Source organism: Pseudomonas sp. XK-1 (genome assembly GCF_038069885.1).
Classification (GTDB): Bacteria; Pseudomonadota; Gammaproteobacteria; order Pseudomonadales; family Pseudomonadaceae; genus Aquipseudomonas.
Genome location: NZ_JBBPES010000004.1, coordinates 56,167 through 111,937, shown reverse-complemented (window position 1 = coordinate 111,937; position 55,771 = coordinate 56,167). Strand labels below are relative to the sequence as shown.

Annotated in this window: 52 protein-coding genes and 1 riboswitch (2 of these 53 running past the window's edge); of the genes, 33 read left to right on the top strand and 19 right to left on the bottom strand. The window is 63.0% G+C overall.

Going from position 1 to position 55,771, the window contains the following annotated elements:
- A protein-coding gene (locus WMW70_RS11480) for a bifunctional diguanylate cyclase/phosphodiesterase (protein WP_341437647.1) crosses the window boundary here: on the bottom strand, positions 1-1,200 show its 5' portion. It extends 561 nt beyond the left edge of the window; only the first 1,200 of its 1,761 coding nucleotides appear in the window; it begins with the start codon at positions 1,198-1,200; its stop codon lies off the left edge, out of view.
- Between the two features lie 93 nt (positions 1,201-1,293).
- Positions 1,294-3,375 carry a carboxy terminal-processing peptidase gene (locus WMW70_RS11475; protein ID WP_341437646.1) on the bottom strand — a complete coding sequence of 694 codons (2,082 nt, stop codon included), beginning with the start codon at positions 3,373-3,375 and terminating at the stop codon, positions 1,294-1,296.
- Positions 3,376-3,504: 129 nt separating this feature from the next.
- Between WMW70_RS11475 and WMW70_RS11470 the strand changes: the two genes are divergently transcribed.
- The 3 genes from WMW70_RS11470 to ahpF all read left to right on the top strand — a co-directional run bounded on the left by WMW70_RS11470 (position 3,505) and on the right by ahpF (position 6,921).
- Positions 3,505-4,470, top strand: coding sequence for an NAD(P)H-quinone oxidoreductase (locus tag WMW70_RS11470; protein WP_341437645.1), 966 nt, complete (start codon positions 3,505-3,507; stop codon positions 4,468-4,470).
- Positions 4,471-4,586: 116 nt separating this feature from the next.
- The gene (ahpC, locus tag WMW70_RS11465) at positions 4,587-5,150 is read left to right on the top strand and encodes an alkyl hydroperoxide reductase subunit C (RefSeq protein ID WP_341437644.1); all 564 of its coding nucleotides are present in this window, start codon (positions 4,587-4,589) and stop codon (positions 5,148-5,150) included.
- Positions 5,151-5,367: 217 nt separating this feature from the next.
- Positions 5,368-6,921 (top strand): alkyl hydroperoxide reductase subunit F, encoded by a 1,554-nt coding sequence (gene ahpF, locus WMW70_RS11460; protein WP_341437643.1) that lies wholly within the window; start codon positions 5,368-5,370, stop codon positions 6,919-6,921.
- Positions 6,922-6,990: 69 nt separating this feature from the next.
- On the opposite strand, the gene zapE is transcribed toward ahpF, so the two are convergent.
- The 8 genes from zapE to WMW70_RS11420 all read right to left on the bottom strand — a co-directional run bounded on the left by zapE (position 6,991) and on the right by WMW70_RS11420 (position 13,975).
- Positions 6,991-8,112, bottom strand: coding sequence for a cell division protein ZapE (zapE, locus tag WMW70_RS11455; RefSeq protein ID WP_341437642.1), 1,122 nt, complete (start codon positions 8,110-8,112; stop codon positions 6,991-6,993).
- A complete protein-coding gene (gene arsN2 / locus WMW70_RS11450; protein WP_341437641.1) occupies positions 8,112-8,546 on the bottom strand; it encodes an arsenic resistance N-acetyltransferase ArsN2 in 435 nt (144 codons plus the stop codon). The genes zapE and arsN2 overlap by 1 nt, the downstream gene beginning before the upstream one ends.
- A gap of 249 nt (positions 8,547-8,795) precedes the next feature.
- Positions 8,796-9,449 (bottom strand): HAD family hydrolase, encoded by a 654-nt coding sequence (locus tag WMW70_RS11445; RefSeq protein ID WP_341437640.1) that lies wholly within the window; start codon positions 9,447-9,449, stop codon positions 8,796-8,798.
- On the bottom strand, positions 9,449-10,438 hold the full coding sequence (locus WMW70_RS11440) for an ABC transporter ATP-binding protein (protein WP_341437639.1): 990 nt from the start codon (positions 10,436-10,438) through the stop codon (positions 9,449-9,451). Before WMW70_RS11440 ends, WMW70_RS11445 begins: the two co-directional genes overlap by 1 nt.
- Positions 10,435-11,229, bottom strand: coding sequence for an ABC transporter permease (locus WMW70_RS11435; protein WP_341437638.1), 795 nt, complete (start codon positions 11,227-11,229; stop codon positions 10,435-10,437). The genes WMW70_RS11440 and WMW70_RS11435 overlap by 4 nt, the downstream gene beginning before the upstream one ends.
- Entirely contained in the window at positions 11,216-12,055 is an 840-nt protein-coding gene (locus WMW70_RS11430) for an ABC transporter permease (protein WP_341438044.1), read from the bottom strand. Before WMW70_RS11430 ends, WMW70_RS11435 begins: the two co-directional genes overlap by 14 nt.
- A complete protein-coding gene (locus tag WMW70_RS11425) occupies positions 12,055-12,861 on the bottom strand; it encodes an alkaline phosphatase family protein (protein ID WP_341437637.1) in 807 nt (268 codons plus the stop codon). Before WMW70_RS11425 ends, WMW70_RS11430 begins: the two co-directional genes overlap by 1 nt.
- 55 nt (positions 12,862-12,916) lie before the next feature.
- Positions 12,917-13,975, bottom strand: a complete 1,059-nt coding sequence (locus WMW70_RS11420) for an ABC transporter substrate-binding protein (RefSeq protein ID WP_341437636.1) — start codon at positions 13,973-13,975, stop codon at positions 12,917-12,919.
- 342 nt (positions 13,976-14,317) lie between these two features.
- Here WMW70_RS11420 and WMW70_RS11415 point away from each other — a divergent pair, with 342 nt between their 5' ends.
- Positions 14,318-15,034, top strand: a complete 717-nt coding sequence (locus WMW70_RS11415; protein WP_325509097.1) for a UTRA domain-containing protein — start codon at positions 14,318-14,320, stop codon at positions 15,032-15,034.
- Positions 15,035-15,141: 107 nt separating this feature from the next.
- On the opposite strand, the gene WMW70_RS11410 is transcribed toward WMW70_RS11415, so the two are convergent.
- The 3 genes from WMW70_RS11410 to WMW70_RS11400 form a co-directional block, all read right to left on the bottom strand.
- A complete protein-coding gene (locus tag WMW70_RS11410) occupies positions 15,142-16,431 on the bottom strand; it encodes a M18 family aminopeptidase (protein ID WP_341437635.1) in 1,290 nt (429 codons plus the stop codon).
- 72 nt (positions 16,432-16,503) lie between these two features.
- Positions 16,504-17,214, bottom strand: coding sequence for a 4'-phosphopantetheinyl transferase family protein (locus tag WMW70_RS11405; protein WP_341437634.1), 711 nt, complete (start codon positions 17,212-17,214; stop codon positions 16,504-16,506).
- 461 nt (positions 17,215-17,675) lie between these two features.
- Entirely contained in the window at positions 17,676-17,927 is a 252-nt protein-coding gene (locus WMW70_RS11400) for a hypothetical protein (RefSeq protein ID WP_341437633.1), read from the bottom strand.
- Between the two features lie 193 nt (positions 17,928-18,120).
- On the opposite strand from WMW70_RS11400, the gene WMW70_RS11395 reads away from it, so the two are divergent.
- Entirely contained in the window at positions 18,121-20,721 is a 2,601-nt protein-coding gene (locus tag WMW70_RS11395; RefSeq protein WP_341437632.1) for an EAL domain-containing protein, read from the top strand.
- 127 nt (positions 20,722-20,848) lie between these two features.
- Here WMW70_RS11395 and WMW70_RS11390 read toward each other — a convergent pair whose 3' ends face one another.
- Both WMW70_RS11390 and WMW70_RS11385 read right to left on the bottom strand, forming a co-directional pair.
- A complete protein-coding gene (locus WMW70_RS11390; protein ID WP_341437631.1) occupies positions 20,849-21,847 on the bottom strand; it encodes an AraC family transcriptional regulator in 999 nt (332 codons plus the stop codon).
- 146 nt (positions 21,848-21,993) lie between these two features.
- Complete coding sequence (locus WMW70_RS11385) at positions 21,994-24,201, bottom strand: bifunctional diguanylate cyclase/phosphodiesterase (RefSeq protein ID WP_341437630.1); 2,208 nt, start codon at positions 24,199-24,201, stop codon at positions 21,994-21,996.
- A 232-nt stretch (positions 24,202-24,433) separates the two neighbouring features.
- Between WMW70_RS11385 and WMW70_RS11380 the strand changes: the two genes are divergently transcribed.
- The 3 genes from WMW70_RS11380 (at position 24,434) to WMW70_RS11370 (ending at position 28,767) form a co-directional block, all read left to right on the top strand.
- Positions 24,434-25,573 (top strand): acyl-CoA dehydrogenase family protein, encoded by a 1,140-nt coding sequence (locus WMW70_RS11380; RefSeq protein WP_341437629.1) that lies wholly within the window; start codon positions 24,434-24,436, stop codon positions 25,571-25,573.
- 232 nt (positions 25,574-25,805) lie between these two features.
- Positions 25,806-27,443 (top strand): AMP-binding protein, encoded by a 1,638-nt coding sequence (locus WMW70_RS11375; RefSeq protein ID WP_341437628.1) that lies wholly within the window; start codon positions 25,806-25,808, stop codon positions 27,441-27,443.
- 142 nt (positions 27,444-27,585) lie between these two features.
- Complete coding sequence (locus tag WMW70_RS11370) at positions 27,586-28,767, top strand: CaiB/BaiF CoA transferase family protein (RefSeq protein ID WP_341437627.1); 1,182 nt, start codon at positions 27,586-27,588, stop codon at positions 28,765-28,767.
- A 25-nt stretch (positions 28,768-28,792) separates the two neighbouring features.
- Here WMW70_RS11370 and WMW70_RS11365 read toward each other — a convergent pair whose 3' ends face one another.
- A complete protein-coding gene (locus WMW70_RS11365) occupies positions 28,793-29,527 on the bottom strand; it encodes a S1 family peptidase (protein ID WP_341437626.1) in 735 nt (244 codons plus the stop codon).
- Positions 29,528-29,756: 229 nt separating this feature from the next.
- Between WMW70_RS11365 and trhA the strand changes: the two genes are divergently transcribed.
- On the top strand, positions 29,757-30,374 hold the full coding sequence (gene trhA, locus WMW70_RS11360; protein ID WP_341437625.1) for a PAQR family membrane homeostasis protein TrhA: 618 nt from the start codon (positions 29,757-29,759) through the stop codon (positions 30,372-30,374).
- Between the two features lie 95 nt (positions 30,375-30,469).
- On the opposite strand, the gene WMW70_RS11355 is transcribed toward trhA, so the two are convergent.
- The 3 genes from WMW70_RS11355 to WMW70_RS11345 all read right to left on the bottom strand — a co-directional run bounded on the left by WMW70_RS11355 (position 30,470) and on the right by WMW70_RS11345 (position 32,437).
- Positions 30,470-30,964: a SprT family zinc-dependent metalloprotease gene (locus tag WMW70_RS11355; RefSeq protein ID WP_341437624.1), complete on the bottom strand. Its 495-nt coding sequence runs from the start codon at positions 30,962-30,964 to the stop codon at positions 30,470-30,472.
- A 112-nt stretch (positions 30,965-31,076) separates the two neighbouring features.
- Positions 31,077-31,676 (bottom strand): Yip1 family protein, encoded by a 600-nt coding sequence (locus tag WMW70_RS11350; RefSeq protein ID WP_341437623.1) that lies wholly within the window; start codon positions 31,674-31,676, stop codon positions 31,077-31,079.
- Between the two features lie 158 nt (positions 31,677-31,834).
- Positions 31,835-32,437 (bottom strand): DNA-J related domain-containing protein, encoded by a 603-nt coding sequence (locus tag WMW70_RS11345; RefSeq protein ID WP_341437622.1) that lies wholly within the window; start codon positions 32,435-32,437, stop codon positions 31,835-31,837.
- 135 nt (positions 32,438-32,572) lie between these two features.
- On the opposite strand from WMW70_RS11345, the gene ttcA reads away from it, so the two are divergent.
- The 24 genes from ttcA to WMW70_RS11225 form a co-directional block, all read left to right on the top strand.
- Positions 32,573-33,397 (top strand): tRNA 2-thiocytidine(32) synthetase TtcA, encoded by an 825-nt coding sequence (ttcA, locus tag WMW70_RS11340; protein ID WP_341437621.1) that lies wholly within the window; start codon positions 32,573-32,575, stop codon positions 33,395-33,397.
- 23 nt (positions 33,398-33,420) lie between these two features.
- Entirely contained in the window at positions 33,421-34,092 is a 672-nt protein-coding gene (locus WMW70_RS11335; RefSeq protein WP_341437620.1) for a DNA-3-methyladenine glycosylase I, read from the top strand.
- A 91-nt stretch (positions 34,093-34,183) separates the two neighbouring features.
- Entirely contained in the window at positions 34,184-34,942 is a 759-nt protein-coding gene (locus WMW70_RS11330; protein WP_341437619.1) for an NAD-dependent deacylase, read from the top strand.
- 76 nt (positions 34,943-35,018) lie between these two features.
- Positions 35,019-35,639, top strand: a complete 621-nt coding sequence (locus WMW70_RS11325) for a C40 family peptidase (protein WP_341437618.1) — start codon at positions 35,019-35,021, stop codon at positions 35,637-35,639.
- Positions 35,640-35,787: 148 nt separating this feature from the next.
- A complete protein-coding gene (locus WMW70_RS11320) occupies positions 35,788-36,312 on the top strand; it encodes a C40 family peptidase (protein WP_341437616.1) in 525 nt (174 codons plus the stop codon).
- A gap of 27 nt (positions 36,313-36,339) precedes the next feature.
- Complete coding sequence (locus tag WMW70_RS11315; protein ID WP_341437615.1) at positions 36,340-37,002, top strand: O-methyltransferase; 663 nt, start codon at positions 36,340-36,342, stop codon at positions 37,000-37,002.
- Between the two features lie 267 nt (positions 37,003-37,269).
- The gene (locus WMW70_RS11310; protein ID WP_341437614.1) at positions 37,270-38,562 is read left to right on the top strand and encodes a sialidase family protein; all 1,293 of its coding nucleotides are present in this window, start codon (positions 37,270-37,272) and stop codon (positions 38,560-38,562) included.
- The gene (locus WMW70_RS11305) at positions 38,562-39,167 is read left to right on the top strand and encodes a hypothetical protein (RefSeq protein WP_341437613.1); all 606 of its coding nucleotides are present in this window, start codon (positions 38,562-38,564) and stop codon (positions 39,165-39,167) included. Before WMW70_RS11310 ends, WMW70_RS11305 begins: the two co-directional genes overlap by 1 nt.
- A gap of 51 nt (positions 39,168-39,218) precedes the next feature.
- Positions 39,219-41,255 carry an LTA synthase family protein gene (locus WMW70_RS11300; protein ID WP_341437612.1) on the top strand — a complete coding sequence of 679 codons (2,037 nt, stop codon included), beginning with the start codon at positions 39,219-39,221 and terminating at the stop codon, positions 41,253-41,255.
- Between the two features lie 73 nt (positions 41,256-41,328).
- Positions 41,329-41,729, top strand: a riboswitch (cobalamin riboswitch).
- Between the two features lie 120 nt (positions 41,730-41,849).
- Entirely contained in the window at positions 41,850-43,718 is a 1,869-nt protein-coding gene (gene btuB / locus WMW70_RS11295) for a TonB-dependent vitamin B12 receptor (protein ID WP_341437611.1), read from the top strand.
- Between the two features lie 48 nt (positions 43,719-43,766).
- The gene (locus WMW70_RS11290; protein WP_341437610.1) at positions 43,767-44,336 is read left to right on the top strand and encodes a hypothetical protein; all 570 of its coding nucleotides are present in this window, start codon (positions 43,767-43,769) and stop codon (positions 44,334-44,336) included.
- Entirely contained in the window at positions 44,333-45,682 is a 1,350-nt protein-coding gene (locus tag WMW70_RS11285) for a cobyrinate a,c-diamide synthase (RefSeq protein WP_341437609.1), read from the top strand. Before WMW70_RS11290 ends, WMW70_RS11285 begins: the two co-directional genes overlap by 4 nt.
- Positions 45,682-46,329 carry a 5,6-dimethylbenzimidazole synthase gene (gene bluB / locus WMW70_RS11280; RefSeq protein ID WP_341437607.1) on the top strand — a complete coding sequence of 216 codons (648 nt, stop codon included), beginning with the start codon at positions 45,682-45,684 and terminating at the stop codon, positions 46,327-46,329. The genes WMW70_RS11285 and bluB overlap by 1 nt, the downstream gene beginning before the upstream one ends.
- On the top strand, positions 46,326-47,234 hold the full coding sequence (cbiB, locus tag WMW70_RS11275) for an adenosylcobinamide-phosphate synthase CbiB (protein WP_341437606.1): 909 nt from the start codon (positions 46,326-46,328) through the stop codon (positions 47,232-47,234). The genes bluB and cbiB overlap by 4 nt, the downstream gene beginning before the upstream one ends.
- Positions 47,227-48,234, top strand: a complete 1,008-nt coding sequence (gene cobD, locus WMW70_RS11270; protein ID WP_341437605.1) for a threonine-phosphate decarboxylase CobD — start codon at positions 47,227-47,229, stop codon at positions 48,232-48,234. The genes cbiB and cobD overlap by 8 nt, the downstream gene beginning before the upstream one ends.
- Complete coding sequence (locus WMW70_RS11265; RefSeq protein WP_341437604.1) at positions 48,231-49,694, top strand: cobyric acid synthase; 1,464 nt, start codon at positions 48,231-48,233, stop codon at positions 49,692-49,694. Before cobD ends, WMW70_RS11265 begins: the two co-directional genes overlap by 4 nt.
- An 86-nt stretch (positions 49,695-49,780) precedes the next feature.
- Positions 49,781-50,302: a bifunctional adenosylcobinamide kinase/adenosylcobinamide-phosphate guanylyltransferase gene (gene cobU / locus WMW70_RS11260; protein WP_341437603.1), complete on the top strand. Its 522-nt coding sequence runs from the start codon at positions 49,781-49,783 to the stop codon at positions 50,300-50,302.
- Positions 50,299-51,354: a nicotinate-nucleotide--dimethylbenzimidazole phosphoribosyltransferase gene (cobT, locus tag WMW70_RS11255; RefSeq protein WP_341437602.1), complete on the top strand. Its 1,056-nt coding sequence runs from the start codon at positions 50,299-50,301 to the stop codon at positions 51,352-51,354. The genes cobU and cobT overlap by 4 nt, the downstream gene beginning before the upstream one ends.
- Positions 51,351-51,926, top strand: a complete 576-nt coding sequence (cobC, locus tag WMW70_RS11250) for an alpha-ribazole phosphatase family protein (protein ID WP_341437601.1) — start codon at positions 51,351-51,353, stop codon at positions 51,924-51,926. Before cobT ends, cobC begins: the two co-directional genes overlap by 4 nt.
- Positions 51,923-52,648, top strand: coding sequence for an adenosylcobinamide-GDP ribazoletransferase (locus tag WMW70_RS11245; RefSeq protein ID WP_341437600.1), 726 nt, complete (start codon positions 51,923-51,925; stop codon positions 52,646-52,648). The genes cobC and WMW70_RS11245 overlap by 4 nt, the downstream gene beginning before the upstream one ends.
- 101 nt (positions 52,649-52,749) lie before the next feature.
- Positions 52,750-53,646 carry a hypothetical protein gene (locus WMW70_RS11240; RefSeq protein ID WP_341437599.1) on the top strand — a complete coding sequence of 299 codons (897 nt, stop codon included), beginning with the start codon at positions 52,750-52,752 and terminating at the stop codon, positions 53,644-53,646.
- A 156-nt stretch (positions 53,647-53,802) separates the two neighbouring features.
- Positions 53,803-55,011 (top strand): MFS transporter, encoded by a 1,209-nt coding sequence (locus WMW70_RS11235; protein ID WP_341437598.1) that lies wholly within the window; start codon positions 53,803-53,805, stop codon positions 55,009-55,011.
- Positions 55,008-55,133: a hypothetical protein gene (locus WMW70_RS11230; protein WP_341438059.1), complete on the top strand. Its 126-nt coding sequence runs from the start codon at positions 55,008-55,010 to the stop codon at positions 55,131-55,133. Before WMW70_RS11235 ends, WMW70_RS11230 begins: the two co-directional genes overlap by 4 nt.
- 94 nt (positions 55,134-55,227) lie before the next feature.
- On the top strand, positions 55,228-55,771 hold the 5' portion of the coding sequence (locus WMW70_RS11225; protein ID WP_341437597.1) for a glutathione peroxidase. The gene runs 5 nt beyond the window's last position; the window shows 544 of its 549 coding nt (coding positions 1-544); it begins with the start codon at positions 55,228-55,230; the stop codon falls past the right edge of the window.

Here is a 55,771-nt window from a genome sequence, read left to right as displayed (position 1 = left end):
GGCCTGCTGGATCTTCAGTTCGGTAATCAGCTTGAGCACATCGATCACCCGGCCCAGGCCGACATAGCGGCCGTTTTCAATGATGATGAAGTCTTCTTCGATACGCTGGCGGGCGCGGCTGGTAAGCAGGCGGCTGACCTGCTGCAGCGACTGGCTGGACTCCACCGCCAGATAGTCATCGCTCATCAGCCGGCTGATCGGTTTGCGGGCGAACAGTTCGTTGGCGAAGGGCTTGAGCAAGGCTTCGGCCAATAAATGGCGATGCACAATGCCGGCGGGCTCTTGTGCCTCGTTGAGTACCGCCAGCGAGTTCAGGTTGGCCTGGGCGCGAAACATTTCCAGCACTTCGCTGGTGGGGGTGCTCAGGGCCACTGCATGTTGTGGATTGAGCAAGCCGCGCAGGTCGCTGGCTTCTTCGCTGAGCGGGCTGCTGGTCGAGGCACTGGGCAGCAGATTGAAGGCATCACGCGGTGGCTGTTCCTGCGGGCGGCAGAGCAGGTATCCCTGAAGCAGGTCGACGCCCATTTCCGCCAGCACGGCCAGTTCCTCGGGCAATTCGATGCCTTCGGCAATTACCTGGGCGCGGGAGGCCTTGGCCATTTTCAGGATGGAGCCGACAAACTCGCGCTTGACGGTGTCCTGATGGATGCCATCGATAAAGTGACGGTCGATCTTCACATAGTCCGGGCGCAGCTCAGACCACAGGCGCAGGCTCGAATAACCGGCACCGAGGTCATCCAGGGCAATGGAAAAGCCCATGGCGCGGTAGTGGTGCAGAGCGGTGTCGAGCAGGGCGAAATCGTCGGTAGGCGATTGCTCGGTCAGTTCGATCACCACCTGGCTCGGTGGAATACCCAGGGTTTGCAGGAGCTGCAGGGTGCGCCCCGGCTGGTGCTTGGGTTCCATCAACGAGTCCGGCGAGACGTTGAGAAACAGCTTGCCCTCAAGCTTGAGCTGGCTGAAGCGCCGGCAGGCATTCTTGCGGCAGAGCAGTTCCAGCTCACTCAGGCGGCCTGCGCTGCGCGCCACGGCAAACAGGTTGATCGGTGAGTGCAGGGCGCTGTTGGACGGGCCGCGGCTGAGGGCTTCGTAGCCGAGGATGCGCCGCTCGGAGAGCGAGAAAATGGGTTGAAACAGGCTGTGCAGGTCGCCATTGGCGAGGATGGAGTCCAACGCGCTGAACTGCTCGGTGACGGTCATGGCGGCTCTCTGTGCATAAAAAAACGGGGACTGGCTTGCGACCAGTCCCCGCATTTCACGACAGTTTGATGACCCTTTGATGACGCTCGCTGTTTAGTGTTTGGCCAGGCGAGTGTTCAAACCGAGGTAGTCGAGCAGGATACGCCCGGTTTCGGTGAGGTAGGCATCATCTTCCGGTTTGGTTTTCTTGTCCTCAGCCGGCAATGCGTCCTCGTCCTCTACCTTGAGCTTGCTCAGCAAGGTTTCGCCCTTGGCCTTGCGCAGACCGTTCTCGATGGCCAGTTGCTTGCTCTCGATATCGCTGTGCTGGGCGCGCCGCTTGCTCTCGTTGAGGCTGACGGTGGTTTCTTCCATCAGCGTCTGCGACAGCTGCAGGCGTTGGCGAGCGAAGGTGAAGTCGGCGTTATTGGCCGTACGGTTGTCGTAGCGGGACTGCAGTTCAGCGAGGAACGGCTTGATCGGGTCCAGCTCCGGCTTGATCGCCGGCTTGATGCTGTCCCATGGCAGGGCCTCGGGCAGGGCGCTCTCGCCGATTTCCTTGGTGTCCATGATGTCCGGGTACTGGATGTCCGGAATCACCCCCTGGTGCTGGGTGCTCTGCCCGGAAACCCGGTAGAACTTGGCCAGGGTCAGCTTCAGCTCGCCATGGTTGAGCGGCTGGATGGTCTGTACCGTGCCCTTGCCGAAGGTCTGGCCGCCGAGAATCAGCGCGCGGTGGTAGTCCTGCATGGCACCGGCGAAGATCTCCGAGGCCGAGGCGGACAGGCGATTGACCAGCACGGCCAGCGGGCCTTTGTAGTAGATGCCGGTGTTTTCATCGGCCAGCACATCGACGCGACCGTCGCTGTTGCGCACCAGTACGGTGGGACCCTGGTCGATAAACAGGCCGGTCAGTTCGGTGGCTTCCTGCAGCGAGCCGCCGCCGTTGTTGCGCAGGTCGATGACCACACCGTCGACTTTTTCCTTTTCCAGCTCGGTAAGCAGGCGTTTGACGTCGCGAGTGGTGCTCTTGTAATCCGGATCGCCGGCACGGAAGGCCTTGAAGTCCAGGTAGAAGGCCGGGATCTCGATGATGCCCAGCTTGTAGTCGTTGCCTTCATGGGTGAGCTTGAGTACCGACTTCTTCGCCGCCTGCTCTTCCAGCTTGACCGCCTCGCGGGTGATGGCGACCACTCTGCTGGTCTGGTCATTCGGTGCATTGCTGGCCGGGATGATTTCCAGGCGGACCTTGGAGCCTTTCGGACCGCGGATCAGCTTGACCACTTCATCCAGGCGCCAGCCGATCACGTCGACCATTTCCTTGTCGCCCTGGGCGACGCCGATGATCTTGTCGGCGGGGGCGATCTGCTTGCTCTTTTCCGCAGGGCCGGCCGGAACCAGGCGCACCACCTTGACGTGTTCGTTGTCGCTCTGCAGCACGGCACCGATACCTTCCAGCGACAGGCTCATATTGATGTCGAAGTTCTCCGCGTTATCTGGGGAGAGGTAGGTGGTGTGAGGGTCGTAGGACATGGCGAAGGCGTTGATGTAGGACTGGAATACATCTTCGCCACGGGTTTGCTGCAGACGTGCCTGCTGGTTCTTGTAGCGCTTGATCAGCAGTTCCTGGATGGCCTTGGGTTCCTTGCCGGCGATTTTGAGACGCAGCACTTCATCCTTGACGCGTTTGCGCCAGAGGTCGTCGAGGGCAGCAAGGTTCTTGGCCCAGGGCGCGTTTTCACGGTCGATCAGCAGGGTTTCATCGACCCCGAAGTCGATCTTGTCGACCCCCTGTTCGAGCATGTCCAAGGCGAACTGCAGGCGACTCTGCAAGCGCTCTAGGTGGCGTTTGTAGATGATAAAACCGGGTTCCAGGTTCCCGCTTTTGAGCAGGTCGTCGAAGCTGGTGCTCCATTGATCGAACTCGGCAATATCGCCTGCGGTGAAGTAACTGCGCGAGGGATCGAGCATCTTCAGGTAGCCCTGATAGATCTTTACCGAGCGCTCATCATTCAGCGGTGGCTTGTTGTAGTGGTGGCGCTTGAGCAGTTCGACCACGTTGAGGCTGGCAATCACCTGCTCGCGGTCAGGCTGCAGATACTCCCAGGAATCGACGCTGGTGGTTTTCGCCGCCAACGGCAAGGCGCTCAGCGCAACTGAGAAGGCAAGGGTGACGCTAAGCAGGGATCGCTTCATGCTAATTCGACGTGTGGGCAGTTGATAACGCATATTAGGCCGTCAATAAGGGCGCCCGGTTCCATCGGCGCAATGCAAAAGCCCGGCGCTCAGCGCCAGGCCAGGGTTTAAATGCACTATGGAGGCAGCGTGAAGGCATTGCAAGGCGTTGAAGGCCGTGTGGTATGGGCGCAGCAACCCGCTCCGGCCTGTGATGTGGGGGAAATTCGCATTCGCGTAGGGGCTGCCGGACTCAATCGTGCCGACTTGTTGCAGCGCGCCGGGCTCTATCCGCCACCGCCTGGTGTCAGCCAGGTGCTGGGCCTGGAGTGTGCCGGTATCGTCAGCGAGGTGGGGGCCGGTTGCGACTGGCAGGTGGGCGATCGGGTCTGCGCGCTGCTGGCCGGTGGCGGCATGGCCGAGGAGGTGGTGGTCGACGCCCGTCATGCCCTGCCCGTGCCTGAGGGCGTGACGCTGCAGGAAGCCGCGGCGCTGCCCGAGGTGTTCGCTACCGCCTGGCTCAATCTGTTTCAGTTGGCCGGCCTCAGGCCCGGCGAGAAGGTGTTGCTGCATGCCGGTGCCAGTGGCGTCGGCTCGGCGGCTATCCAGCTGTGCCGGGCCTTTGGCAGCCCGTGCTGGGTCAGTGTCGGCTCCCCGGAGCGTCTGGCCTACTGTGAAGCCCTGGGGGCTCAGGGCGGTGCGCTGCGTGGTGATGAGCCGCTGCAGGCCCTGGGCGACTTCGGCCCTTTCGATGTGATTCTCGATCCGGTCGGCGGCAATTACGCGGCGCTCAACCTGGGGCTGCTGGCTCAGGACGGACGCTGGGTCAACATTGGCCTGATGGGGGGGCGCAAGGCCGAACTGGACTTTGCCCTGCTGTTGGGCAAACGCATCCAGCTGATCGGCTCGACCCTGCGCAGCCGCGACGAGCAGTTCAAGGCTGCGCTGCTGCACGATCTGCAGCAGTTCGTCTGGCCGCTGTTCGCCGAAGGGCGGCTCAAGCCGAACCTGCAGGGCAGTTTCCCGGTCGAAGAGGCCGAAGCGGCTTTTGCCGAGCTGGCGAGCAATCGGGTCAACGGCAAGCTGGTGCTAGTGATAGATCCGACCCTAGTATAAACCGGTGTGTCGATTGGCTTAATCAATCGAAACCATGGCGGCAATCAATAAGCTTTCTGCGCCGAAGTGGCTAAGATTCGCCCTGTAGCTTTTTCAACCCTCACAAGGAATCCACGATGTCTCTTATCAACACCCAGGTTCAACCGTTCAAGGCCAATGCGTTCCATAACGGTAAGTTCATCGAAGTGACCGAGCAATCCCTGAAAGGCCAGTGGTCGGTACTGATCTTCATGCCGGCTGCCTTCACCTTCAACTGTCCGACTGAAATCGAAGACGCTGCCAACAACTACGCTGCGTTCCGCGACGCCGGCACCGAAATTTACATCGTCACCACCGACACCCACTTCTCCCACAAGGTCTGGCACGAAACCTCACCTGCCGTAGGCAAGGCTCAGTTCCCGCTGGTGGGTGATCCGACCCACGCCCTGACCAACGCTTTCGGCGTGCATATCGCAGAAGAAGGCCTGGCCCTGCGCGGCACCTTCCTGATCAACCCGGAAGGCGTGATCAAGACCGTTGAAATCCACTCCAACGAAATCGCTCGCGACGTATCGGAAACCCTGCGCAAGCTGAAAGCTGCCCAGTACACCGCTGCTCACCCAGGCGAAGTGTGCCCAGCCAAGTGGAAAGAAGGCGAGAAGACTCTGGCTCCGTCGCTGGACCTGGTTGGCAAGATCTAAAAACGCCCGGGAAACTACTGCGCTCGGCCAGCCTACGGCTGTTACTCACGATGGTCGTTGCGCCTTGCCTGACCTTCGCTCGCAACGTTTCCCAATGCGTTTTCTGCTGATCCATGCGCTAAGGGCTGTAATCCAGCCTTACTAGTGCCCGATGCCCGGGCGCGATCCGCCCGGGCATTTTATTGCCCAAAATTCTTGTCATTGAGGACTATCCGCCATGTTGGACGCTAACCTGCAAACCCAGTTGAAGGCCTACCTGGAAAAGGTCACCCTGCCGTTCGAGATCGTCGCGTCCCTCGATGACAGCGCGAAATCCCAGGAGCTGCTCGAACTGCTCCAGAGCATCGTCGGCCTGACCGACAAGATCACCCTGAAGATCAATGGCAGCGATGCTCGCCGTCCGTCGTTCTCGCTCAACCGCCCTGGTGCGGACATCGGCCTGACCTTCGCCGGCATCCCCATGGGCCACGAGTTCACCTCGCTGGTACTGGCGCTGCTGCAGGTAGGCGGTCACCCGTCCAAGCTGGATGCCGAAACCATCGCGCAGATTCAGGCTGTTGAAGGCAAGTTCGAGTTCGAGACCTACTTCTCGCTGTCCTGCCAGAACTGCCCGGACGTGGTTCAGGCGCTGAATCTGATGGCCGTGCTCAACCCGAATATTCGCAACGTCTCCATCGACGGCGCGCTGTTCCAGGAAGAGGTCGAGCGCCGCCAGATCATGGCCGTGCCGAGCATCTACCTGAATGGTGAGGTGTTCGCCTCCGGCCGTATGGAAGTAAAGGAAATACTCGCCAAGATCGACACCGGTGCCGCCAGCCGCGATGCTGAGAAGATGAGCGCCAAGCAGGCTTTCGACGTGCTGGTGGTCGGTGGTGGCCCGGCGGGCGCGGCGGCGGCTATCTATGCCGCGCGCAAAGGCATCCGTACCGGCGTCGCCGCCGATCGTTTCGGCGGTCAGGTGCTGGATACCATGGCCATCGAGAACTTTATCTCGGTGCAGGAAACCGAAGGGCCGAAGCTGGCTCGCGCTCTGGAAGAGCACGTCAAGCAGTACGAAGTCGACATCATGAACCTGCAGCGCGCCACGGCGCTGATCCCGGCCCAGGGTGAGGGTGGCCTGCATGAAGTGCAGTTCGCAAGCGGTGCATCGCTTAAAGCCAAGACCCTGATCCTGGCCACTGGTGCACGCTGGAGGGAGATGAACGTACCCGGTGAGCAGGAATACCGCGGCAAGGGCGTGGCCTACTGCCCGCATTGCGACGGCCCGCTGTTCAAGGGCAAGCGGGTGGCGGTGATCGGCGGCGGCAACTCCGGCGTGGAAGCGGCCATCGACCTGGCCGGCATCGTTGCCCATGTCACCCTGATCGAGTTCGACAGCCAGTTGCGCGCCGATGCGGTGCTGCAGAAGAAGCTCGCCAGTCTGGCCAATGTGACCATTATCAAGAGCGCGCTGACCACCGAGGTTCAAGGCGACGGGCAGAAGGTCAGTGCCCTGGTCTACAAGGACCGCAACACTGACGAGCTGCACAGCATCGCGCTGGAAGGCATCTTCGTGCAGATCGGCCTGTTGCCCAACAGCGACTGGCTCAAGGGCGTGATTGAGCTGTCGCCCCGTGGCGAGATCATCGTCGATGCCAAGGGCGGTACCAATGTGCCTGGCGTATTTGCCGCCGGTGACGTGACTACCGTGCCGTACAAGCAGATCGTTATCGCCGTGGGCGAGGGTGCTAAGGCCTCCCTGAGCGCCTTCGATCACCTGATTCGCAGCTAATAAGCTAGAAGCTCTAGGTCGCACAAGAGCGGACAACCTTCACGGGTTGTCCGCTTTTTTGTGCAGGCTTTAAGCACCAAAGCGCTGCAACTGCATCTCCTGCAAACGGCTTAGGGTGCGGCGAAAGGCGAAGCTCAGGTAGCCCTCGGTATAGAGTTCGGCGAGTGGCACCTGGGCTTCGAGGTACAGCGGCACCTTGCGGTCGTAGCACTCATCCACCAGGGCGATAAAGCGCCGCACGCTGTCATCCTTGACCGACAGGGCGGGCAACTGGCGATCACCGGCCTGCACCCGTTCCACGCCATCTTCGGTGCCGCGGGCGATCTTCGCCGCCCGTTGCGGGCTGCTCAGGTTCGGCACTTCGCTGAGCAGAATGGCCTGGAAACGGTCGCACAGGGCGATAAAGTCCGGCGCGGCCAAGGGCTGTTCGCACAGATCGGCAAAACGGCACCAGAGCACGCTGTCGCAGTGGCGCAGGGCCTGCACGCTGCGGTTACCGAGCGTGAGCGGTTGATCACTGCTGGGCTTGCCTGCGGCCAGCTGACTAAAGGCCCGACTGAGCACACTGGGCAGCCCGGGCGTGGCGACCCAGTAGCGGGTATGGGCGGTGCCAGGGTGCAGGCGGTGGTCTTGCTCGCCGTTGAGGCTCACCACTTGCATATGCCGCTGCAGGGCGGCCACCGCAGGCAGAAAACGTTCGCGGTTGAAACCTTCGGCATACAGCAGTTCAGGCGGCTGGTTGGAGGTGGCCACCAGCACCACGCCCTGTTCGAACATCACCTGGAACAGGCGGCCGAGAATGATCGCATCGCCGATATCGCTGACAAACAGCTCGTCGAAGCACAACACGCGCACCTCAACGCTCAACTCCACGGCCAGCGCCTGTAGCGGGTCCGGCGTGCCGGTGAGCTGAAACAGGCGCATATGCACCCAGCGCATAAAGTGGTGAAAGTGCTGACGCCGCGCCGGGACCTTCAGGCCTTTGTAGAAGCTGTCCATCAGCCAGGTCTTGCCGCGCCCCACCGGCCCCCACAGGTAGACCCCGCTCACGGGCTGGGTCGCTGTGGTTTGGTGCAAGGCCTGATGGCAGTCGTGCAAGGCCTGGGCGGCCTGCCACTGCGCGGGGTCGGATTTGAAACCGTCGCGGTCGATGGCTTGCTGGTAGGCGGCGAGCGGGGAGCTGCAGTCCATCAGCGCGCCTCGATCCGCTTGTGCATACACACCGCACTGGCGGGGCAGAGGCTGGAGAATTCGGCGGTCTGGCGGATTGGTTCAGGCACGCCGGCTCGCTCGACGCTGCTGTAACCACGACGGCTGAAGAAGGTTTCGGCGCTGTTGGTCAGCAGGTACAGCTCGCGCACACCGAGTTGCTGTGCATAGGCTTCGATCTCGGTGACCAGTGCGCTGCCATAACCCTTGCCGCGCGCCTCTGGGCTGACCACCAGTGAGCGCAGCAGCGCCACCTCGCCATAAGGCTGCAGGCCGATCAGCGCTTCGGGTGCCTGCGCAGGACCGGCAGCGATAAAGTGCGCGAAGTGTTCGGCCGTAAGGTCGGCCGTTGGCAGTCCGGCCGCGGCCAGTAACGCCTTGGCGGCCGCAGCCGGCGGATAACGGTAAACGTTCATGGGTGTCCAGGTGGGCGAGACAATCGGGTCGGCGTCGCGCTGCTACTTTACCCGAGCGTTTGGCAAAGGCTACAGCTGAGTTGGTGGCTGTCGACATGCCTGGCTCTTGTAGGTGTGGGCGGGGCGCGTGGTTTCACGACCGCGATACACGCAAGGATTTTCGCGGTCATGGCGGAGTGCCGCCCAGACGCTCCTACGGGTTTCGCAGAGCCCGCCAGCCCTGCTGGTAACACTGAGCGCCGCTTGCCATCAGCGCCAGCTAAGGATCGGCCAGCCGGCCTGCTGGGCGTGCTGCAGCAGGGTCGGGTCGGGGTTGACCACGTGGGGCTTGTCGACCACCTGCAGCAGCGGCAGGTCGTTGCGCGAATCGGAGTAGAAGTAGGCACCCTCAAGGGTTTCGCCCTGTTCTTGCAGCCAGGCGTGCAGGCGGTTGACCTTGCCTTCGCGGTAGGTCAGTACGCCCTGGGTGCGGCCGCTGTAGTGGCCGTGCTGCTGTTCCAGGTCGATGGCCAGCACTTCACCGACCTTGAGGCGTTCGGCGATGGCGCTGACCAGAAAGTGCGCCGAGGCGGAAATCACCAGCAGGCGGTCGCCGGCGGCGCGATGGTTGGCCAGGCAGCGGGTGGCGTCGCTGTAGAAGATGGGTTCGATCACGTCCTCGACAAAAGGCTCGACCACATGGGCGACTTCCTCGGCGGTGCGCCCGACCAGGGGCGACAGGGTAAAGGCCATATAGTCTTCCATGGCCAGGCTGCCGGCGGCGTACTGGCGCATCAGCTCCTGCTCATGGGCGATAAAGCTGTCGCCGTCGGCCCAGCCGAGCTTGACCATTTCCTGGGTCCAGAGGCTGGCGCAGTCGCCGCCGATCAGGGTTTCGTCCAGGTCGAAAATTGCCAGGGCCATCAGGCCACCTCACAGATTGCGTTGTCTTCGATGTTCAGATTGATGTGCTGACCGCTGGCGTGCATGTCGCTGGCCGAACGATTCAGCACATCGACCAGCAGTTCGACGCCGCGGGCCTCGACGCGGTAACGGATCACGTTGCCGAGCAGGCTGTGGCTGCGGATCTGCGCCTGGATGCTGCCTTGTGCGCCGATCTGGATGGCTTCCGGGCGGATCGCCACGCGGCTGCCGATCGGCCGGCCGAGCAGATGGCTGGCGGTTGCCGCATCGAGCAGGTTGTAGTTACCGATAAAGCCGGCGGCGAAGGCATCGGCCGGGGCGGTGTAGAGGGTCTCGGCATCGCCGCTCTGGACGATTTTGCCGGCGTTCATCAGCACGATACGGTCGCTCAAGACCAGGGCTTCTTCCTGGTCGTGGGTGACGAAGACGGTGGTCAGGCCCAGCTCGCGCTGGATGGCGCGGATCTGCTCGCGCAGGTGCTTGCGAATCCGCGCATCCAGTGCCGACAGTGGTTCGTCGAGCAGCAACAGGCGCGGGCGGGTGACCAGCGAGCGGGCCAGGGCCACGCGCTGGCACTGGCCGCCGGACAGTTGCTGCGGGTAGCGCTCGGCAAAGTCGTTGAGCTCGACCAACTCCAGCACTTCCTTGACTCGCTGCTCGGCTTCGCTGCCCTTGATCTTCTGCATGCGCAGGCCGAAGGCGACGTTTTGCCGCACGGTCATATTGGGGAACAGCGCATAGCTCTGGAACACCATGCCGATGCCGCGTTTCTGCGGGGCAACGGGCACCAGGTCCTGGCCGTCGAGCCGAATCTGCCCGCCATTGACCCCGGTTAAGCCGGCGATGCAGCGCAGCAGGGTGGATTTGCCGCAGCCGGAAGGGCCGAGCAGGGTGATGAATTCGCCCTTGCCGATCTCGCAGTTGATATCGCTGAAGATCGCGGTTGAGCCGTAACTCTTGTGCAGGCCTTGGATACTCAGATAACTCATGACTGGTCCTTATTCAGGCGGTTGGCCGCCCAGGTCATCAGCAGCACGAACATAAAATAGGAAATCACCAGGGCGCTGGTGAAGTGACCGCTGTCGTTGCGCATGTTGTACAGGTACACCTGCAGGGTCTCGTAGCGGCTGCCCACCAGCAGGTTGGCGAAGACGAACTCGCCGAACAGGAAGCTGAAGGACAGGAACACCGACACCATCAGGCCCTTGCGCAGGTTCGGCAGCACCACCATAAAGGCCGCGCGCCAGGTACTGGCCCCTAGCAGGTGGGCGGCATCCATTAAGTCGCGCAGGTTGATCGCCTGCAGGTTGTTGCTGATCGCCCGGTACATAAAGGGCAGGGCGATGGTGAAGTAGGTGCCGATCAGGATCCACGGCGTACCGAGGATCGCCAGCGGGCCGCCGGCGAACAGCTGCATCAGGCCCACCGAGGACACCACCGGGGGAATGGCGAAGGGCAGCAGGATCAGCACGTTCATCAGCCCGTCGAGCCTGGGGAAGTGGTAGTTGACCACGAACAACAGCGGCAGGATCAGCACCAGCGCCAGCACCAGGGCGGCGAAGCACACCAGCAGCGAGCGGCCGAAGGCGGCGAGAAAGCGTGCATCGCTCCACAGCGCCAGGTACCACTTGAAGGTCAGGCCACTGGGCAGGATGCTCGCCGACCAGCTGGTCGACAGCGAGTAGAGCAGGGTGCCCAGCAGCGGCAGCAGCAGGATCAGAAACAGCAGATAGACCACCAGCTGGTGGAACAGCGGCGAGCGTTTTTCAGCGGGCGACATGGTAGCTCCGGCGCAGCAGCCATTGATGGACGAGGGTGATCAGGGTCATCAGGCCGACCAGGATCATCGCCAGGGCGCTGGCCATGTTCGGGTCGAGGAAGATGTCGCCGGAAACCATCGCCGCGATACGGATCGGCAGGATATTGAAGTTGCCGGTGGTCAGCGCATACACCGTGGCGTAGGCCCCCAGGGCGTTGGCCAGGAGGATGACGAAGGTGCCGAGCAGCGCCGGGGTCAGCACCGGCAGGCCGATATGCCGCCAGAACTGCCAGTTGCTCGCGCCGAGCAGTTCGGCGGATTCGCGCCAGTCTTCGCGCAACGCATCGAAGGCCGGGTACAGCAGCAGCACGCCCAGGGGAATCTGGAAGTAGCTGTAGAGCACGATCAGGCCGGTTTTCGAGTAGAGGTTGAAGTCTTCGATGATCCCCGCCTGCTTGAGCAGGATGGTCAGCGCGCCGTTGAAACCGAGCAGGATGATAAAGGCGAACGCCAGCGGCACCCCGGAGAAGTTGCTGGTCATATTGGAGAAGGCCATGACGAAGTCGCGCAGGCGGCTGCTGACCTGGCGCAACGAATAGCTGCCGAGAATGGCGATGCTGATGCCGATCAGGCTCGACCAGAAACTCACCTCCAGGCTGTGGCGGATGGCCTGGCGGTAGAAGGGCGAGGCGAAGGCTTCCCGGAAGTTGCCCAGGCCCCAGCCATCGCTGGCATTCAGGCTATTACTGGCGACCCAGAGCAGCGGCGCGACCTGAAAGGCGATAAAGAACAGGGCGAAGGGCAGCAGGCACAGCACTGCCAGCCACTTGCCACGTAGGGCTTTGATCACTGCAGAAGCTCCCGGCAGAAGGGTTTGTCATGGGGGATGCCGAGCAGCTCGCAGACCGTTCCGCACAACTCCAGCTGCCTGGGCTGGGCGTTGGGGTCGAGGCTGAAGGCGCTGCCGAGGACAATCAGCGGCACTTCGCGCTCTTCGGCCAGCAGGCCGTTGTGGCTGCGGTCGTTGTTCATGCCATGGTCGGCGGTGACCAGAATCTGGTAGCCGGCATCCAGCCAGGGCTGGATATAGTCGGCCAGCAGCACATCGGCCCGGCGTGCGCTGTTGCGGTACTGCGGGCTGTCGAGGCCGTGCTTGTGGCCGGCGTCGTCGATGTTCATCGGGTGCACCAGCAGCAGGTTGGGCGCATGGCGCAGGCGCAGGCTGTCGGCATCGGCGAACAGGTGCGAATCCGGGTAGTGGTCGGCGTAGTAGAAGTGGCCATGCTGGATAGGCAACTCGGTATCGCTGGTGTGGCGATCGCGGGCGGCCTGGAAAGGGGCGCGGTTATACAGCTCGCTGATCCAGTGATAGGCCGCGGCGGCGGTAGTCAGCCCGGCGTCGCGGGCGTAGTGGAACACGCTGCGTTGGTTCGACAGGCGCACTACATCGTTATGGACGATGCCGCTGTCGATGGGGGCGACACCGGTCAGAATCGCTTCATACAGCGGGCGTGACAGGGCCGGGAGTTCACAGTCGAGCTTATACAGCGCGGCGCGTCCAGCCTGGCAGTAAGCCTGCAGATGCCCCAGCGCATGCTGAGCCACCTGATAGCTCAAGCCATCCAGAACCACGAGGATGACGTTGTACGACATGATTTAAAGCCTTAGCAACCGAATTGGCCCCGGGTTCATCCGGGGCCAGATCGCATCAGTTCATATTGATGATGACGTGTTCCTGCCACAGGCGCGGCAGGGCCTTGGAGGTGTTCTCCCAGGCGGCGGCATCCTTGATCGGCTGCACCTTGGCGTACTGCTCCTGGGGCAGCAGCTTGGATTGCACCTCGGCTGGCAGGGTCAGGTGCTCGGCGCGGATCGGCCGGGCATTGCCCTTGGCCAGGTTGATCTGGCCGGCGTCGCTGAGGATGTACTCGCGGGCCAGCTTGGCGGCGTTGGGGTTCTTCGCCCACTTGTTGATGATGGTGCTGTAGCCGGAGATCACCGAACCGTCGGACGGGATCAGCACCTCGAAGCGCTCGGGGTCGATCTGGTCGCGGTAGCTCAGGCCGTTGAAGTCCCAGACCACGCCGACTTCCACTTCGCCTTTTTCCAGGGTCTGGATGGTCGGGTTGGCCAGCGACAGACGGCCCTGCTTGGCCAGTTCGCCGTAGAACTCCAGGGCCGGTTTGACGTTGCTTTCATCGCCGCCCATGGCGATGGCGGCGGCCAGTACGCCGTTGACCGCCTGCGCGGCGGTGCTGACATCGCCGGCGGAGACTTTATAGGTGCCGGTCTTGAGGTCGGCCCAGGAGCGCGGGATGTCCTTGACCAGCTGCTTGTTGACGATAAAGGCGATGGAGCCGGTGTAGGCCAGCATCCAGTGGCCGTCGCTGTCCTTGGCCCAGGCCGGGATCTGTTCCCAGGTGCTCGGCTTGTACGGCTGGGTCACGCCCTGTTGCACGGCGATGGGGCCGAAGGCCGCGCCGACGTCGCCGATATCGGCGGTGGCGTTGTCCTTCTCGGCGGCGAACTTGGCGATCTCCTGGGCCGAGCTCATGTCGGTGTCCATATGCTTCAAGCCATACAGCTTGTTCAGGTCGACCCAGGTGTCCTTCCAGTTGGCCCAGCTGTCCGGCATGCCCACACTGTTCACCGCGCCTTCGGCGCGCGCGGCTTGTTCCAGTGCTTGCAAGTCCGTTTCAGCAGCCATGGCCGAGGTGGCCAGGGCAATGGCCGAGCCCATCAGTGAGGCCAGCAGCAGTTGTTTCATTGGAAACTCCTTTGCGATCAAAGTGCGTGCGGTGAAAAGTTCTGGTCTAGATCAGCAAGACCCAGGCCAATTTAGGCCAGTTAAATGACAGTTTTATGTAAGTTGGCTATTTGCCGATCTGCAAACCCTTCGCCAGACTGGCGAATGACAAGCGTAGACCATGAATAAGCAGGTGATTACTCGCCTGCAGACGCCGGTTAGCCGGGTTTGTGCTGGACTTGCCAGAAAATTGTCACGGCGCGGTCATCTAGACTGCTTAAACTTGCAACAGAGTTGTCTCGGCTGTGTAAGCCGTTTTATGCCCTGGAATGGGGCTGGACTAGTCCAAATCTGGAGGTCTTGATGCGCGATGAAGCGCCGCGGGCAGTCACTGCCATATGCCGGGCACTGGAGGAGCAGATCGAGCATGGTCTGCTGCCTTCCGGCAGCCAGTTACCGGCCGAGCGCAAGCTCAGCGAGGTGTTCGATACCACCCGTATTACCCTGCGCGAGGCCTTGGGCCAGTTGGAGGCTCAGGGCCTGATTTACCGTGAGGAGCGCCGCGGCTGGTTCGTCTCGCCGCCACGGGTGGCCTATAACCCGCTGGTGCGCAGCCACTTCCATGCCATGGTCGGCGAACAGGGGCGGGTGCCGGCCACCGAGGTGCTGAGCGCTCGGCTGATTCCGGCCAGTGCCGAGATCTGCCAGATACTGGCCTTGCCGGCGTTGTCCAGTGTCTACCAGATTCGCCGCGCGCGGCGCATCGACGGGCGGCTGGTGCTCTATGTCGAGCACTACCTCAATCCGAATTACTTTGCCGGCATCCTCGATTTCGACCTGACCCGTTCGCTGACCGAGCTGTATGCCAGCGAATACGCCATTCATTACGGCCGGGTGCGTTTCGATATGGTGCCCACGGCCCTGCACAGCGAAGCCGCGGCGGCCCTGAAAGTCGCGGTGGGCAGCCCGGCGCTGCGTATCGTGCGGATCAACCGCGACCAGCATGGCCGGCTAATCGATTGCGATCTGGAGTTCTGGCGCCACGACGCCCTGCATGTGAGCGTCGAGGTGCCGGAGTAACGGTAACTGCGTAGGGTGGATGGCGCTTTTTCATCTACCATCGCGGCTTGGTGGATGGATAAAGCGCCATCCACCCTACGATGTCGCGAGGTTTAAGATAAAGAGCGTTACGGCAGTTCAGCACTCGCGTAGAACGCCGTCAGCACTTTCACCAGATGCGCCAGATCATGACTGCCGGCCAGTTCGCGGATCGAGTGCATGGCGAAGGTGGGCAGGCCGATGTCGACGGTGCGCACGCCCAGCTGGCTGGCGGTGATCGGACCGATGGTGGAGCCGCAACCCATATCGCTGCGGGTGACGAAGCTCTGCACCGGCACTTCATTTTCTAGGCACAGGTGGCGGAAGAACCCGGCGGTTTCGCTGTTGGTGGCGTAGCGCTGGTTGCTGTTTATCTTGATCACCGGGCCGGCGTTGAGCTTGGGGCCGTGGTTCTCGTCGTGCTTGTCCGGGTAGTTGGGGTGTACGCCATGGGCGTTGTCGGCGGATACCAGCAGCGAGCGCTGAATGCTGCGCACGAAACCGTCGCCCTCCGGCAGTACCCGGCGCAGCACCTGTTCGAGCATCGGCCCGTCGGCACCGCAGGCCGAACTGGAGCCGACCTCTTCATGGTCGGTACATACCAGTACGCAGCTTTCCTCGTCCGGGGCGGCGAGCAGGGCTTGCAGGCCGGCGTAGCAGGACAGCAGGTTGTCCAGGCGCGCGCCGGCGATAAAGTCGCGATTGATGCCGATGACCGCGGCGCTCTGGGTGTCGTAGAAGCTCAGCTCATAGTCGAGTACGGCATCGGCGCTGAAGTCGTGCTCGCGGGCCAGTTGCTCGGTGAGCAGGGCGCGGAAATCCGCTGCCTCCGGATCGGCCAGCTGGGCCAGGATCGGCGGCAGCTCGGTCTGCGGGTTGATCGCCCAGCCCTGGTTGGCCTCGCGGTTTAGGTGAATGGCCAGGTTGGGGATGGTGGCGATAGGGTCCTGGAAGTCAATCAGCTGGCTTTCCACCTTGCCGTCGCGGCGGTAGGTCACCCGGCCAGCCAGGGACAGGTCGCGGTCGAACCAGGGGGCGAGCAGGGCACCGCCATAGACCTCCACCGCCAACTGGAAGAAGCCCTGGCGCTGCAGCTCCGGCTGCGGCTTGACCCGCAGGCAGGGGCTGTCGGTGTGCGCGCCGACCAGGCGAATACCGCCTTCCACGGGCGAACGCTTGCCCAGCTTGAAGGCGATGATCGAAGAGTCGTTGCGGGTTACGTAATAGCGGCCACCGGCTTCGGTATGCCAGCTGGCACGTTCGTCCAGCTGCTCAAAGCCTGCGGCCTCGAGGCGCTGGGCCAGGCTGCGGGTGGCATGGAAGGGGGAGGGCGAGGCCTTGAGAAATTCGATCAGGCCTTGATTCAGTGAGTCACGCATGTGGTACTCCAGGCGGCAATGGCCGGAGTTTAACGGATTTGCCCTGCCCATTGGGCAGGGCGCATCCACAGATCAGGCGGCGATGCTGACCAGACTCAGCAGATAACCATCGAATTCGGCGAACTGGCCCTGTACTTCGCTGCCGACGGGCCAGTCGGCATGCAGATCGATCAGCAGGCGCAGGCGCGCCTTTTGTTCGCTATCGCAGCTCAGCAGTTCGGCATCCTGGAAATAGAAGTGGCGCAGCACCTGCGGGTAGAGGGCCTTGAACAGGCTTTCCTTGAGCGAGAAGGTCAGGCTGATGCGCTGTGCCCGTTGCGCGGCGGGCAGGCTGTCGAGGCGCAGCAGTTCGGCTGGGGTAAGGATTTCCCCAGCCAGGCGTTCGGCGCGGCTGGCCGGCATGATTTTCTCGATATCCAGGCCCAGGCCGCGCCAATCTGTGCTGTTGCCCACCAATGCACCGGCCCAGCCGCTGCCGTGGGTGATGGAACCGACCATGCCGGCTGGCCACTGCGGTGCGCGGTCTTCGCCACAGGCCGGAACTGCCGCTTTACCGGTCAAGCGCATCAAGGCCTCACGCGCACACAGGCGCCCGGCCAGGTATTCGGCCTGGCGCTTGGCTACGCCGCGCACGGGCTCGACTGCGCAGCGGCTGAAATCCGTCGCACCCAGCAGATCGGGGTTGAAGGTGGTGCTGATCAACTGCACTGACGGCAGTTGGTGCGGTAATGGCCAGTGGTCATTCAGCGGGCTGCAGCAGGATGGCAAGTAGGCTGTATTCATTGGCCTATTCTGCCGCGCGGCGCTTAGTACGGCCAGCTGGCGCAGGCGTTTACATTTCTTTGCAAAGCGGCAACAAAGCTAAACGGAGTTGCCCAGGCTTTTTTGCCACACTGCGGCATGCGTCTCTTCGGGGACGCAGGTGAGGTTGTAGCTGGCGCAGGCCTGAGGCTTGTTCCGGCATTTCTCTGAGAATGAGTACGGGAGCCTGTTTGGGCTCCCGTTTTTTTATGCCTGCCATTTATGGTTGCCACATTTTTGGATGTGGCGCTAGAAATTGGCTAGACAGCCGTTAGAGGTTGCCTGCAACAGAGAGTGGGGCGGGGTGACTCTTCGCCTACGCCGCATAGGTAAGACAAATGCCGGCTGTGCGGGGCACAATCCTCACCAAGATTTGAGCGCAGCCGTACCCCAGGCCGCGATGTGATGACGCTTAGCACTGCGTGACTTGCCCATCCTTGTGCTCAGCTCATTAGCACCAGATAAACCACCGCCATCAGTGCAATCAGGCCCAGCCAGACCTGGGCGTTGGTCCTGCTCAGACCAACCATGCCGACCCCGCGCAGGCGAATTGGCGGTTTTTGGTCGAGGTGGGTATTTATCTGTTCCTGGGCTGCTTGCGGGCTGATGCCCTGGTTCAGGCCAAGCAGGCGAATGGCCTGGTCGTGGTCGCCGCGCAGCATGGCCTGCAAGACTGGTTCGGGTAATTGGCTCATGAGAGGCCCCTCCACTGGCGACAGGCGTTAGAGGGCACCTGCCGGCCAGGGGTCGGTACTTTTCTTCATCAACGGTAAAAACGCTACACGGGTACCCGTTCGCAGAGCTTCCCTTCAGGCATCAAAGGTCTACACTGCGAGCAATAAAAAAAATAAAGTGCCATCCACTGGCCGCTGATGGAGACATCATTCCGTGCATCTGAACCGGGCGTTAAGCCTTCTGGTTGCCGCCGTAGTTGCCTGTTTGAGTCTTGAGGTTTTGGCGCAACCAGAGCCGATTGAAATCACTCCAGCGGCCAGTATTCAGGCCCATTTCCAGTACTGGGAAGACACCGCAGGCGACGCTCAGATTGATCAGGTGGTCAACCTGCCGGATGATCGCTGGTCCCTGGTCGCTAATGGCAGTGCCACTTTCGGCATTACGCAGTCGGCTTACTGGCTACGCTTTGCCGTGCGCAACCAAACCCCACTCAACTTGAACTTGATTGCCGAACTGAGCTACTCCCAGTTGGACGATGTGGTGTTTTACGTCTTTGCCGATGGCGCACCCGTCAAAGAATTGAAAACCGGCGACAGCCGGCCTTTTTATCCACGTGATGTGGATCATCCGAGCATGTTGTTGCGCCTGTCCCTGGCTTCCGAAGAGATGCAGACTGTCTTTGTTCGGGTCGCGACGGCCGGGTCTATGATCGTGCCGCTGCGTATCGCGCGCGAGCAGAGTTTTTTTGAAACCGCCGCCTATGAGTTGAAGCTGCATTTTTTCTACTACGGCTGCATTTTTGTCATCATCTTGATCAACCTTGCGGTGTACCTGAGCCTGCGCGAGAAGCTGTATCTCTACTACGCCCTCGCACTCCTTGGTTATTTGCTGTTTTTCGCCTCCATCAAAGGCTTCAGTTTTCAGCACCTCTATCCCCAGTCGCCGGCACTGCACGCCAAGGCGCTGCTGGTGTCGATACCCGCCCTGGCGCTGTTTTCCCTGCTGTTCTGCCGGGAGTTCCTGAATACCCGAATTAACAGCCCGCGGCTGGATAAAGTGCTGATCGGCATGATGGTCTTCGAGCTGCTGTTCCTCTTCTCCGCGCCTTTTCTCGACTATCACCGGGGTATCCAGCTGGCCTCGTTTTCTGCGCTGTTTTTTTTCTCGCTGCTATTGGTCGCTGGCCCGGTGGTCTGGATGGCAGGTGTGCGGGCCGGGGCATTTTTTACCCTGGCCTGGACGCCCTTGACGATCGGGGTGCTTGCCACTGCGGGGCGCGCGCTCGGGGGCTTTCCTGAGAATTTCTTTACCGAGAACGGCATGCAGATAGGCTCTGCGCTCGAAGCCTTTATCCTGACTCTGGCGCTGGCGGACCGGCTTTATCGTGAACGCGAAGACAAGATCGCCGCCCAGGCCGTCAGCCTGCAGGAGGCGCAGTCGCGCAGTATCGCGCAGGACCTGCTTACCGAGGCCCTGACCCACGACCCTGTGAGCGGGTTACCCAACCGCAACCGTTTTGAGTGGATGGTGGATCAGCAGCTGCAGCAGGCCCCTGAGCGCCGATATATGGTGGGGCTTGCGCGGATTACCCGTTTGGATGAAATCAATCGCACTCTTGGCTTGGCCAGGAGTGAATGGATAATAAAATGTGTGGCGCAGCAGATGGTCGAGCTGGCCGCCGGCCTGCCCTTTATTCAAGCCATTCGCGATGACCAAGGCCGCGAAGAGCGGGTTTATCACCTGTCGGGCGACTGTTTTTGCTTGCTGGTTGACATGGACAAGGCCGGAAACGATTTTTCAGCCCTCAACGTCGCGTTGAGGCGTTTGGCCGAGCCGATATGGCTGGATCACCTGGCTATTGAACTGCAACCTAGCTTCGGTGCGGCCAGTTATCCCGAGCACGGCCGATCTGCCGCCGAGCTTATCCGCAACGCCCATGTCGGCATGGAAATCGCGCCCCGGGACGGTAACGAGACCGGCATTTATTCGCCCAAGTACGATATTTATAACGAGAGCCGCCTGACCCTGATGGCGGACCTGCGCAATGCCCTGCAGCAGAACCAGATGATGCTCTATTACCAGCCCAAGCAGGATCTCAAAACCGGGCAGATTGTCGGCGTGGAGGCCTTGATTCGTTGGCACCATGACGAGCGCGGCTGGGTAAATCCGGCAGATTTCATACCTCTGGCCGAAGGCACGGGCATGATCACCCAGCTGACCCAGTGGGTCATTGGCCAGGCCACGAGAGATCTGGCGGAACTGCACAATGACAACCCCCAATTGAGTGTCGCCATTAATATCTCCGCTCGCGACCTGGAGTCTAGCGAGCTTGAGGATCTACTGAACCTGGCGCTGCAGCAGAGTGGCCTGCAGGCGCGCGCGCTAATCCTGGAAATTACCGAGACGGCGGCCATGCTCGATCCTCTGCGCAGCCTGCAGGCGCTTAATGGTCTGGCTGCACTGGGCTATCAGATATCCATCGACGATTTTGGCAGCGGTTATTCCTCCCTGTCCTACCTCAAGCAACTGCCGGCCTCGGAGCTGAAGCTGGATCGATCACTGATTGAGGATATCTGCATTAGTGAAAGCGCCGATGTGATTGTCGCCACTGCCATCCAGATGGCGCGCAGCCTAGGCTACCGGGTTGTGGGTGAAGGGATTGAAAACGCCGAAACGGCCCTGCGCCTAAAGGCCAAGGGCTGCGACCTTCTTCAGGGTTTTTGGCTGTGCAGGCCCAAGCCGATCAGCGAGCTTAAACAGTGGTTGCAAGCCTTCGAGGCTGACAAGCGCGCGGTTCGGTCATCGGGCCTATAGGCTGGCGCGTTTGTGCCCTCAGGTTTTGCTCGTTCCAAACCCCAATATTGCGCGCTGGTCCAGGGTGAAAACGCTACAACAATTTGCTAGGTATCACGTTGCTCAACCCATCTACTATTTGTCCGCCCTAACCCTCCTGCGCCCGATAAGCCCCCGGCGTTAATCCCGTCCATTTCTTAAACGCCCGATGAAACGCCGAAGGCTCGGAGAACCCCAGCTGTTCGGCAATATCCTGAATCGCCAACTCATCGCGCCCTAGGTGGTAGATGGCCAGGTCGCGGCGCAGGTGGTCTTTGAGTTCCTGAAAGCTCGACCCTTCCTCACGCAGATGCCGGCGCAGAGTTTGTGGGCTCATATGCAGTTGCCGGGCAACGGCATCCAGGTCCGGCCAGTTGCTGCAGTCGCGGCCGAGCAGGCGGCGGATCTGGCTGATCAGGCTGTCGCCGCCATCCGGGCGGGCCAGCAGGTCGGCGGGGGAGTGCTGGAGGAACTGCTTGAGGGTGCGCTCGTCCTGCAGCAGCGGCATGGCCAGATAACGGGCGTGGAACAGCAGGCTGGTGCGCCCAGCCGAGAAGCGCCGGGTGCAGGGGAACAGCAGTTCGTATTCGCCGGCGTGGGCGGGCTCTGTGTAAGTGAAGGTGGCTTCCTCCAGGCGGATGCGCTGGCCGATTAGCCAGCTGCCGAGGCGATGCCAGATCACCAGCAGGCTTTCCACTAGAAAGTGGTCGGGGTCCCACAGGGTCGAGTCGTCCACGGTCAGTCGTGCCCAGTCGCCTTCGCGCTGGATGCTGATGGTCGGTGCTTCGGGGAACAGGCTGTAGAACAGCGCGCCGCGGCCCAGGGCCTTTTCCAGCGAGCGGCAGTGGATGATGGCGTAACACATCATGGCGAAGGTGCCGCGCTTGCTGCGCAGGCGGCCAAAGCCCAGGTACTCGTCGTCCAGGCTTTCCCAGAGCAATTGCAGCAGGCGGGCGAACTGCTCGGGGGCGATGCGCGCGCGCGGCTCGTCGAGCAGCGCCGGCTGAATGCCCAGTTGGCGCAGCAATGGTGTGCAGTCGTGGCCCTGGCGCTCGGCACCACGCAGGGCGGCGCGGACAAAATGGCTGGCGATGGTGCGTTCGCGCATGGGTTGGGCTCGGAAAAGGGCTCGGCGATCTTAGCCAGAGTCGGGTGCCGGCAACAAGCCGCATCCGGTGTTGACCAGCCGCCCTAGTGGGGGGGGGCGCTTTGCGCAGAAAGTGCGATGGGCTGCCTTGGTGCGCACAGCGCACCCTACGTATTGCCGGCAGCTCCGTTGGGTTGCGGCCAGGGCAGGTGCGCCTCGATAAAGGCTTGCAGCTGTTCGGCGGGCATGGGCCGGGCGTAGAGGTAACCCTGCACTTCGAAACAACCCAGCTCATACAGGGCGTGGGCCGTGGCGTTGTCTTCGACGCCTTCGGCTATGGTCGCCAGGCCCAGGGAGCGAGCCATCTGCACGATGGCGGTGACGATCGCGCGGCTGTCGCCGCTGCCGTTGAGGTCGCGGATAAAGGACTGGTCGATCTTCAGCTTGTCCACCGCCAGATGGCGCAGGTAGGCCAGGCTGGAATAGCCGGTGCCGAAGTCGTCGATGGACAGCCGCACGCCCATGGCCTTGAGGCGTTTGAGGGTGTCGAGCACCTGATCGGTCTTGTCGAGCAGGCTCGACTCGGTGATTTCCAGCTCGAGCATCTGCGCGGGCAGCTGCGAGCTGGCCAGGGCCTGCAGCACCAGTTGCTCGACCTTGCCCTGTTGCAACTGGATGGCCGAGATATTCACTGCCACCTGCGCAATGCTCAGCCCGGCGCAATGCCAGGCGGCAGCCTGGTTGCAGGCCTGGTGCAGTATCCATTCGCCCATGGGCACGATCAGCCGGCTCTCTTCGGCGGCGGCGATAAAGCGCCCCGGCGGCAGCAGGCCCAGTTCCGGATGCTGCCAGCGCACCAGGGCCTCGACGCCGATCAGCGTGCCGCTGCGCAGGTCGATCTGCGGCTGGTAGTGCAGCAGCAACTCATGGTTGTCGATGGCCTGGCGCAGGCCGTTGAGCAGGGTGAGGTGTTCCAGGGCTTCGTCGTTCATCGCCGCATCGAAGAAACGCCAGGTCTGCCGACCATCCTGTTTGGCCTTGTACATGGCGGTTTCGGCGTTGCGCAGCAGGCTTTCGAAACTGTTGCCGTCGTGGGGGGCGAGGGCGACGCCAAGGGACAGCGAGGTGCTGATGCTGCGGCCGAGGATGCTGAAGGGCTGTCGCACCTGCTGCATGATTTGCAGGGCCATGTTGGCGGCATCGTCGGCATGCTCCAGTTCGCGCAGGAGCATGATGAACTCGTCGCCACCGGAGCGGCACAGGGTGTCGCCAGCCTTGAGCAGCGGCCGCAGGCGCTCGGCCAGGCCGCGCAGCAGGGCATCGCCATAGGAGTGGCCGAGGGAGTCGTTGAGGGTCTTGAAGCCGTCGACATCCATGAATATCAGGGCGACACATTCGGGGCTGCCGCGCTGGGCGACCAGGGCCTGGTCGGTGCGGTCGCGCAGTAGGTCGAGATTGGGCAGGCCGGTCAGGCTGTCGTAGAAGGCCAGCACCTCGATCTTCTGCTCCGCGGCCTGGCGCTCGGCTATTTCGGCGGCCAGGCGGCGATAGGGTTCATGCACACTGGAAACGAACACCACGCGGTAGATAAACCAGTAGGACAGTACCTTGTACAGATGGCCGAGCAGGCTGTAGATGTCGTTGACGTTGCTGTAGGCGGTAAAGCACAGCTCGGACAGCAGTGAGAGGGCCACCGCGAGAAACAGGCCGGCGGCATCGTAAGGCTGCGGGCCCAGGCTGTCACGCCAGAACAGCAGCGCCGCCAGGGCGAACAGGGCAATGATCAGCCACTCCAGGCGGACCTTCAGCGGGGTCAGGCCCTGGCCATCGATAAACATCTGCGGGAACCAGTGCGGGTGCCACAGTTGCAGGTAGGTAAACAGCGCGCTGACCAGCAAGGCCGCGGCCAGCAGCAGGTAGCGGCTATGGCTGCGGCGCAGCGGCATCCAGGGGCGCAGAGCCACGGCGAGCAGGCATAGTGCGGCCACCAGACGTGCCGCCAGCCAGAAATCGATCGCCTTGTTCGAGCTGGCCGGGGTGATGAAATCGGGCATGCTGCGATAGGACAGGACATGGACGAAGTCCAGCAAACCCACAGCGAGAAAGCCGCAGGCGAGGATCAGCAGGTTGCCGGCGCTCTCGGCGCGGTAGCTGTGCCAGGTGACGCTGAACACCAGGATGGCCACCGTGATGGCGAAGAACTCGGTGCTGGTATGCAGCCATGCGGGAAACCAGCCGTGGCTCAGTTTCAGCTCGGAGGACGAGGGCAACAGCCACACCAGTATAAGTACTAGCGCCAGGCTGCTGAGCAGGGTGTAGCTGAAACGATTTGTCTGGGCGGCCTGGGGGCGGGTGGCGGATAAGGTATCGGGCATCAAGGTCTGCCAGTGCGGAAGTTGAAGGTCGGCCTAGCCTAGGGGCTGCGCGGTGCGCTAATTATTCATGAGTTTTACAGGGTTATGACGACTATAGCCAAGGGCCGCGATGCTGCTTAAGTCTTAGACCGTGGCGGATTGAGTCAATCCAGGCTGAGCGCATGGGTCATTGAGGCGGCGGGCGCGTGGGGCCTAACCTGCTGTACGACTTCAGCTCAGGGAGCACAGCCGCATGCAGCGCCTTATTTTCGACACCGAACACAATATGTTCCGCGACGCCTTCGCCGCTTTTCTGAAAAAGGAAGTGGTGCCGCATCAGGACGAATGGGAAGCGGCCGGCGTGGTCAGCCGCGAGGTGTGGAAGAAGGCCGGTGACATGGGCTTTCTGCTGCCTTGGGCGGATGAGGAGTATGGCGGCGCGGGGCTCAAGGACTTCCGTTACGAGCAGATCATGTGCGAGGAGCTGGCGAAGATAAACGAGCCGGGCTTTATGCTGCCGCTGCACTCGGCGCTGTGCGGTCCCTATATCGCCGAGTACGGCAACGCCGAGCAGAAGGCGCGTTTTATGCCAGGGATTATCAGCGGTGAGCTGATCCTCGCGGTGGCGATGACCGAACCGAGCGCCGGCTCGGACCTCGCCGGCATGCGCACCAGTGCGGTGGAGCAGGGCGATCACTATGTGCTCAACGGCTCCAAGGTATTTATCTCCAACGGCCTGCTGGCCGATGTGGTGATAGTCGCGGCCAAGACAGACCCGGCCAACAAGCACGCCATGGGCCTGTTCCTGGTCGAGCGGGGTATGGAAGGCTTCGAGCGCGGCAAAAACCTGGAAAAGCTCGGCATGAAGAGCCAGGACACCGCCGAGCTGTTTTTCAATAACGTCAAGGTGCCCAAGGCCAACCTGCTGGGCGACGCCAAGGGCGGCTTCTTCTACCTGATGAACATGCTCGCCCAGGAACGCCTGACCAACGCCTGCGGCGCGGTGGCGGCGGCCGAGGCGGCGCTGCAGGTGACCATCGATTACGTGCGCGAGCGCAAGGCCTTCGACCGGCCGATCTCGCACTTCCAGAACACCCGTTTCAAGCTGGCCGAGATGCGCACGCAGATCGACGTGGCGCAGGTGTTTGTCGACCGCTGCGTAACCGATCACAACGAAAAGAAACTCACCCCGGAAGTGGCTGCCGAGGCCAAGCTGTTCACCACCGAACTGCTGTGCAAGGTGGTCGATGAGGGTGTGCAGCTGCACGGCGGCTGGGGTTACATGTGGGAATACCCGATCTGCAAGATGTACGCGAACGCGCGCATTCAGCGCATCTTCGCCGGCACCTCGGAAATCATGAAAGAAATTATCAGCCGTGGCATGAAGCTCTGAGCACGAGGGTTACAGGTTGCCTGCAGAGCTGGCAGGTTTTGCAAAATCCGTAGGAGCGGTGGGGACGCCTGGGCCTTGGCCGCGATGTTTCTATGGTTACTTCACTTCGCGGGCAAGCCCGCTCCTATAAGGTGCAATGTCTAATGTCTCAGAGGTTAATCCGAACGCGTACAGGGTGGCTGTGCAAGCGCTAAGGTTTCTGTCTGCCAAACAATAAGAACGAGGGACTGCGATGATCGATCAACTGCCCCTGGAGCGCCTGGCGCTCTGGGTCGAGAAACGCCCCGATGCGGTCTGGCTGAGCCAGCCGGTTAACGGCCAGTGGCATGACTTCACCTGGACGCAGGTGGATGAGCAGGCGCGGCGCATGGCCACGGCCTTGCATGCGCTGGGTTGCGCACCGGGTGATCGGGTCGCGCTGCTGGCGAAGAACTGCGCCGAGTGGATCATCGCCGACCTGGCGATCATGCTCGCTGGGTTGGTTAGCGTGCCCTTGTATCCGCTGCAATCGGCCGAGAGCATCGACTACGTGCTGCGCCATTCGCAGTGCAAGGTGATCTTCCTCGGCAAGCTGGATGAGCCGGCCAAGCTCGCGCCGGGCATTCCGGCCGAAGTTATTCGTATCGCCATGCCGTATCCGACGATCCAGGCCAGCCACGGCTGGCATGCCTTGTTGGCGGCGCATCAGCCGTTACGCGATGGCCACACGCAGGCACCGGATGAGTTGCTGAGCATCCTCTATACCTCTGGCACCACCGGCCAGCCCAAGGGCGTGATGCTCTCTGCCAAGGCCTTTGCCATAGCCGGTGGGCGCTCGGTAAAGGAGCTGCAGATTACCGAGCAGGATCAGTATTTCTCCTATCTGCCGCTGTCGCATGCAGCCGAGCGTTTTCTGGTGGAGATGAATGCGCTGTACAGCGGCGGGCGGGTGGCCTTTGTCGAGTCGCTGGAGACCTTCGCCAGCGACCTGCGCCATGTGCGGCCAACCGTGTTCTTCTCCGTGCCACGCCTGTGGACGCGCTTTCAGCAGGGCGTGCTGGAAAAGCTGCCGCAGCCCAAGCTGGCGCGTCTGCTCCGCATTCCGCTGATCGGCGGCCTGGTGGCGCGCAAGATTCGCAAGGGCCTGGGCCTGGATCGGGCGCGCATTCTGGTCAGCGGCGCGGCGGCGATTCCGCGCGCGCTGCTCGACTGGTATCAGAGCATCGGCATCACCATCTGCGAGGGCTACGGCATGACCGAGCACCTGGCCTACGGCTGTTTCAATCGGCCGGGGCAGGTGCGTTTTGGCACCGTGGGCCGGCCGATGCCGGGCAATGAGTTGCGCATCGCCGAGAATGGCGAAATTCTTCTGCGCTGCCCAAGCCTGATGCTGGGCTACTACCAGGACCCGGAGAAAACCGCCGAAACCATCACCGATGGCTGGCTGCATACCGGTGACAAGGGCGAGGTCGATGCGGCCGGTTACCTGAAAATCACCGGGCGGGTGAAGGACATCTTCAAGACCAGCAAAGGCAAGTACATTGCCCCGGCACCGATTGAAGGCGAGATCGCCAAGAACCTCTGGGTCGAGCAAGTGTGTCTGATGGGTAGCAACCTGGATCAACCACTGGCGCTGATCGAGCTGTCGCCGGCGGCCCGTGAGCAGGCGCGTGAACAGGTGGCGGCCGACCTCGCGCAGACTTTGCAGCAGCTTAATGCCCAGCTTGAGGCCCACGAGCGGCTTAGCCACTTTGTCCTGGTGCGCGAGGCCTGGACCGTGGATAACGGCTGCATGACCCCAACCATGAAAATCCGCCGCAACGTACTGGAAGCACGCTTTGCCGATCAGCTAAGCGAGCTGGATGCCAAGCAGCCGCTGCATTGGCAGTGAGGCGTGTGCTTTTGTAGGAGCCAGCTTGCTGGCGAGCAATTGCCATACAACAGCAGCGCCAGCGATTGATTTGTTCAGGACCGTAGGATGGGTTGAGCGCAGCGATACCCATCGGCATTAACGATTACCCCAAGGAGCTGTTATGTCTGGCCCGCTGTCGTCATTGAAAGTGCTGGATTTTTCCATCCTGTTGCCGGGGCCCTTCGCCTCCCTGCTGCTGGCCGATATGGGCGCGCAAGTGCTGCGGGTCGAGTCGCCCAGCCGTATGGATCTGGTGCGCGTATTGCCGCCGCACGATGGCGGCGTATCGGCCAGCCACGCCTACCTCAACCGCAACAAGCGCTGCATCGCCCTGGACCTGAAACAGGCCGAGGCGGTGGCGATGGTCAAGCAGCTGGTGGCCGAGTACGACATCGTGCTGGAGCAGTTTCGCCCTGGGGTGATGGACAAGCTCGGCGTCGGTTATGAGGCGCTGAAGGCGATCAACCCGAAGCTGATCTACGTGTCGATCACCGGTTACGGCCAGAGCGGTCCGTACAAGGACCGCGCCGGGCATGACATCAACTACCTGGCCTTGGCCGGTATCGCCAGCTACACCGGGCGACGTGAAACCGGGCCGTTGCCGCTGGGGATTCAGGCGGCGGATATTGCTGGCGGCTCGCTGCACGGGGTGATCGGCCTGCTGGCGGCGGTGATTCAGCGTCAGGCCACGGGGCAGGGCCAGCAGGTGGACATCAGCATGACCGACTGCGCCTTCAGCCTGCATGGCATGGCCGGCGCGGGCTATCTGGCCGCCGGGGTGGAACCGGCGATGGAAAACCAGGCGCTGAATGGCGGCAGCTTCTACGACTACTACCGCACCCGCGACGGCCGCTGGTTCTCGGTGGGCAGCCTGGAGCCGCAGTTTATGCAGCAGTTCTGCGCCGCCATTGGCCGCCCGGAGCTGGCATCTCGCGGTCTGTCGCCCAAGCCCGAGGATCAGCAGGCGCTCAAACGCGAGATCGAAATCGAGTTCGAGAAGCGCGACTTCGCCGAGTGGAATCAGGTGTTCGCCGGGCTGGATGCCTGCGTGGAACCCATGCTCAACCTCAGCGAGGCGGTCGAACACCCGCAGCTCAAGGCTCGCGGCCTGGTTACCGAAGTGCCGCGGGCTGGCAGTGAGCCGCAGCGGCAGATCGCCTGCCCGATCAAGTTCTCCTCGGGGTTGCCAGCGCCCCGCCATATCGGCGCGGCATTGGGCGCGCATACCGAGCAGGTGCTGGCCGAGCTGGGCTACTCGGCCGAACGGATTGCCGAGCTGAAGGCCAACAAGGTCGTGGCCTGAGTAGTTGGTGAAATAGCTGCCGGCTTTAGTGCTCGGTCAGCGTCAGCAGGATATCGGCATACCAGGTGCAGTTCAGACCCAGGGCTTCATCGAGCTTGAGGTCGCGGGTGCCGACATCCAGCCGTGCCGAGTGCACGCCCAGCAGCAGCCAGGGCAGGTCGCCGAGGCGTTCTGCGCGGTTGGCCTCTGCCCGGGTGACCACGGGGGCACCGCTGGTGCCGCGGTGGGTGCGGGCATCGCTGAGGAAATAACCCTCGCCCTGGAAACGCAGGCCGAAGGAGGAGGCGATCACCGCCTGGCGCACCACGGGCATATGGTGCAGCTGGTCGTGAAAGCCCAGGGGGAAGCCGACCACCAGCAGGGAGCTGCCCACCTCGACCTGATCGCTGGGCTGCAGCAGGTGCTCGGGGGTGAAGGCGCGGTAGACCATGGTGTCCGGCAGGGCCGCCCGTTCCAGTTCGATCACCGCCACGTCGATCTCGCCGGTGGCATCGTTACCCTGCCGCCAGAGGCTCTGGCCGTCGCGGTACAGGGGTACCGAGAAACCGATGGACTGTGCCATGTTGCTGGCGTCGGTGTGCAGTTCGATCTCGATCCGGTCGGGGAAATGCTCGCTGTCGGCATCCACCATCACGTGGCGGCTGGTGACCAGAAACAGTCGCTCGCCGCGCTCGAAGAAGAAGCTGCTGGCGTTGGTGCGCAGGCTCTGCTGGTTGAAGGTGGAAATCCGGGCGGTACTGAGCAGTATGGGTTCGATCATCGACGGGTCCTTGCAGTTTGGGGCAACCAGGGGGTAGATACTCGACTGGGCAAGGCATCCAAGGTTATGACAGTCGCCAGGCCGTTACTGTTGCATGCTTAGCCGCAAGCCTGGGGCTTTTCTCTGCCCGAGGCATTGAGGCGCTGCGTTTTCGACTCGCAAAAAGCTGCGTTTTCAGTCATAAGCCTGCAGCATCCGCGCCGCTATGGCCGTCCGGGGAACGGAAACTATGTATCAGGGTGAAAGATTCAATGCCTGGACTCATCTGATCGGGGCCGTTCTGGCCTGTATCGGGGCGGTCTGGTTGCTGGTGTTGGCGAGCCTGGACGGCGAGCCGCGCAAGATTGTCAGCGTGGCCATCTACGGTCTGACCCTGGTGCTGCTTTACAGCATCTCGACCCTGTACCACAGCCTGCAGGGCCGGACGAAGGTGGTGATGCGCAAGCTCGACCATCTGTCGATCTACCTGCTGATCGCCGGCAGCTATACGCCGTTCTGCCTGGTTACCCTCTACGGGCCCTGGGGCTGGTCGCTATTCGGCGTGGTCTGGGGGCTGGCGCTGGTCGGTATGCTGCAGGAGATCAAGCCGCGCTCCGAGGCGCGGGTGCTGTCGATCCTGATCTATGCGCTGATGGGCTGGATCGTGCTGGTCGCGGTCAAGCCTCTGCTCGCGGCGCTGGGTACCGCGGGGTTTACCTGGCTGGCGGGCGGTGGTGTGCTCTATACGGTGGGCATCATCTTTTTCGCCTACGACAGCCGTTTCCGTCACTGGCATGGCATCTGGCACCTGTTTGTGATGGCCGGCAGCCTGATGCACTTTGTTGCGGTGCTGTTTTACGTTCTGTAGTGCGAGCTGCTAGGCCTGTTCGACGTTGGTGCGCACAGCGCACCCTACGAGGTCAGGGCTGTGCGCACTCAAGCGCCGCTGCCTGGGTCATGGCCTTATTCGACGCGCTGCTCGCCGGTATAGCTCAGGGTCACCTTGCAGCGCCGGCAGTAATAGCGGCGACCCTTGGTCACCATGGCATGGCGCTGCGCCGAGAAGGGGAATTCGCCCTGGGGGCAGCTGCAGCTGTAGATATAGCGGCTGACCGCACGGCGTTGCACGGCATAGCTGTGGCAGCGATTGGGCGGCAGCTCGTAGACGCCGCGCATGATCAGCTGCCATTCCTCGCCATGGGGCTGGATCTTCAGGCCGAACAGCTGATGGGCGATCAGGTGGGCGACCTCGTGGGGCACCGTCTGTCTTAGGAAGTCTTCGCGGTTTTCCCGGTACAGCTGCGGGTTGAAGCGCAGCTTGTTCTCCGTCAGGTGGGCGACGCCAGCCTTCTGTCCACGCAGCTTGAAACTCACTTCGGCGCGGGCAAAGGGTCGCTTGAAAAAGGCTTCGGCCTGCTGGTAGCAGCGTTCGACATGGCTGAGCAGTTGTTCGGGCATGGACGGCGCTTGTCAGGGGCGGGCAGGCGATTATGCCCAAGGTGCGGGCCGAGCACAGCCCCGAAACGACGAAACCACCTAGTGGTGGTTTCGTCTGTTGCGTCAAGCCTTGCTAGCTGGTGTAGACGGGACCAACGCCGAAGCCCCAGAGGATCACCGAGGCGGCAATCATCGCCACCAGCACAACCAGGCCTACTGCCAGTACCGAGCTGGAGAACATAAAGCCTTCTTCCTCGGGTATGCCCATAAAGGTCGGTATGCCGACATACAGCAGATACACGGTGTAGCAGATGGCTGCCGTGCCCACCACCATGGCCAGCCACAGGTGCGGATAGAGTGCCGCCAGTCCGCCGATAAACAGCGGGGTGGCGGTGTAGGCGGCGAACACCACGCATTGGGTCAGGTTGGGGCTGGCGTCGTAGGTACGCGCCATCCAGTGGATGAAGGCCCCCATCACCGCAATCCCGGCGAGCATCGCCAGGTAGGTCATGATGGTCATCTGCAGTGCGCTTGCTTCAGTCAGCATCACCGGTGCTCGGTCACCAATTGACCAGCCAACCTGGGTAGTGCCGATAAAGGCCGAGATCGCGGGAATTGCCGCGAGAATCAATACATGGGTGAGATACATGTGGCTGATGGTTTCTTCTTCGCCACGAATTTCCTGCCATTCCTGATCGGGATGGGTGAAGAGCCCCCAAACGTGATGGATCATGCCAGACACCTCCTTTTATTATGCGGTCGCCCCCCAGCGCGGTGCCCGGCGCGCGTGTGCAGCGCCACCGGGTACGCGGCCGAACCTATGCGACCGTATGTCGCAGTATAGGCAGCGATCGGCGCGGGAGGAGGGGCTGCTTAGAGCAAATCGGACTCTCAAGGCTTCCCGTAATAGCGTTCCAGGATTTCCATGGCCTTGTTGATCGATTGCAGGCGGGCGGTGCTGCCGCCACGGTCGGGGTGGTGCTGGCTGACCAACTGGCGATAGCGGTGCTTGATAATGGCGAGGCTGAGTGCTTGCGGGGCGTCGTCCAGTTCGAACAGCTCCAGCGCCGCGCGTTTTTCCTCGCCGCCCTGCATGCGGGTCCAGAAACTGGCCAGAAGCGTCTCCACGTCGCGCTCGTCGGTTGCGCGCAGCTGGTCGAGGTCCAGGTAGTAATCGCGCAAGGGGTCATGTTCGGCGAGTTCGGCGCGCCCGGGCTCATAGGGCAGCAACTGGATATGCAGCGGCTCGATCCGCACAAAGCCGGTACCCTCGGCCCAGAGCCGCTCGCGCAGGCGGTAGAGTGCGTTGAACAGCAGAAAGTGCGTGCGAAACAGCACCAGCTTGTCGGTCAGCGGCAGGTGGGGGATATGGCTGCAGTGACGGTCTTTGAGCTGCTGGATCAGCTGGTATTCGCCCATGCCGGCCGGGGCGGCCAGCAGCAGTTGGTGGACGTGCTCGCAGAGGTCGAGGCTGGGGTCGAGTTCATCGTTCATCGGCTGCGTTCGGGGTCCTGGGCGTTTCGTCGCGAGAGGCTGTGAAACTAACATTTCCGCGCGATTGGGGTAGGGTGGGCCACGCTTTCTGCGTAAAATGCCGCACTTTCGTAAGCATCCGGATTCCAGCGCATCATGGGCACCCTCTCGGTCAATCAGAACAAACTGCAAAAACGCCTGCGCCGTCAGGCCGGCGAAGCCATTGCCGACTTCAATATGATCGAGGATGGCGACAAGGTCATGGTTTGCCTGTCCGGCGGCAAGGACAGCTACACCATGCTCGACGTGCTGCTGCACCTGCAGAAGGTCGCGCCGATCAAGTTCGAGATCGTTGCGGTGAACATGGACCAGAAGCAGCCAGGTTTCCCTGAGCACGTGCTGCCGGCTTACCTGGAGTCCATCGGTGTGCCGTATCACATCGTCGAGAAGGACACCTATTCGGTGGTCAAGGAGAAGATCCCGGAGGGCAAGACCACCTGCTCGCTATGCTCGCGCCTGCGCCGCGGCACGCTATATACCTTTGCCGACGAGATCGGCGCGACCAAGATGGCCCTGGGGCATCACCGCGACGACATTCTGGAAACCTTCTTCCTCAATATGTTCTACGGCGGCACCCTCAAGGCCATGCCGCCCAAGCTGCGTGCCGATGACGGCCGCAACGTGGTGATCCGCCCGCTGGCCTACTGCAGCGAGAGCGATATCGAGGCCTACAGCCAGCTCAAGGAATTCCCGATCATTCCGTGCAACCTCTGCGGCTCCCAGGAAAACCTGCAGCGTCAGGTGGTCAAAGAGATGCTGCAGGACTGGGAACGCAAGTCGCCGGGGCGCACCGAGATCATGTTCCGTGCGCTACAGAACGTGGTGCCGTCGCAACTGGCCGACCGCAATCTGTTCGATTTCAAGAGCCTGAAGATCGACGACAGCGCCACCCCGCGTTTTGTCGATGTGATGAATTTGTAAGCGACAGGAACAGGCGAGGGACGATGCGCGACTACAAATGGCTTAACGAATACTGCCTGAACCGCTTCGGCTCGGCCGCCGAGCTGGAGGCGCGCCTGCCGCAGCCGCGCAGCGCCGAGGAGCTGCGGGCGATCAGTGACGACCGTTATCTATCGGTGCTCAGCCTGCGGATCTTCCGCGCCGGGCTCAAGCACAGCCTGGTGGATGCCAAGTGGCCGGCTTTTGAAGAGGTGTTCTTCGGCTTCGATCCGGAAAAGGTCGTGCTGATGGGCGGCGAGCGTCTGGAAAACCTGATGCAGGATGCGCGCATCATCCGCCACCTGGGCAAGCTCAAGAGCGTGCCGCGCAATGCTCAATTTATCCTCGATGTACGTCAGGAAAAGGGCAGTTTCGGTGCGCTGATCGCCGACTGGCCGGTGAGCGATATCGTCGGCCTGTGGAAGTACCTGGCCAAGCACGGCACTCAGCTCGGCGGCCTGTCCGCGCCGCGGTTTCTGCGCATGGTTGGCAAGGACACCTTCGTCCCCACCGATGACATGGTGGCTGCGCTCAAGGCGCAGAAGATCATCGACAAGGTACCCACCAGCCTGAAAGAGCTGGCGGCCGTGCAGTCGGTGTTCAACCAGTGGCATGAGCAGAGCGACCGACCTTTGTGCCAGCTGTCGATGATGCTGGCGTATACGGTCAATCACTGAGCAGCCAGGGTGGGTTAGTTTTTCTCCATCCACCTGTTGATGTGCTGGTGGACGAAAAGAGCGTCGTCCACCCTACGTGGGAGTGCTTGAGATGGACGAGGTCATTGCCCGTGTCGCCCAGGCCATTGCCGCAGCCGAACGCATCCTGGTGATCACCGGTGCCGGGCTTTCTGCCGATTCCGGTCTGCCCACCTACCGCGGCCTGGGCGGCCTGTACAACGGCCATACCGCCGAGGGCCTTCCCATCGAGGCGGCGCTGTCCGGGCCTATGCTGCAACGCGACCCGGCATTGTGCTGGAAGTACCTGGCCGAACTGGGCAAGGCCTGTCTGGGTGCCCAGGCCAACGCCGGCCACCATGCCATCGCCGAGCTGCAGCGCAGAAAGCCCGGCTGCTGGCTGCTGACCCAGAATATCGATGGCTATCACCGCGCAGCCGGCAGCCCGATGGAGCGGGTGATCGAGATCCATGGCGAGCTGGCCCCGCTGTATTGCCAGTCCTGCGGGGCTGTCGACCCCGAACTGAGCGAACACCTGAAGCGACCTCTTCCGCCCAGGTGCCGGCAATGTGCTGGGGTTCTCCGTCCGCCGGTGGTGCTGTTCGAGGAAATGCTGCCGGAGCAGGCCATTGCCCGCCTCTACGCCGAGTTGCGCCAGGGCTTCGAGGTGGTGCTCAGCGTCGGCACCAGCGCCAGCTTCCCCTATATCGTCGAGCCCGTGCTGCGCACCCGCCAGGCCGGCGGCCTGTGCGTCGAAATCAACCCGGATAGCACCGATTTGAGCGCCCTGGTGGAGGTCCATCTGGCAGGGCGGGCGTTAGATGTGTTGCCGAAACTACTGAGTCACATTTAGCGCCATAGAATTTGCAAATCGATGTCATAGAAGGCATAGTCGCGCCCTTAAAGAATCTATCGACACGGTCGTGCCCATGCTCAAACGCCTCGCACCCCTCGTGCCTCTCGCACTTTCCCTGGCTCTGGCCGCCTGCGCCAGCCATACGCCACAACCGCCTGCAGCCACCCCGGTGGTCACTCAGCAGCAGGGCCACGCCGCCAAGCGGTTGCCCGTTTTTGCCGAAGAGCAGGATGAGCTCGCAGACTTCGCCGACGACAAACCCTACGAATTGCCTCAGCTGGCCGACAGCATCCTGACCCATGGCCTGTCCCTGGTGGGCACCCGCTATCGTTATGGCGGCAGTTCGGTGAAATCGGGCTTCGATTGCAGCGGCTTTATCGGCTACCTGTTCAAGGAAGAGCTGGGCATGCAATTGCCGCGCTCGTCCCGCGACATGATCAATATCGATGCGCCGCTGGTCGAGCGCGACGAGCTGGAGCCGGGCGATCTGCTGTTCTTCAGCACCAATGGTCGTAATCGCGTCAGCCATGCCGGCATCTATATGGGCGATAACCAGTTTATCCATTCCAGCAGCAGTCGCAGCGGCGGCGTACGGGTCGACAGCCTGGACGATCGCTACTGGTCGCGCACCTTTCTCGAAGCCAAACGGGCCCTGGCCCTGGCCCCGAGTGAGTCGGTCGCGCGCCACCCCTGAGCCGGTTCTGGGCTGGCGAAAGTGCTCGGCAGCCTTCGCCAGGGCTCATGTCGATAGTTTTCAACGACCTGCCGCATAAAGCTAAAGCTTGCACTAGGATGTGCAAGCCGGCAGAGTAGGGCGCATCCCGGCTCAGGATCATTCGTCCATGACCGTTATCGCCCGTTTCGCCCTGTTTGCCCTCGTCGCCCTGCTCAGTGCTTGTGCGGGACGTACGCCAGCCCCGGCCATGCAACCCCAGATCCATGCCCCCATCGGCAGCCAGTATGGCAGTGCCGAGGATGTGCTGTTCCGTGCCCTGGGTCTGGTCGGCACCCCTTATCGCTATGGCGGCAATACCCCGGCGGGCGGTTTCGACTGCAGCGGTCTGATCGGCTACGTCTATCGTGATGCTGCCGGTATCAGCCTGCCGCGCTCGACCCGCGAACTGATCAGCATGCGTGCCCCGGTTGTCAGCCGCGACCGCCTGCAAAGCGGCGACCTGCTGTTCTTCGCCACCAATGGCGGCAGTCAGGTCAGCCATGCCGGCATCTACGTCGGCGACGGTCGCTTCGTTCATGCGCCTTCCAGCGGCGGCACCGTACGCCTGGACAGCCTGAGCAACAGTTACTGGCAGCGCACCTACCTGAACGCCAAGCGCGTGTTCACCCCGGAACTGGCGAGCAATCCCTGACAGCGGCCGTTTGCAGCGGGAGCACGCATGACCAACCGAACGCTCAATCTCGATTCCGCGCTCTATCAATACCTGTTGGATGTCTCCCTGCGCGAAACGCCGCTGCTCAAGCGTCTGCGCGAGGAAACCGCACAGCTGGTAAACGCCCAGTGGCAGATCGCCCCGGAGCAGGGCCAGTTTATGGCGCTGCTGGTGCAGTTGAGCGGGGCTCGACTGATTGTCGAGGTCGGCACCTTTACCGGCTACAGCGCCCTCTGCATGGCCCAGGCCATGCCTGAGGATGGACGGCTGATCTGCTGCGATATCCCCGGCGAGTACAACGCCACCGCCGAGCGCTACTGGCGCGAGGCGGGGCTGAGTGCGCGTATCGAACAGCGTCTGGCTCCGGCTCTGGAAACCCTGAGCGCGCTGGAGGGTGAGGGCCTGGTGGGGCAGATCGATCTGATCTTTATCGATGCCGACAAGGCCAACTATCCGGCCTATTTCGAGCAGGCCCTGCGCCTGGTGCGGCCGGGTGGCCTGATCCTGTTCGACAACACCCTGTGGAGCGGACGCGTACTTGAGTTCAACCCCGAGAGCGCCGATACCCGGGCGATCCAGGCACTCAACCTGGCGCTGCGTGATGACCCGCGTATCGACCTGTCGCTGCTGCCGCTGGGCGACGGCCTGAGCCTGTGCCGCAAGCGCTGAAGTAGTTGGTCGCCACCAATGCCGAGTCCGTGCAACGCTGTGGTCTGTCCACGACCCGCGGTGCCACTCGGCAAGGTTGCATTTATATGACTAATCCATGATCCTCCAGCGCAGCTAGTGGTTTGCGGCGGGTCGGTGCGCCGTGTTACGCGCCGCTGCAATGTGTTTATGGCTCCTTCCTCCCGACTCCTTGAGCACCCCCGTGGTGCCGGTTGTTCTACGCGGCAGCCGTTTATCCGGGTTATCCGGTTTATCAAGGGTCATGCAATGCGCGCTTTTCGATCCGCCCATCTCTCCATGGGCCTTGTAGCCCTCTCTGCGGTGTTTATCTCGGCCTGGTGGTCAAGCCCGGCCTACAAGGTTTCTGCCTTTGCCCTGCCCAAGGCTGCACCGCTGGTCGCTGAGGCCGAGTGGCAGCCGTTCTATACCAGCCGCTTCGCCTCCAGCGACCTCAATGAGTTCGTGCATTCCTCGTCCATCACCGGGTTGCCCGACGGCGGGCTGATGTCCGTGTGGTTTGCCGGCTCGCGCGAAGGCGCGGCAGATGTGCAGGTGCGTGGCGCGCGTTTCGATGCGGCAACCGGCGAGTGGGGCGACGAGCTGATCCTGGCCACCCGCGAGTCGACCCAGGGTTCGGTGCATAAATATATTCGCAAGCTGGGCAACCCGGTGATCGCCCTGGCCCCGGACCAGCGCCTGTGGTTGCTGTACGTCTCGGTTTCCGTCGGCGGCTGGGCGGGCAGTGCGATCAATGCCATGCATTCCGATGACCTGGGCAAGACCTGGTCCGCCCCCAGGCAACTGGTGACCACGCCATTTTTCAATATCAGCACCCTGGTGCGCAGTGCGCCGGTGTTCCATGCCGACGGCTCCATGGGCCTGCCGGTTTACCACGAGTTTCTCGGCAAGTTTGCCGAGTACCTGTACTTGAGCCCCGCAGGCGAGGTGCTGGACAAGATGCGCATCAGCAGTGGCAAGCATTCCTTGCAGCCCACGGTCGTGGCCCTGGATGAATGGAACGCCATCGCCCTGTTGCGCTACGCCGGCAGCACCCATCACCAGATTCTGGCCAGCCGCACCCAGGACGCGGGGCAGACCTGGAGCGAGCCCTATCCCGAGGATCCATCCAACCCGAATTCTTCGCTGGCCGCCGTGGTGACTCCGGGGCAGGGCATGCTGGTGGCGATGAACGATCTGGAAGACGGCCGTTTCCGCCTGAGCCTGATGGAAACCAACGAGGAGATGGATTTCTGGACGCCGGTGATCGAACTCGACGAATCGCCGGATTTCGAGGGCAACCCGTTCGAGCCGGAGGTCTATCGGGAAATCATCGGCGACAAGTTCCGTCTCTCCAGCGGCCCGCGCCGGCAGGGCCTGCTCGATGAGTTTCTGGGCAACCTCGATCAGCGGGTGTGCAAGAAGAATGGTTGCGACTTCGAGTACGAGTACCCCTATTTCATCAAGAGTACCGACGGCAATTACCACCTGGTGTATTCCTGGAACAACAGCTTTATCAAACACATCAGCTTCAACGATGCCTGGCTCAAGGAGCGCTTGTAATGCTTGAACTCTGGCAAGCCCACCTGACCTTCGCCCTGCTGCTGTTTCTGCTGATTCCCGGTTTCGGCCTGTTATCCGGGGGGCGCAGCCTGGTCCTGCTGGGCTGCCTGCTGATCGGCTTTGTCCCTCTTGCCGGTCTGTCGCTGGCCGCCTACGTGCGCAGTTTTACCGACGACCTGGCCATCACCACATTACTGGCGCTGCTGTTCGCCAGCCTGGTGCGCATCGGCCTGCTGGCCCGACTGAAGGCTCCGCAGGGGCTGCAGCTGCTGCTGTTGTTTGGCCTGCTGGCGCTGTTCCTCTATCCGGCTACCCTGGGCCTGACCGCCTCCGATCCCTATCGCCTGGGTTACAGCCCGCGCTCCTTGCTGGTGGTCCTGGCCCTGGTGGCGCTGGCCTTGCTGCTGGCGCGCAACTGGCTCGGGGTCTGGATGCTCGGACTGGCCACGCTGGCCTTCAGCCTCGGCCTCAAGTCCTCGGGCAACTACTGGGATTACCTGATCGACCCGCTGCTTGCGCTCTACTGCTGGGGCGCGCTGATCTGGCATGCGGTCATTCGACTCGGCTTGAGGCAGCGTAAGACCCAGTTGCCCATGCGCCTGTAAGCGGCGCGTGCTCCTGACACTCCAGACGATTTGCTGATTGAGGGCCGCATCATGGGTTGGTTGCAATCGCGCCGCTTGCATTACTGGTTGGGCGCTATAGCGATACTTTTTGTCTTGCTGGCGGCCCTGCGTGGGCTGTTTTTTCTGGGCTTCTCCGGCTTCGATGGGAGTGCCCTGAGCGAGGTCGCGGCGGTGCCGCAAACCCTCGGCATCGGCCTGCGCTTCGACCTGCGTCTGGCCATCCTGCTGATGCTGCCGGTGGCGCTGCTGGCCTGGTTGCCGGTGTACAACCTGACCCGCAGCCGGGCGTTGCGCTGGCTGAGCCGGCTCTACCTGGCCCTGGCCGTGGGCGCGGTGGTGCTGGTGTATATCTTCGACTTCGGTCATTACGCCTACCTCGGCGTGCGCATCAACGCCACGGTGCTGCGTTTTCTCGGCGATGCGCAGATCTCCACCGATATGGTCTGGCAGACCTACCCGGTGATCTGGATCAGCCTGGGCTGGCTCGCCACCAGCGCGCTGACCTGGTGGCTGCTGCTGCGTCTGGAGCGCATTACCCTGGATCGCCCGGCCAAACCCATCAGCCGCTGGTCACTGACCTGGGGCAGCACACTGATGGTGGTGCTGGTGTTCCTCGGCATCCTCGGGCGAGTCGACAACATCAATCTGGAAAACCCGGTACCGCTGCGTTGGAGCGACGCCTTCTTTTCCGGCGACAACCAGGTGGCGGCCCTCGGCCTGAATCCGGTGATCTTTCTCTACGACACCTTCAGGGTGCCGCAGCAGCCCTATGACCTCGAGCAGGTGGCCGCCCACTACGGGGTGGTCAGCCAGTACCTGGGCGTCGAGCAGGCTGATGTCGAGCAGCTGAGCTTTATCCGCGAGCAGGGCCCGCAGCCTTACGCGCTGACCGGCAAGCAGCCGCCGAATGTGGTCTTCGTCATGCTCGAGTCCCTCGGCACCACGGCGGTGGGGGCCTATGGCAATCCGCTCAATCCCACGCCGAATATCGATCGCCTGGCCAAGCAGAGCTGGTTCTTCGAGAATTTCTATGTGCCGGTGACCGGCACGGCCAAAACCGTATGGGCGAGCATTTCCGGCGTGCCCGACGTTTCGCGGCATGAAACCTCGACGCGCAATCCGCTGATCACCCGCCAGCACAGCCTGGTCAATGCGCTGCAGCGCTACGAAAAGCTCTACATGATCGGCGGCAACTCCGGCTGGGCCAATATGAATGCGCTGATCCGCCAGAGCATCGATGGCGTTCGGCTCTACGACGAGCGCCACTGGAACTCGCCGCTGGCCGATGTCTGGGGCATCTCCGACCTCGATCTGTTCAAGGAAAGCGACCGCCTGCTGCGCGACCTGCCCAAGGACAAGCCCTTCTTCGCCTATATCCAGACCGCCGGCAACCATCGCCCCTTTACCATTCCCAAGGATAACGACGGCTTCGAGGTGCATGAGATATCCTTGGAACAGGCCCAGAGCGCCGGTTCGCGCAGCGTGGCGCAGTACAACGCGGTACGCCTGTTGGACTTCAATATTGGTCGCCTGATGGAAATCGCCCAGGCCAGCGGCTGGTATGACAACACCATCTTCGTCATGTTTGGTGACCACAACACCCGTATCAGCCAGGTGCCGCATATGCCGCCGGCGCTGGTCAAACTGGGCCTGGACGGCAATCAGGTACCCCTGCTGATCCATGCCCCCAAGCTGCTCGAGCCGCGGCGGGTCGAGGAAGCCGTGGGCCTGGTCGACCTGTTGCCCACGGTACTGGGCATGACCGGCATGAGCTTTCGCAACGGTGCCATGGGCCGCGATATCCAGCAGCCGGCCACGGAAGGCGAGCGGATGGTGCCCCTGGTGCTGCGCGAGGGCAGCTTCCCGCTGATAGGCGGGGTAACCCGCAATTTCCTCCTGCAGATGCAGCATGACGGCAGTAAGCCGTCGCTGCACGATCTGGCGTCCCTGACGCCGCTGGACAACGTCGCTGCGCAACATCCCGCCGAATACCAGCGCCTGCTGGCGCTGACCCGTGGCCTGCACGAAACCTCGCGCCTGATGCTCTATCAGAACGTGCGCAAATAAGGCAGCGCCCACCCAGGTTCCGCGCTGCGCTGGATGGGCTGCGCGGTTTGACCTGGGCGCGCCAAGCCTCTACCCTGCGCGGCTTGCAATAGGTGCCCCCCACGTTTCGGCGTGCGAGGGGTGAAACAGGGAAGTCGGTGCGCTGCGCTTCACGCCAGCAATTCCGACGCTGCCCCCGCAACGGTAGACGAGTCAAACCAGCGCTTTTTCAACCACTGTGCTTCAGGAGCCTGTCGGACTTAACACTGTTCTGCTGCGGAAAAGCCGGATTCGGCCATTTTTGTCGCTCTTTCTCGTTAAATAGCTAGCTATTCGCCTCGAAAGATCAACAAAACTCACTCGAACCGGACTTTCCCTCGCTACGAACGGTCAAGCCCGACAGGCTCCTTGCATGGGAAGGTGTGTCTGGTCGCGATCTGAGTCCTCAGTTCGCCGCTCGTAAGCCCGGAGACCGGCCTGCTGCAGTCCATGGCATCGCGGAGGGCGTTGTCTGGCGTATGGGCTGTCGCCTCTGCGGCGCTTGTGCGTCTTCGTTCTCCGTGTGCCTTTCCCAGCCTTGGTCGCCCGGGTGAGTGCGACGGAGCATACGACGCGATGAGTAAGTCCCTGTTGAAGCCGATGGCGCTGCTGTGCGCTATGGGTTGTTATCCCCTGGCCCATGCCGCCAGTCCCACCGAGTTGCAAGATCAACTGGTAACCGCCACCCGTACCGCGCAAACCGTCCAGGAGAGTCTGGCGGCGGTCACGGTATTCGACCGCGCGCAGATCGAGCAGAGCCAGGCGGCGTCCCTGCCCGAGCTGTTGCAGAAAGTGCCGGGGGTGTCCTTCAGCAACAACGGCGGCCCGGGCAAGAACACCGCCCTGTATATGCGCGGCAGCAACGCCAACCATGTACTGGTGCTGATCGACGGCCTGCGGGTCGGTTCGGTGTCCTCCGGCGGCGCGGCCCTGCAGGACCTGCCGCTGGAGCTGATCGAGCGGGTCGAGGTGGTGCGCGGGCCGCGCTCCAGCCTGTATGGCTCGGAAGCCATCGGCGGGGTTATCCAGATCTTCACCCGCAAGGGCGACGGCGAGGGGGCCAAGCCGTTCTTCTCCGCCGGCTACGGCACCCATGACAGTTACAGCGGCAGCGCCGGCGTGACCGGCGGCGGTCAGCAGGGCTGGTACAGCCTCGGCCTCAGCGGCCTGGATACTGACGGCATCAACGTCAAGCAGATCGGTGCCAGCGGTTATGAAAACGATGCCGACGGCTTTCGCAGCCTATCCGGGACGCTGAGCGGCGGCTATCGCTTCGACAATGGCCTGGAGCTCGACGGCAACCTGCTGCGCAGCAAGTCCCACAGCGACTACGACCAGGTCAACAGCAAACGCACCAGTGGCTTTTCCGCCAACTCCGACGGTGTGCAGAGTGTCGTCGGTGGGCGGGCGCGTTTTGCCCCGCTGGAGCCCTGGCAGGTGACCCTGCAGGCCGGGCGCAGCGAAGACAAGGCCGATCATTATCAGGACGATGCGTTCAACTCGCGCTTCGACAGCCGCCGCGACAGCCTCAGCTGGCAGAACGATCTGAACCTGGCCGACGGCCACAGCCTGATCCTGGGAGCCGATTATCAGCGTGACGAGGTCAACGGCACTGTCGCCTATGCCCTGGAAAGTCGCGACAACCAGGGCGCTTTCGTCCAGTACCTTGGTCAGCACGGGGCGCAGGACTGGCAGCTGTCCCTGCGCCAAGACGACAACGAACAGTTCGGTCGCCACGACACCGGCAATATCGCCTGGGGCTATGCCCTGAGTGAGGCTTTGCGGCTGACCGCCAGCTACGGCACGGCATTCAAGGCACCAACCTTCAACCAACTGTATTACCCCGGCTTCGGTAACCCGGACTTGCAGGCCGAAGAGTCGCAAAGTCTGGAGCTCGGTCTGGCCGGGCGGCACGCTTGGGGCCACTGGGCGGTGAACGCCTATCGCACGGAGATCGATAATCTGATCGCGACGGTGCGGGTCAACGGCATCAGCCAGGCCCAGGGCGTCGACCAGGCGCGTATTCGCGGCCTCGAACTGCTGGTCGGCAGCGAGCTGTTCGGCTGGCAATGGAACGCCAACTACACGCTGATGGACGCCGAGAATCGCTCAGCGCGCTCGAGCCGCACTGGCATTCCCTATTACGGCAAGGAACTCAACCGCCGGCCGAGTCAGCTGTTCAACCTGGACATCGATCGCGCCTTTGGCGACTTCAGCGTCGGCACCAGCCTGCATGCGCAGAACTCGACCTACGACGACCTGGAGAACCAGCTTGAGCTGGCCGGCTTCGCCACCCTGGACCTGCGTGGCGAGTACCGGCTGAACCGCGAGTGGCGTCTGCAAACGCGGCTGGCCAACCTGCTGGATGCCGATTACCAGACCGCCGAAGGCTTCAACCAGCCCGGCCAGGCGGTCTATCTGACGGTGCGTTATCAGGCGCTCTAACAGGCGCTACGCCCGGTGCCCCTCAGTTGTTTACCTGGAGATAAATGGATGAACCTGACACCCCGTACTCAGTTGCTGATCGGCCTGGCCCTGGCGCTGCTGATGGCCATGACCCGCGGTCAGCATTTCGCCACCCTGAACCTGCCCAGCGCCTCCTGGGCGGTGTTCTTCCTTGCCGGGGTACTGCTCAAGCCGCGCTGGGTATTTGCCGGGCTGTTTGTCGAGGCCTCATTGCTGGACTTCGCCGCCATCCAGTGGGCGGGCGTCAGCGCCTGGTGCATGTCGCCGGCCTACTGGATGCTGCTGCCGGCCTACGCCTCGCTGTGGCTGGGCGGTCGTCTGTACGCGGGCTGGCAGCGTGACCGGGCGAGCAGCCTGGCGGTGCTGGCGGCAACGGTCGCGGTCAGCGCCCTGGTCTGCTACCTGTTCTCCGGCGGCGGCTTCCTGTACTTCTCCGGGCGTTACCCCGAACCGACCCTGGCCCTGCTGGCCGAGCGTATCGGCCTGTACTACCCGCGTTATCTGGGCAGCCTGGCTCTGTATGTCGGGCTGACCGCGCTGCTCTATAGCGCCGCGCGGGCCTGCTCGTTCGCCCCGCGGCGGGTCGCGGGCCAATGAGTGGGGCGGGCGCTGCGGTGGATTGCGCCACGCCCGGAGAGCGGCCGGGCGCTCGCCACTGTCCGGCGCTGCTGATCGCAGCCCCGGCCTCGGGCCATGGCAAGACCACGGTGACCGCCGCCCTTGCGCGCCTGCATACGCGCCAGGGCAAGCGCGTGCGGGTATTCAAGTGCGGCCCGGATTTTCTCGATCCCATGGTGCTGGCCCAGGCCTGCGGCGCGCCGGTGTACCAGCTGGATCTGTGGATGGTCGGCGAGGCGGAGAGCCGGCGGCTGCTCTGGCAGGCGGCGGGGGAGGCCGACCTGATTCTGATCGAAGGGGTAATGGGCCTGTTCGATGGCACGCCGTCGGCGGCCGATCTGGCTCGGCACTTCGGTGTACCGGTGCTGGCGGTGATCGATGCTTCGGCGATGGCCCAGACCTTCGGGGCCATGGCCCATGGCCTGGCGACCTTCCAGGCGGACCTGCCGTTTTCCGGGGTGCTCGGCAACCGGGTCGGCAGCACCCGGCATGGCGAGATATTGCGCGATGCCTTGCCGGCCTCGATTCGCTGGTATGGCGCGTTGCCGCGCAGCGCCGAGGTGCAGTTGCCGAGCCGCCACCTGGGCCTGATCCAGGCTGGCGAAGTCGCCGACCTGGATGCGCGCCTGGATGCCGCCGCCGATGCCCTGGCGGCCAGCGCCGATACCAGCCTGCCGCCGCCAGTCAGCTTTGCCGCGTCCGAGCAGGCCAGGCCCGCGCGCTTGTTGGCCGGTGTGCGTATCGGCGTCGCCCGCGACAGCGCCTTCGCCTTTCTCTACCAGGCCAACCTGGATTTGCTGGAGGCGTTGGGGGCCGAATTGCAGTTCTTCTCGCCCTTGAATGACAGCCGGCTACCCGCAGTGGATAGCCTCTACCTGCCCGGCGGCTACCCCGAATTGCACCTGGCGCAACTGAGCGCCAACCAGGCCATGGTGCAGGCGATTCGCGCCCACCATGCGGCCGGCAAGCCGATCCATGCCGAGTGCGGCGGCATGCTCTATCTGCTCGAGCAACTGACCGACCAGCAGGGGGGCAGCGCCGCCATGCTCGGTTTGCTTCCGGGGCAGGCGAGCCTGCAACCGCGCCTGGTGGCCCTGGCCCTGCAGCAAGTGGAATTGCCGGAAGGCAGCCTGCGCGGCCATACTTTCCACCACTCGGCCCTGAGCAGCGCCCTGGAGCCCATCGCTCGGGGCGAGTGCCCCAACTACAGGCGCACGGCCGAAGCGGTTTATCGTATTGGCCGGTTGACCGCGTCCTATATCCATTTTTATCTGCCGTCCGCGCCGCGCGCGGCGGCCGCGCTGTTTCTACCCGGTGAGCCTTGATGAACGAGCAGGCCTTTAGTCCCGAGGAGCGTGCCGCGGTGTACCGCGCCATCGCCGAACGCCGCGATATGCGCCATTTCAGCGGCGGCGAGGTGGCTCCCGAGGTACTCGCGCGCCTGCTCGAAGCCGCGCACCAGGCCCCCAGCGTCGGCCTGATGCAACCCTGGCGGTTTATCCGCATCACTCGCCCGGCCTTGCGTGAGGCGATTCACGGCCTGGTGGAGGAGGAGCGGGGGCGCACCGCCGAGGCCTTGGGCGAGCGCAGCGATGAATTTATGCGGCTGAAAGTCGAGGGCATTCGCGACTGCGCCGAGCTGCTGGTGGTGGCCCTGATGGACGGCCGCGAGGCCCATGTGTTTGGCCGCCGCACCTTGCCGGAAATGGACCTGGCGTCCTTGTCTTGCGCGATTCAGAACTTCTGGCTGGCCGCCCGCGCCGAGGGTTTGGGCATGGGCTGGGTATCGCTGTTCGAGCCCCAGGCCCTGGCGGATCTGCTCGGTATGCCGGCCGGCAGCAAACCCCTGGCGGTGCTGTGCCTGGGGCCAGTCACGCAGTTTTATGACGCGCCAATGCTGGTGCAGGAGGGCTGGGCCGAGCCACGGCCGCTCAGCGAATTGCTCTTCGAGAACCAATGGGGCACAGCATGAGCCTGGTGTTCAGCACCTGCGCCGGGGTCGCCCTGGATGCGCTGTTTGGCGAGTCCAGGGGCTGGCATCCGCTGGTGGCCTTCGGACGTCTGGCCGAGCGTATCGAGCAGCGTTTCAATCCGGCGGGCGGCGGCTGGCGTAGCCATGGCGTCAGCGCCTGGTGCCTGGCGGTGTTGCCGCTGACCCTGTTGACCTGGCTGCTGAGCCAGATCAGCGGGCTGGGTTGGGCGGTGGAGATTCTCGCGCTCTATGCGGCCCTCGGGCTGCGCAGCCTGGGCGAGCATGCCCTGCCGGTGGCCCAGGCGCTGCGCCTGGGCGATCTGCGTCTGGCCCGCGAGCGGGTCGGTTATATGGTCAGCCGCAATACCGCGCAGCTGGACGCCACGGGCGTGGCCCGCGCCGGCAGCGAGTCGGTGCTGGAAAACGGCAGTGACGCGGTGTTCGCCGCGCTGTTCTGGTTTGTTATTGCCGGTGCGCCGGGGGTGGTGCTGTATCGCCTGAGCAATACCCTGGACGCCATGTGGGGCTATCGCAATGCACGCTTCGAACGCTTCGGCTGGGCCGCGGCGAAGATCGACGATGGCCTTAATTACCTGCCTGCGCGGTTGGTCGCCCTGACCTACGCGCTGCTGGGCAAAACCGCCCTGGCGCTGCGCTGCTGGCGCACCCAGGCACCGCTGTGGGACAGCCCCAATGCCGGCCCGGTGATGGCGGCAGGCGCTGGGGCACTGGGCGTCAGCCTGGGCGGCGCGGCGGAATATCACGGCGAGCTGCATCAGCGCCCCGAGCTGGGTGCGGGGCCGCAACCCAGGGCGCGGGATATCGAACGGGCGCTCAATCTGGTGTATGGCGGCGTGCTGTTGTGGCTGGCGCTGCTGCTGGTGTGGGGCGCTTTCTATGTTTAAGCCGGGCGGGCTTGAGCACGGCGGCCGTCTGCGCGCGGCGTCCCTGAATTATGGCATTGCCCTGGCGGATTGGCTGGACCTGTCCACCGGCATCGCGCCTTACGGTTGGCCGCTACCGGCGATTCCCGCCAGCGCCTGGGCGCGCCTGCCCGAGCAGCAGGATGGCCTGGAAGTCGCCGCCCGTGATTACTACGGAGTGAGCAATCTGCTGCCGGTGGCCGGCTCCCAGGCGGCGATTCAGGCGCTGCCGCGTCTGCTGCGCAATGCCAGGGTCGGCATCGTTTCGCCGGCCTATGCCGAGCACGCTGCAGCCTGGCAGCGCGAAGGCCATCGCCTGCTGGAACTCAGTGAAGGCGGTATCGAACGGGCGCTTGAGCGCCTGGATGTGCTGCTGCTGGTCAACCCCAATAACCCTACCGGACGACGTATCGAGCCCCAGCGCCTGCTACAGTGGCGCGCTCGCCTGGCCGAACGCGGCGGCTGGCTCATCGTGGATGAAGCCTTTATCGATTGCACCCCTGAGCACAGCTTGGCGGGCTTTAGTGATCGACCCGGGCTGATCGTATTGCGTTCGTTTGGCAAATTCTTCGGCCTGGCCGGTATCCGCCTGGGTTTTGTTCTGGCCCAACCGGCCGTACTGGAATGGTTGGCCGAGCTGCTTGGGCCCTGGACCGTCAGCGGGCCGAGCCGGGTGGTGGCCACCGCGCTGCTGCAGGACTACGTTGGCCAGCGTTTGCAGCGTGAGCGACTGTTGGCCGATGGCGAGCGCCTGGCCACGCTGCTCAGCGTCCAGGGGCTGCCGCCGACTGGCGGTTGCGCGCTCTTTCAGTTCTGTTGCACGCCGAGTGCTGCCGAGCTGCACGAGTTTCTCGCTGCGCAAGGCATCCTCACTCGGCTGTTTACCAGCCCACTGAGCCTGCGTTTTGGGCTGCCGGCGGATGAAGCTGGGTGGCAGCGTTTGCAATTGGGTCTGGAAGCCTTCGCTATGGAGTGCCAATGAGCTCTCGATTGCGGGCCACATTGATGGTGCAGGGCACCACTTCGGATGCCGGCAAAAGCACCCTGGTAACCGCGCTATGCCGCTGGCTCAAGCGCCAGGGCGTTAGCGTGGTGCCGTTCAAACCGCAGAATATGGCGCTCAATAGCGCGGTCACCGCCGACGGTGGCGAAATCGGCCGCGCCCAGGCGGTGCAGGCTCAGGCCGCCGGGCTGGCACCGCACACCGATATGAACCCGGTGCTGCTCAAGCCCAATAGCGACACCGGTGCCCAGGTGATCATCCACGGTCGCGCCCTCAGCAGCATGGATGCAGTGGCCTATCACGATTACAAGAAGGTGGCGCTGCAGGCGGTGTTGCAGTCGCACCAGCGCCTGAGCGCGGCCTACCCGGTGGTGATGGTGGAGGGTGCCGGTTCCCCGGCGGAAATCAATCTGCGCGCCGGCGATATCGCCAATATGGGCTTTGCCGAGGCGGTGGACTGTCCGGTGATCCTGATTGCCGACATCGACAAGGGCGGGGTATTCGCTCATCTGGTCGGCACCCTGGCGTTGCTCTCCGAGAGCGAGCAGGCGCGGGTGCAGGGCTTTGTGATCAACCGTTTTCGCGGCGATATCGCCCTGTTGCAACCGGGGCTGGATTGGCTGGAGCAGCGCACCGGCAAGCCGGTACTCGGCGTATTGCCCTACCTGATGGATTTCCACCTGGAAGCCGAGGACGCCATCGACACCCGCCAGAGCGCCAAGGCGGCTGAGCGGATCAAGGTGGTGGTGCCGGTATTGCCACGGATCAGCAACCACACCGATTTCGACCCGCTGCGCCTGCATCCTCAGGTCGAACTGTGCTTTGTCGGCCCCGGTCAGACGATTCCCGCGGCCGACCTGATCATCCTGCCCGGCTCGAAAAGCGTGCGCAGCGATCTGGCTTTTCTGCGCGAGCAAGGCTGGCCGGCGGCCATCGCCAGGCACCTGCGTTATGGCGGCAAGCTGCTGGGCATCTGCGGCGGGCTGCAGATGCTCGGCACCAAGATCGACGACCCCCATGGCCTGGAAGGCGCGGCGGGTGCTAGCCCGGGGCTGGGGCTGCTGGATTTCACGACCGTGCTGGAGCCGGAGAAGCAGCTGCGCAATGTGCGCGGCCAGCTGTGCCTGGAAAATGCGCCGGTCAGCGGTTACGAGATTCATGCCGGGGTCAGCTCGGGCACAGGTTTGAACGCGGCGGTGCGACTCGACGATGGCCGCGCCGATGGTGGCATAAGCGCTGATGGTCAGGTGCTCGGCACCTATCTGCATGGTTTGTTCGAGACCCCGCAGGCGTGCAGCGCCTTGCTGCGCTGGGCTGGCCTGCGCGAGGTACAGCAGGTGGATTACCACGCCTTGCGTGAGCGCGATATCGAGCGTCTGGCCGATCTGGTCGAGGCGCATCTGGATACCGCAAAACTGCGAACGTTATGTGGCCTGTAGGGTGGATCACGCTTTATCGATCCACCATTTGCGGCGTGATGGTGGAGGTAAAAAAACGACATCCACCCCGGGAGAAAAGGTGAACCATGCATGAACTGATTCTCGGCGGTGCCCGCTCCGGCAAAAGCCGCCTGGCCGAGCGCCTGGCGGCCGAATCCGGCCTGGCGGTGACCTATATCGCCACCAGCCAGGCGCTGGATGGCGAGATGAATGAGCGCATTCAACATCACCGCGAACGCCGCCCAGCGCATTGGGGGCTGGTGGAAGAACCCTTGGCCCTGGCCCAGGTACTGCGTGAGCAGGCCGCAGCCGATAAGTGTCTGCTGGTCGATTGTCTGACCCTGTGGCTGACCAATCTGTTAATGCTGGATGACCCGGCGCGGCTGAGTGCCGAGCGCGATGCGCTGCTGGACTCTGTGAGCGGCCTGCCGGGGCGAGTTCTGCTGGTCAGCAATGAAACCGGCCTGGGTGTGGTGCCGCTGGGTGAGTTGACCCGGCGTTATGTCGACGAGGCGGGCTGGCTGCATCAGGCCCTGGCCGAGCGCTGTGAGCGCGTGGTGTTTACCGTGGCGGGTTTGCCGATGGTTCTCAAGGGGGATGCGCTATGAGTGAGCAATGGTGGCAACAGGGCTGTCTGGCGCTGGATATGCCCGCACGCAGCAAGGCCCAGGCGCGTCAGCTCGAACTGACCAAACCGGCCGGCTCCCTCGGCCAGCTGGAGCAGTTGGCCATCGACCTGGCGGCCATGCAGGGCAGTCAACGGCCGCAGGTCGAGCAGCTGTGGATCAGCATCTTTGCCGGCGACCATGGCGTGGTTGCCGAAGGCGTATCGGCGTTCCCCCAGGCGGTTACCGGGCAGATGTTGCGCAACTTCGTCGGCGGCGGCGCGGCGATCAGCGTGTTGGCCAGACAGCTGGGCGCGACGCTTGAAGTCATCGACCTGGGTACCGCGCTGCCGTTGGAGCCGCTACGCGGCGTGCGTCATCTGCATATCGGCGCGGGCACGGCGAACTTCGCCCAGGGCCCGGCGATGACCGCCGCGCAGTTGCTGCTGGCCCTGGAGGCTGGCCAGGCCAGCGTGCAGCGCGCCCGTGAAGCCGGCAGCCAGCTGTTTATCGGCGGCGAGATGGGCATCGGCAACACCACCGCCGCCACGGCCATGGCCTGCCTGCTGCTGGAGTGTCCGGCGCAGGAACTGGTCGGCCCTGGCACCGGTCTGGACCGCGCGGGTGTGGCCCATAAGGCCGAGGTGATCGAGGCTGCCCTGGAGCTGCACCGTCCGGCGATCAGCGAACCCATCGACATTCTGCAACGCCTCGGCGGTTTCGAGATTGCCGCGCTGAGTGGTGCCTATCTGGCTTGCGCCCAGCAGGGCGTCACCGCCCTGGTGGATGGTTATATCTGCAGCGTTGCCGCCTTGCTGGCAGTACAGCTGAATCCGGATTGCCGCGAGTGGCTGCTGTTTGCCCACAGCGGTGCCGAGCCCGGTCATCAGCGGGTGCTCAAGGCGCTGCAGGCCGAACCGCTGCTCGACCTGGGCCTGCGCCTGGGCGAGGGCAGTGGGGCGGCCCTGGCCGTGCCGCTGCTGCAACTGGCCTGCAGCCTGCACAATGACATGGCCACCTTTGCCGAGGCGGCGGTAGCCGAACGCCCTGCATGACGGTCTATCTGGAACTGCTGCGCCACGGTGAAACCGAGCTGGGCGGCGGCCTGCGCGGCAGCCTGGATGATGCCCTGACTGAAACCGGCTGGGCGCAGCTGCGCGCCGCGGTAGCCGAGGCCGGCCCCTGGGATCGGCTGATCAGCTCACCCTTGCAGCGCTGTGCTCGCTTTGCCGAAGAGCTGGCGGCGCAACACGGCGTGCCGCTCAGCCTGGAGCCGGACCTGCAGGAGCTGCATTTCGGCGTGTGGGAAGGCTGCAATACGGCCGAGCTGATGCAGACCAGTGCCGCAGAGCTCGGCCGTTTCTGGAGCGATCCCTATGGCTTCACTCCGCCCGAAGGCGAACCGCTGCTGGCCTTCGAGGCGCGGATATTGGGCGCATTACAGCGTTTGCAGGCGCGCCATAGCGGCCAGCGCTTGCTGCTGGTGACCCATGGCGGAGTGATCCGCCTGTTGCTGGCCCGCGCCCGTGGCTTGCCGCGCAACGACCTGTTGCAGGTGGCGGTGGGCCATGCCGAGCGCTTTCAACTGTGCCTGGATCAACAGGGTGAACTCAGGGAGTTGGCATGACGGCCTGGTGGATTGCCCTGCAATTTCTCACCCGCCTGCCGGTGACCCTGGCCGGCATGCCGACCCCTGAGCAGGTCGGGCGCTCGCTGCTGTTCTATCCGCTGGTGGGCCTGGTGATCGGCCTGCTGCTGCTCGCCGCGCAGCAACTGTTGGGCGATAGCGCGGTGCTGCTGCAGGCGGCACTGCTGCTGACCTTGTGGGTGGGCATCAGTGGCGGCCTGCATCTGGATGGTCTGGCCGACAGCGCCGATGCCTGGGTCGGCGGCTTTGGCGATAAAGAGCGCACCCTGGCCATCATGAAAGACCCGCGCAGTGGGCCGATTGCGGTGGTGATGCTGGTGCTGCTGCTATTGCTCAAGTTCGCCGCCCTGGTAGCTCTGCTGGAAAACGACTCGGGGTTATTGCTGGTAGTGGTGCCCTGGCTGGCCCGCTGTCTGCCGCCGCTGCTGTTTATCACCACCCCCTATGTGCGTGCCGGCGGTCTGGGCCAGGCTCTGGCCGAACATCTGCCGCGCCGGCAGCTGCCCTGGGTGCTGGCCGCCAACGTTGGGCTCATACTGCTGTTCGGCTGGCCGGGTTTGCTTGCCGTGCTGGTGGCCGGCACTGTGTTTTTCTACTTGCGTGTCTTGATGCTTAAGCGCCTGGGCGGTACCACCGGCGATACCGCTGGGGCGTTGCTGGAAATAGCCGAATGCGCGGTGCTGGTGGCCCTGGCCTGTTAAGCATTGGGACGGCGAGGTTGTCTCCGAGTAGATTTTCTCGGCACGGCTCCCGGCTATCGCCTAGCGTGTAGGGACAACCCGGTGGAGCAGGGATGTTTATGGTGTGCAGGTCGTTTTACTCGCTGATGTTGGCGACATTGCTCTGGGGCTTTTCCGGTGCGGGTGTGGCGCAGACCGAGAAGTTGGTTTGGGGCATTGTGCCGATTCCCGGTGCCTTCAATGTGCGCGATGGCAAGGTGGTCGATGGCGTGCTGTTCGAGGCCATGCAGCTGCTGGCCGCGCGCCTGCCCGAGTTGCAGATGCACTACGAAGTATTGCCCATGACCCGCGTCGAACAGCGTATGGGCGAGAAGGGCGAGATGTGCAGCAGCGGCCAGTTGCAAAGCCCCGAGCGCGATCGTGTGGGCTACTTCGTACCCTATGTGGCGAGCACGCCCATCCATGTACTGGTGCGTCCGCAGACTCTGGATCAACTGCTGATCGAGGACGGCCAGGTCAGCCTGGACTGGTTGTTCGGCAATCCCTACCTGCGCGGTGCCCTGGCCAGGAGCCGGGTCTATCCTGCGCCGATTCGCGAGCGCCTGAGCAAGGCCCATGCCGAAGGGCGAATTTCCGAGCTGGGTGGCAGCCTGGCGGGGGAAAACCTGCTGCTTATGGTCAGCCATCACCGCCTGGATTATGTCTTCGATTACCCCGTCATCTACACCGAGGTGATGCGCCATTTCAGCCTGGATGATGCGCTGATCAGCGTGCCGCTGCGGGAGAACTCTGAGCTGGTGACTGTGGGTATCTATTGCGCACGCACGCCTTGGGGCGCAGAAATGGCCAGGCGTCTCGATCGGGCTGTGCGTGAAGTTTCCGCTGAGCCTGACAGCTCAATGGCGATCTTCCGGCGCTGGCTGCCGCCCGAGGTGTACGCCCATTACCACGAGCAATTACTGCAGTTCTTTGCTCGGCGCGCCAGTGCCGCGCCGCTGCTTTTTACCGGTCGCGATTAGTCGATAGTCGACTTGCTTGCATGCTCAAACCCGGGTGCAATCTGTAGTGCTGTATTGCCGGGCAGCTGTAGCTGTCACTTCATCGGGCGGGGGTATATACCTGCATCCGATTGTCGATTTTTCGCTAAGCGGGTCGCTACCCGTTGAGGACCACGTATGACTTCACTATGGCGCACCAGCGGCTGGATATTGCTGGGCGCATCCCTGGTCTTGGCGTTGTCGCTGGGTATTCGTCACGGCTTTGGCCTGTTTCTGCCGCCCATGAGCGCCGAGTTCGGCTGGGGGCGCGAAGTGTTCGCCTTTGCCATCGCCCTGCAGAACCTGATCTGGGGGCTGACCCAGCCCTTTACCGGGGCCCTGGCCGACCGTTTTGGTGCCCGCCGCACGGTGATAGTCGGCGGTGTGCTGTATGCCATCGGCTTGGGCTGCATGGGCCTGGCCGATTCGCCGCTGAGCCTCTCCCTGAGCGCGGGACTGTTGATCGGTATCGGCCTGTCCTGCACCTCGTTTTCGGTGATTCTCGGTGCGGTGGGCCGCGCCGTGCCGATGGAAAAACGCAGCATGGCCATGGGCATCGCCGCCGCGGCCGGCTCTTTCGGCCAGTTCGCCATGCTGCCCGGGACCCTGGGCCTGATCGGCTGGCTCGGCTGGTCGGCGGCGCTGCTCGCCCTGGGCCTGCTGGTGGCCCTGATCGTGCCGCTGGCGGCGCTGCTCAAGGACAATCCGCTGCCGCTGCTCGGACACGAACAGACCCTGGGCGAGGCGCTGCGCGAAGCCTGCAGCCACTCCGGCTTCTGGTTGCTGGCCCTGGGCTTTTTCGTCTGTGGCTTCCAGGTGGTGTTTATCGGCGTACACCTGCCGGCGTTTCTGGTCGATCAGCACCTACCGGCGCTGGTCGGCACCACGGTGCTGGCGCTGGTCGGCCTGTTCAATATCTTCGGCACCTATATCGCCGGCTGGCTCGGCGGGCGCATGTCCAAGCCGCGCCTGCTCAGCGCCCTGTACCTGGCGCGGGCGCTGGTGATCAGCGCCTTTGTCGTGGCTCCTCTGACGGTGTGGAGTGCCTATGCCTTCGGCATCGCCATGGGGCTGCTGTGGCTGTCCACCGTGCCGCTGACCAATGGCACGGTGGCGACGATGTTCGGGGTGCGCAACCTGTCGATGCTCGGCGGCATCGTGTTCCTGTTCCACCAGTTGGGGGCCTTTCTCGGCGGCTGGCTGGGCGGTTACCTGTTTGACCGCACCGGTAGCTATGACCTGGTCTGGCAGATCGCCATTGTCCTCAGCCTGCTGGCGGCGGCGCTGAACTGGCCGGTGCGCGAGCAACCGGTGGCGCGTTTGCGCAATCAGGCGGTGGCGGCATGATGCACAAACATTACCTGAGCGCTCTGGCGGCGCTGGCCAGCATGCTGGCCCTGGGGTTGTTGTGGTGGGCCTGGCGGCAGAGTGGGCTGGCCTTTTTGCAGCTGGGCATGGGCGTGTGCTGAGTCGGCAGTCCATAGAATTTTGTTACCAGGCGAAAATTGCCGCCTGCCTGTTCGGCGAGTAGCCTCAACCTCTTCAACTCCAGAGGCCTCTGTCATGCTGCGTTCCCTTGTTCTGATCTCCATGCTCCTGGCCTTGTCCGCGCCGACTCTGGCGGCCGACTGTCCGGCGCTGCTGCAGGGCGAACTGCCGAAGCTGCGCAGCCAGGAGCGGATCGATCTCTGCAGCCAGTTTTCCGGCAAGCCGCTGCTGGTGGTCAATACCGCCAGCTTCTGCGGCTTTACCCCGCAGTTCAAAGGACTGGAAGCGCTGTACCAACGCTACAAGGGGCAGGGCCTGGAGGTGTTGGGCGTACCTTCGGACGACTTCCGCCAGGAAGCCGACAGCAGTGAAGAGACCGCCAAGGTCTGCTACGTCAATTACGGTGTGACCTTCAGCATGACTGACACCCAGCCGGTAAGTGGCGAGCAGGCCATCCCGTTGTTCAAGGAGCTGGCCGCGCAGAGCCAGGCTCCGCGCTGGAACTTCAGCAAGTATGTGGTGGATGCCCAGGGTAGGGTGATCGCCAGTTTCTCCAGCAGCACCCTGCCGGACGATCCCAAGCTGATTGCCGCGCTCGAGCAGGCCATCGCTTCGCAAC

Excerpts from the sequence above, each read along its gene's own strand:
- WMW70_RS11475 (WP_341437646.1), bottom strand. The coding sequence starts at position 3,375 with ATGAAGCGATCCCTGCTTAGCGTCACCCTTGCCTTCTCAGTTGCGCTG.
- ahpC (WP_341437644.1), top strand. The coding sequence starts at position 4,587 with ATGTCTCTTATCAACACCCAGGTTCAACCGTTCAAGGCCAATGCGTTC.
- ahpF (WP_341437643.1), top strand. The coding sequence starts at position 5,368 with ATGTTGGACGCTAACCTGCAAACCCAGTTGAAGGCCTACCTGGAAAAG.
- zapE (WP_341437642.1), bottom strand. The coding sequence starts at position 8,112 with ATGGACTGCAGCTCCCCGCTCGCCGCCTACCAGCAAGCCATCGACCGC.
- arsN2 (WP_341437641.1), bottom strand. The coding sequence starts at position 8,546 with ATGAACGTTTACCGTTATCCGCCGGCTGCGGCCGCCAAGGCGTTACTG.
- WMW70_RS11445 (WP_341437640.1), bottom strand. The coding sequence starts at position 9,449 with ATGGCCCTGGCAATTTTCGACCTGGACGAAACCCTGATCGGCGGCGAC.
- WMW70_RS11440 (WP_341437639.1), bottom strand. The coding sequence starts at position 10,438 with ATGAGTTATCTGAGTATCCAAGGCCTGCACAAGAGTTACGGCTCAACC.
- WMW70_RS11435 (WP_341437638.1), bottom strand. The coding sequence starts at position 11,229 with ATGTCGCCCGCTGAAAAACGCTCGCCGCTGTTCCACCAGCTGGTGGTC.
- WMW70_RS11425 (WP_341437637.1), bottom strand. The coding sequence starts at position 12,861 with ATGTCGTACAACGTCATCCTCGTGGTTCTGGATGGCTTGAGCTATCAG.
- WMW70_RS11420 (WP_341437636.1), bottom strand. The coding sequence starts at position 13,975 with ATGAAACAACTGCTGCTGGCCTCACTGATGGGCTCGGCCATTGCCCTG.
- WMW70_RS11415 (WP_325509097.1), top strand. The coding sequence starts at position 14,318 with ATGCGCGATGAAGCGCCGCGGGCAGTCACTGCCATATGCCGGGCACTG.
- WMW70_RS11410 (WP_341437635.1), bottom strand. The coding sequence starts at position 16,431 with ATGCGTGACTCACTGAATCAAGGCCTGATCGAATTTCTCAAGGCCTCG.
- WMW70_RS11405 (WP_341437634.1), bottom strand. The coding sequence starts at position 17,214 with ATGAATACAGCCTACTTGCCATCCTGCTGCAGCCCGCTGAATGACCAC.
- WMW70_RS11400 (WP_341437633.1), bottom strand. The coding sequence starts at position 17,927 with ATGAGCCAATTACCCGAACCAGTCTTGCAGGCCATGCTGCGCGGCGAC.
- WMW70_RS11390 (WP_341437631.1), bottom strand. The coding sequence starts at position 21,847 with ATGCGCGAACGCACCATCGCCAGCCATTTTGTCCGCGCCGCCCTGCGT.
- WMW70_RS11385 (WP_341437630.1), bottom strand. The coding sequence starts at position 24,201 with ATGCCCGATACCTTATCCGCCACCCGCCCCCAGGCCGCCCAGACAAAT.
- WMW70_RS11380 (WP_341437629.1), top strand. The coding sequence starts at position 24,434 with ATGCAGCGCCTTATTTTCGACACCGAACACAATATGTTCCGCGACGCC.
- WMW70_RS11375 (WP_341437628.1), top strand. The coding sequence starts at position 25,806 with ATGATCGATCAACTGCCCCTGGAGCGCCTGGCGCTCTGGGTCGAGAAA.
- WMW70_RS11370 (WP_341437627.1), top strand. The coding sequence starts at position 27,586 with ATGTCTGGCCCGCTGTCGTCATTGAAAGTGCTGGATTTTTCCATCCTG.
- WMW70_RS11365 (WP_341437626.1), bottom strand. The coding sequence starts at position 29,527 with ATGATCGAACCCATACTGCTCAGTACCGCCCGGATTTCCACCTTCAAC.
- trhA (WP_341437625.1), top strand. The coding sequence starts at position 29,757 with ATGTATCAGGGTGAAAGATTCAATGCCTGGACTCATCTGATCGGGGCC.
- WMW70_RS11355 (WP_341437624.1), bottom strand. The coding sequence starts at position 30,964 with ATGCCCGAACAACTGCTCAGCCATGTCGAACGCTGCTACCAGCAGGCC.
- WMW70_RS11350 (WP_341437623.1), bottom strand. The coding sequence starts at position 31,676 with ATGATCCATCACGTTTGGGGGCTCTTCACCCATCCCGATCAGGAATGG.
- WMW70_RS11345 (WP_341437622.1), bottom strand. The coding sequence starts at position 32,437 with ATGAACGATGAACTCGACCCCAGCCTCGACCTCTGCGAGCACGTCCAC.
- ttcA (WP_341437621.1), top strand. The coding sequence starts at position 32,573 with ATGGGCACCCTCTCGGTCAATCAGAACAAACTGCAAAAACGCCTGCGC.
- WMW70_RS11335 (WP_341437620.1), top strand. The coding sequence starts at position 33,421 with ATGCGCGACTACAAATGGCTTAACGAATACTGCCTGAACCGCTTCGGC.
- WMW70_RS11330 (WP_341437619.1), top strand. The coding sequence starts at position 34,184 with ATGGACGAGGTCATTGCCCGTGTCGCCCAGGCCATTGCCGCAGCCGAA.
- WMW70_RS11325 (WP_341437618.1), top strand. The coding sequence starts at position 35,019 with ATGCTCAAACGCCTCGCACCCCTCGTGCCTCTCGCACTTTCCCTGGCT.
- WMW70_RS11320 (WP_341437616.1), top strand. The coding sequence starts at position 35,788 with ATGACCGTTATCGCCCGTTTCGCCCTGTTTGCCCTCGTCGCCCTGCTC.
- WMW70_RS11315 (WP_341437615.1), top strand. The coding sequence starts at position 36,340 with ATGACCAACCGAACGCTCAATCTCGATTCCGCGCTCTATCAATACCTG.
- WMW70_RS11310 (WP_341437614.1), top strand. The coding sequence starts at position 37,270 with ATGCGCGCTTTTCGATCCGCCCATCTCTCCATGGGCCTTGTAGCCCTC.
- WMW70_RS11305 (WP_341437613.1), top strand. The coding sequence starts at position 38,562 with ATGCTTGAACTCTGGCAAGCCCACCTGACCTTCGCCCTGCTGCTGTTT.
- WMW70_RS11300 (WP_341437612.1), top strand. The coding sequence starts at position 39,219 with ATGGGTTGGTTGCAATCGCGCCGCTTGCATTACTGGTTGGGCGCTATA.
- btuB (WP_341437611.1), top strand. The coding sequence starts at position 41,850 with ATGAGTAAGTCCCTGTTGAAGCCGATGGCGCTGCTGTGCGCTATGGGT.
- WMW70_RS11290 (WP_341437610.1), top strand. The coding sequence starts at position 43,767 with ATGAACCTGACACCCCGTACTCAGTTGCTGATCGGCCTGGCCCTGGCG.
- WMW70_RS11285 (WP_341437609.1), top strand. The coding sequence starts at position 44,333 with ATGAGTGGGGCGGGCGCTGCGGTGGATTGCGCCACGCCCGGAGAGCGG.
- bluB (WP_341437607.1), top strand. The coding sequence starts at position 45,682 with ATGAACGAGCAGGCCTTTAGTCCCGAGGAGCGTGCCGCGGTGTACCGC.
- cbiB (WP_341437606.1), top strand. The coding sequence starts at position 46,326 with ATGAGCCTGGTGTTCAGCACCTGCGCCGGGGTCGCCCTGGATGCGCTG.
- cobD (WP_341437605.1), top strand. The coding sequence starts at position 47,227 with ATGTTTAAGCCGGGCGGGCTTGAGCACGGCGGCCGTCTGCGCGCGGCG.
- WMW70_RS11265 (WP_341437604.1), top strand. The coding sequence starts at position 48,231 with ATGAGCTCTCGATTGCGGGCCACATTGATGGTGCAGGGCACCACTTCG.
- cobU (WP_341437603.1), top strand. The coding sequence starts at position 49,781 with ATGCATGAACTGATTCTCGGCGGTGCCCGCTCCGGCAAAAGCCGCCTG.
- cobT (WP_341437602.1), top strand. The coding sequence starts at position 50,299 with ATGAGTGAGCAATGGTGGCAACAGGGCTGTCTGGCGCTGGATATGCCC.
- cobC (WP_341437601.1), top strand. The coding sequence starts at position 51,351 with ATGACGGTCTATCTGGAACTGCTGCGCCACGGTGAAACCGAGCTGGGC.
- WMW70_RS11245 (WP_341437600.1), top strand. The coding sequence starts at position 51,923 with ATGACGGCCTGGTGGATTGCCCTGCAATTTCTCACCCGCCTGCCGGTG.
- WMW70_RS11235 (WP_341437598.1), top strand. The coding sequence starts at position 53,803 with ATGACTTCACTATGGCGCACCAGCGGCTGGATATTGCTGGGCGCATCC.
- WMW70_RS11230 (WP_341438059.1), top strand. The coding sequence starts at position 55,008 with ATGATGCACAAACATTACCTGAGCGCTCTGGCGGCGCTGGCCAGCATG.